The 57671-nt window shown below is 50.3% G+C and carries 48 protein-coding genes and 5 pseudogenes (2 of these 53 running past the window's edge); 25 read left to right on the top strand and 28 right to left on the bottom strand.

Going from position 1 to position 57671, the window contains the following annotated elements:
• The 4 genes from GN241_07710 to GN241_07695 form a co-directional block, all read right to left on the bottom strand.
• Positions 1-118: the beginning of an FAD-dependent oxidoreductase gene (locus tag GN241_07710; GenBank protein ID XAT57262.1), read on the bottom strand. It extends 1097 nt beyond the left edge of the window; 118 of the gene's 1215 nt are visible here — the first part of the coding sequence; its start codon is at positions 116-118; the stop codon falls past the left edge of the window.
• The gene (locus GN241_07705) at positions 115-1818 is read right to left on the bottom strand and encodes a hydantoinase B/oxoprolinase family protein (GenBank protein ID XAT57261.1); all 1704 of its coding nucleotides are present in this window, start codon (positions 1816-1818) and stop codon (positions 115-117) included. The genes GN241_07710 and GN241_07705 overlap by 4 nt, the downstream gene beginning before the upstream one ends.
• Positions 1811-4030 carry a hydantoinase/oxoprolinase family protein gene (locus GN241_07700; protein ID XAT57260.1) on the bottom strand — a complete coding sequence of 740 codons (2220 nt, stop codon included), beginning with the start codon at positions 4028-4030 and terminating at the stop codon, positions 1811-1813. Before GN241_07700 ends, GN241_07705 begins: the two co-directional genes overlap by 8 nt.
• Before the next feature lie 363 nt (positions 4031-4393).
• Complete coding sequence (locus tag GN241_07695) at positions 4394-5416, bottom strand: LacI family DNA-binding transcriptional regulator (protein ID XAT57259.1); 1023 nt, start codon at positions 5414-5416, stop codon at positions 4394-4396.
• Positions 5417-5761: 345 nt separating this feature from the next.
• Between GN241_07695 and GN241_07690 the strand changes: the two genes are divergently transcribed.
• The 5 genes from GN241_07690 (at position 5762) to GN241_07670 (ending at position 10951) form a co-directional block, all read left to right on the top strand.
• Complete coding sequence (locus GN241_07690; GenBank protein ID XAT57258.1) at positions 5762-6916, top strand: C4-dicarboxylate ABC transporter; 1155 nt, start codon at positions 5762-5764, stop codon at positions 6914-6916.
• Between the two features lie 108 nt (positions 6917-7024).
• Positions 7025-7537: a TRAP transporter small permease subunit gene (locus tag GN241_07685; GenBank protein ID XAT57257.1), complete on the top strand. Its 513-nt coding sequence runs from the start codon at positions 7025-7027 to the stop codon at positions 7535-7537.
• An 11-nt stretch (positions 7538-7548) separates the two neighbouring features.
• Positions 7549-8877, top strand: coding sequence for a TRAP transporter large permease subunit (locus GN241_07680; protein XAT57256.1), 1329 nt, complete (start codon positions 7549-7551; stop codon positions 8875-8877).
• A gap of 12 nt (positions 8878-8889) precedes the next feature.
• Positions 8890-10197, top strand: coding sequence for a histidinol dehydrogenase (gene hisD, locus GN241_07675; protein ID XAT57255.1), 1308 nt, complete (start codon positions 8890-8892; stop codon positions 10195-10197).
• The gene (locus GN241_07670; protein ID XAT57254.1) at positions 10190-10951 is read left to right on the top strand and encodes an SDR family oxidoreductase; all 762 of its coding nucleotides are present in this window, start codon (positions 10190-10192) and stop codon (positions 10949-10951) included. The genes hisD and GN241_07670 overlap by 8 nt, the downstream gene beginning before the upstream one ends.
• Before the next feature lie 166 nt (positions 10952-11117).
• Here the strand turns inward: GN241_07670 and GN241_07665 are convergent.
• A protein-coding gene (locus GN241_07665) for an IS630 family transposase (GenBank protein XAT57253.1) occupies positions 11118-12184 on the bottom strand; the annotation gives its coding sequence in 2 pieces (ribosomal slippage) (positions 11118-11698 and positions 11698-12184; 1068 coding nt in all).
• A 210-nt stretch (positions 12185-12394) separates the two neighbouring features.
• Between GN241_07665 and GN241_07660 the strand changes: the two genes are divergently transcribed.
• A complete protein-coding gene (locus GN241_07660) occupies positions 12395-12592 on the top strand; it encodes a hypothetical protein (GenBank protein XAT57252.1) in 198 nt (65 codons plus the stop codon).
• A 114-nt stretch (positions 12593-12706) separates the two neighbouring features.
• Here GN241_07660 and GN241_07655 read toward each other — a convergent pair whose 3' ends face one another.
• From GN241_07655 to GN241_07635, 5 genes are all read right to left on the bottom strand, one after another.
• Positions 12707-13975 (bottom strand): carbohydrate kinase, encoded by a 1269-nt coding sequence (locus tag GN241_07655; GenBank protein ID XAT57251.1) that lies wholly within the window; start codon positions 13973-13975, stop codon positions 12707-12709.
• Positions 13972-14940 carry a class II aldolase gene (locus tag GN241_07650; GenBank protein XAT57250.1) on the bottom strand — a complete coding sequence of 323 codons (969 nt, stop codon included), beginning with the start codon at positions 14938-14940 and terminating at the stop codon, positions 13972-13974. The genes GN241_07655 and GN241_07650 overlap by 4 nt, the downstream gene beginning before the upstream one ends.
• Entirely contained in the window at positions 14937-15770 is an 834-nt protein-coding gene (locus GN241_07645) for a TIGR01459 family HAD-type hydrolase (protein XAT57249.1), read from the bottom strand. The genes GN241_07650 and GN241_07645 overlap by 4 nt, the downstream gene beginning before the upstream one ends.
• Before the next feature lie 4 nt (positions 15771-15774).
• Positions 15775-16710, bottom strand: coding sequence for an MBL fold metallo-hydrolase (locus GN241_07640; protein ID XAT57248.1), 936 nt, complete (start codon positions 16708-16710; stop codon positions 15775-15777).
• A 108-nt stretch (positions 16711-16818) separates the two neighbouring features.
• Entirely contained in the window at positions 16819-17484 is a 666-nt protein-coding gene (locus GN241_07635) for an FCD domain-containing protein (GenBank protein ID XAT57247.1), read from the bottom strand.
• A 124-nt stretch (positions 17485-17608) separates the two neighbouring features.
• On the opposite strand from GN241_07635, the gene GN241_07630 reads away from it, so the two are divergent.
• The 7 genes from GN241_07630 to GN241_07600 all read left to right on the top strand — a co-directional run bounded on the left by GN241_07630 (position 17609) and on the right by GN241_07600 (position 25050).
• Positions 17609-18694, top strand: a complete 1086-nt coding sequence (locus GN241_07630; protein ID XAT57246.1) for an ATP-binding cassette domain-containing protein — start codon at positions 17609-17611, stop codon at positions 18692-18694.
• Between the two features lie 32 nt (positions 18695-18726).
• A complete protein-coding gene (locus tag GN241_07625; protein ID XAT57245.1) occupies positions 18727-20055 on the top strand; it encodes an extracellular solute-binding protein in 1329 nt (442 codons plus the stop codon).
• A 9-nt stretch (positions 20056-20064) separates the two neighbouring features.
• A complete protein-coding gene (locus GN241_07620; GenBank protein XAT57244.1) occupies positions 20065-21030 on the top strand; it encodes an ABC transporter permease subunit in 966 nt (321 codons plus the stop codon).
• Between the two features lie 3 nt (positions 21031-21033).
• A complete protein-coding gene (locus GN241_07615) occupies positions 21034-21963 on the top strand; it encodes an ABC transporter permease subunit (protein XAT57243.1) in 930 nt (309 codons plus the stop codon).
• Between the two features lie 4 nt (positions 21964-21967).
• The gene (locus GN241_07610) at positions 21968-23113 is read left to right on the top strand and encodes a hypothetical protein (GenBank protein XAT57242.1); all 1146 of its coding nucleotides are present in this window, start codon (positions 21968-21970) and stop codon (positions 23111-23113) included.
• Positions 23110-23775, top strand: coding sequence for a class II aldolase/adducin family protein (locus GN241_07605; protein XAT57241.1), 666 nt, complete (start codon positions 23110-23112; stop codon positions 23773-23775). Before GN241_07610 ends, GN241_07605 begins: the two co-directional genes overlap by 4 nt.
• 208 nt (positions 23776-23983) lie before the next feature.
• A protein-coding gene (locus tag GN241_07600; protein ID XAT57240.1) for an IS630 family transposase occupies positions 23984-25050 on the top strand; the annotation gives its coding sequence in 2 pieces (ribosomal slippage) (positions 23984-24470 and positions 24470-25050; 1068 coding nt in all).
• Between the two features lie 385 nt (positions 25051-25435).
• Here the strand turns inward: GN241_07600 and GN241_07595 are convergent.
• On the bottom strand, positions 25436-26335 hold the full coding sequence (locus tag GN241_07595) for a LysR family transcriptional regulator (GenBank protein XAT57239.1): 900 nt from the start codon (positions 26333-26335) through the stop codon (positions 25436-25438).
• A gap of 126 nt (positions 26336-26461) precedes the next feature.
• Between GN241_07595 and GN241_07590 the strand changes: the two genes are divergently transcribed.
• Together GN241_07590 and GN241_07585 are read left to right on the top strand one after the other, a co-directional pair.
• Complete coding sequence (locus tag GN241_07590; GenBank protein ID XAT57238.1) at positions 26462-27619, top strand: DUF971 domain-containing protein; 1158 nt, start codon at positions 26462-26464, stop codon at positions 27617-27619.
• The gene (locus GN241_07585) at positions 27619-28578 is read left to right on the top strand and encodes an EamA family transporter (GenBank protein XAT57237.1); all 960 of its coding nucleotides are present in this window, start codon (positions 27619-27621) and stop codon (positions 28576-28578) included. Before GN241_07590 ends, GN241_07585 begins: the two co-directional genes overlap by 1 nt.
• A 225-nt stretch (positions 28579-28803) precedes the next feature.
• On the opposite strand, the gene speB is transcribed toward GN241_07585, so the two are convergent.
• From speB to GN241_07520, 13 genes and pseudogenes are all read right to left on the bottom strand, one after another.
• A complete protein-coding gene (gene speB / locus GN241_07580; protein ID XAT57236.1) occupies positions 28804-29778 on the bottom strand; it encodes an agmatinase in 975 nt (324 codons plus the stop codon).
• Complete coding sequence (locus tag GN241_07575; protein XAT57235.1) at positions 29775-30761, bottom strand: agmatinase; 987 nt, start codon at positions 30759-30761, stop codon at positions 29775-29777. The genes speB and GN241_07575 overlap by 4 nt, the downstream gene beginning before the upstream one ends.
• A gap of 18 nt (positions 30762-30779) precedes the next feature.
• Entirely contained in the window at positions 30780-31148 is a 369-nt protein-coding gene (locus tag GN241_07570; protein XAT57234.1) for a carboxymuconolactone decarboxylase family protein, read from the bottom strand.
• Between the two features lie 3 nt (positions 31149-31151).
• Positions 31152-32839 (bottom strand): annotated as a pseudogene (locus GN241_07565) (thiamine pyrophosphate-binding protein).
• 12 nt (positions 32840-32851) lie between these two features.
• Positions 32852-33655 carry an alpha/beta fold hydrolase gene (locus tag GN241_07560; protein XAT57233.1) on the bottom strand — a complete coding sequence of 268 codons (804 nt, stop codon included), beginning with the start codon at positions 33653-33655 and terminating at the stop codon, positions 32852-32854.
• Complete coding sequence (locus tag GN241_07555) at positions 33656-34252, bottom strand: amino acid synthesis family protein (GenBank protein XAT57232.1); 597 nt, start codon at positions 34250-34252, stop codon at positions 33656-33658.
• Entirely contained in the window at positions 34242-35303 is a 1062-nt protein-coding gene (locus GN241_07550) for an LLM class flavin-dependent oxidoreductase (protein ID XAT57231.1), read from the bottom strand. Before GN241_07550 ends, GN241_07555 begins: the two co-directional genes overlap by 11 nt.
• Positions 35304-35319: 16 nt before the next feature.
• Positions 35320-36792, bottom strand: coding sequence for an aldehyde dehydrogenase family protein (locus GN241_07545; protein ID XAT57230.1), 1473 nt, complete (start codon positions 36790-36792; stop codon positions 35320-35322).
• 827 nt (positions 36793-37619) lie between these two features.
• Complete coding sequence (locus GN241_07540; protein ID XAT57229.1) at positions 37620-38498, bottom strand: amidinotransferase; 879 nt, start codon at positions 38496-38498, stop codon at positions 37620-37622.
• 272 nt (positions 38499-38770) lie between these two features.
• A complete protein-coding gene (locus GN241_07535) occupies positions 38771-40330 on the bottom strand; it encodes an ABC transporter permease subunit (protein ID XAT57228.1) in 1560 nt (519 codons plus the stop codon).
• The gene (locus GN241_07530) at positions 40327-41376 is read right to left on the bottom strand and encodes a betaine/proline/choline family ABC transporter ATP-binding protein (GenBank protein XAT57227.1); all 1050 of its coding nucleotides are present in this window, start codon (positions 41374-41376) and stop codon (positions 40327-40329) included. Before GN241_07530 ends, GN241_07535 begins: the two co-directional genes overlap by 4 nt.
• A 74-nt stretch (positions 41377-41450) precedes the next feature.
• The gene (locus GN241_07525) at positions 41451-42407 is read right to left on the bottom strand and encodes an amino acid-binding protein (GenBank protein XAT57226.1); all 957 of its coding nucleotides are present in this window, start codon (positions 42405-42407) and stop codon (positions 41451-41453) included.
• Between the two features lie 854 nt (positions 42408-43261).
• Complete coding sequence (locus GN241_07520; GenBank protein ID XAT57225.1) at positions 43262-44242, bottom strand: sterol desaturase family protein; 981 nt, start codon at positions 44240-44242, stop codon at positions 43262-43264.
• A 709-nt stretch (positions 44243-44951) separates the two neighbouring features.
• Here GN241_07520 and GN241_07515 point away from each other — a divergent pair.
• Positions 44952-45089, top strand: a complete 138-nt coding sequence (locus GN241_07515; protein ID XAT57224.1) for a hypothetical protein — start codon at positions 44952-44954, stop codon at positions 45087-45089.
• A 281-nt stretch (positions 45090-45370) separates the two neighbouring features.
• Here the strand turns inward: GN241_07515 and GN241_07510 are convergent, their stop codons facing one another.
• Entirely contained in the window at positions 45371-46387 is a 1017-nt protein-coding gene (locus GN241_07510) for an FAD-binding protein (GenBank protein XAT57223.1), read from the bottom strand.
• Between GN241_07510 and GN241_07505 the strand changes: the two are divergent.
• The 4 pseudogenes from GN241_07505 (at position 46386) to GN241_07490 (ending at position 50712) form a co-directional block, all read left to right on the top strand.
• Positions 46386-47345, top strand: a pseudogene (locus GN241_07505) (tripartite tricarboxylate transporter substrate binding protein). The gene GN241_07510 and the pseudogene GN241_07505 sit on opposite strands and share 2 nt — an antisense overlap.
• 32 nt (positions 47346-47377) lie before the next feature.
• Positions 47378-48883, top strand: a pseudogene (locus tag GN241_07500) (C4-dicarboxylate ABC transporter permease).
• Positions 48880-49338 (top strand): annotated as a pseudogene (locus GN241_07495) (tripartite tricarboxylate transporter TctB family protein). The pseudogenes GN241_07500 and GN241_07495 overlap by 4 nt, the downstream one beginning before the upstream one ends.
• A gap of 313 nt (positions 49339-49651) precedes the next feature.
• Positions 49652-50712: pseudogene (locus GN241_07490) on the top strand (IS630 family transposase).
• 612 nt (positions 50713-51324) lie between these two features.
• Here the strand turns inward: GN241_07490 and rpsU are convergent.
• The 3 genes from rpsU to GN241_07475 form a co-directional block, all read right to left on the bottom strand.
• A complete protein-coding gene (gene rpsU, locus GN241_07485) occupies positions 51325-51525 on the bottom strand; it encodes a 30S ribosomal protein S21 (protein ID XAT59216.1) in 201 nt (66 codons plus the stop codon).
• A gap of 757 nt (positions 51526-52282) precedes the next feature.
• A complete protein-coding gene (locus GN241_07480) occupies positions 52283-52519 on the bottom strand; it encodes a hypothetical protein (protein XAT57222.1) in 237 nt (78 codons plus the stop codon).
• Positions 52516-53154: a TIGR02594 family protein gene (locus GN241_07475; GenBank protein XAT57221.1), complete on the bottom strand. Its 639-nt coding sequence runs from the start codon at positions 53152-53154 to the stop codon at positions 52516-52518. Before GN241_07475 ends, GN241_07480 begins: the two co-directional genes overlap by 4 nt.
• Before the next feature lie 876 nt (positions 53155-54030).
• Here GN241_07475 and GN241_07470 point away from each other — a divergent pair.
• From GN241_07470 to GN241_07450, 5 genes are all read left to right on the top strand, one after another.
• Positions 54031-54702 (top strand): hypothetical protein, encoded by a 672-nt coding sequence (locus GN241_07470; protein XAT57220.1) that lies wholly within the window; start codon positions 54031-54033, stop codon positions 54700-54702.
• 325 nt (positions 54703-55027) lie between these two features.
• Positions 55028-55201 carry a hypothetical protein gene (locus tag GN241_07465; GenBank protein XAT57219.1) on the top strand — a complete coding sequence of 58 codons (174 nt, stop codon included), beginning with the start codon at positions 55028-55030 and terminating at the stop codon, positions 55199-55201.
• A gap of 509 nt (positions 55202-55710) precedes the next feature.
• On the top strand, positions 55711-55935 hold the full coding sequence (locus GN241_07460) for a hypothetical protein (GenBank protein ID XAT57218.1): 225 nt from the start codon (positions 55711-55713) through the stop codon (positions 55933-55935).
• Between the two features lie 1045 nt (positions 55936-56980).
• Entirely contained in the window at positions 56981-57568 is a 588-nt protein-coding gene (locus GN241_07455) for a TRAP transporter small permease subunit (protein XAT57217.1), read from the top strand.
• Positions 57568-57671 carry the 5' portion of a TRAP transporter large permease subunit gene (locus tag GN241_07450; GenBank protein XAT57216.1) on the top strand. 1186 nt of this gene lie beyond the right edge of the window, so the window shows 104 of its 1290 coding nt (coding positions 1-104); its start codon is at positions 57568-57570; the stop codon falls past the right edge of the window. Before GN241_07455 ends, GN241_07450 begins: the two co-directional genes overlap by 1 nt.

Here is a 57671-nt window from a genome sequence, read left to right as displayed (position 1 = left end):
CCGAACCCGTGAAATCGGCGTCATCCGACAAAAACCATGCCGCGGAAGCGCCCATAATAGCCCCACCTACGATTACAATATCATAGGTTACGTTTTGGGGTGGATGCAGCGTGTTCATGGCTCTTTGCCTTCCTGCACCAAGGCTTTGACAGCAGCGATATCCGCCTTGCTCAAGCCATAAAGCGTTTCTGCACTTGACGCTGAAATATAGCCACGCGCAAGATCTCTTTTCACCAAAGCACGCGGGCGATCTTTCGGATCGCCATAGCCACCACCGCCCGGAAATGCCATCAATACGCGCCGATCATGGGCCACAAATTGCTTGCCTTTTCCCTGCATAACAGCGCCATCATCCTGAGCAATGCTGGTTTTTGCACCCGCTGCAGCCCCCCGTCTGCCTAAGGCAGGGTGGTTTACCCGATCCAGCATGGCCTGAAGGTCAAACTCATACCCGTCGCGCGCGCCCACCTCCATATATTGCCCCAAGCCACCGCGGTGTTTGCCCGCACCGCCGGAATCAGGCCGCAGCTCTTTACGCCAAATGATCACTGGGCCCGCATGTTCTGTGGACTCAACGGGCATTGTCATCACACCAGAGGGAAAGGCTGTAGCATTCAATCCATCATGATTGGGGCGCGCGCCCGAACCACCCGAATTGAACGTCAGAACCTCAAACCGCGCCCTACCCGCTTCAGCGTCAAGATCGGGGCGCGCGCGCAATGACATCTGAAAATTGCACAAACATCCCGCCCCTTCGGCTGGCACCACGCCCGGCACAATCTGATCAAATGCATTAAACACAGCATCAGGCACAAAATGACCAATAATATGGCGCAAGGCTACAGGCGCTGGATGCGCCGCGTGTACGATCGAGTTTTCAGTTGCCCGCACCTCAAACGGCGCAAGCGATGCTGCATTATTCGGAATCTTGGGCGCAATCGCGACTTTCAGCGCATAACAGGCATAGGCTTTTGTATAAACAAGGGGGCAATTAATGCCTTTTTTATCGACCGGCGAGCTTCCTGCAAAATCGGTGATAATGCGATCTTCGTGAATGGTAATCTTGGCCTTTATCGTTATTGGAGTATCAAAGCCATCGATCGTTAGGGCACCCTGCGCCGTTTGGCGCGGCAGCGCGGCAATCGCCTCAAGCGTTGCGCGGCGCGAATGATCAAGGATAAATTGTGCGATGCCCGTCAGATCCGTAAGATCAAATTCCTGCATCATATCGACCAAGCGGCGATGCCCAATCTCATTACAGCTTGCCAAAGCATAGATATCACCAATCAACTGATCCGGTTGCCGTACGTTTCCACGAATAATGCGTATCAGCGTTTGATCAATAACGCCTCTCTCGGCAAATTTAAGTATCGGCAGGTAGAGGCCTTCTTCGTAAACGCTGGCAGCGTCTGCACCGAACCCTCGCCCACCAATATCAACAACATGGGCTGTACAGGCGAAAAAACCCACCAAATTTCCGCTTAAAAAAGAAGGTGATACCATGGTTATATCATGCAGATGGCCCGTACCCTCCCATGGGTCATTGGTAATATAGATATCGCCTTCATAAATATTATCCGGCCCGATACGCCGTATAAAATGCGCCACGGCATCTGCCATTGCATTGACATGCCCCGGCGTGCCCGTCACCGCTTGGGCAAGCATCCGCCCGTGCTGATCATAGACCCCGGCCGACAAATCCCCCGCCTCGCGCACAGAGGTTGAAAAAGCGGTGCGTATAAGCGCTTGCGCTTGCTCTTCAACGACCGAAATCAAACGGTTCCACATAATTTGATAGGCCACATCAGATTTAAGCATCGCTGGCTCCTTTCAAACGCAGATCGATACAGCCATCTGCTAGGCATGTGGCAACGCAGCTTGAGGGCACAATAATCGTTGTTTCATCCTCGGTTATTGCGGCGGGCCCAGCAATCATATCTTCGCAGCGCAAATGAGCACGCGGTATTTCCGCCGCTTCCACAAACGCTTCCACCGCGGGTTCAAAAAGACTGCGGTTTTTAGGGGCTATCGCGTGAATGCGCGCGGCACTTTCCGGCACCCGCGCCACGGCAGCAGGCGTCGTGGCCGCGTTCACCGACCAAACCGTCACTTCAATATCCAGCCCGGCGACTGGGCGCCCAAATAATTTGGCATATTCATCGGTAAAGCGGTTCTCAAAAACGGCTGCGTCAGGCGCCTTAGCGCAATCCGCGTCTAAACCAATCGGAATTTCCCAACCTTGGCCTGCGTAACGCATATAGGCTTTAAATTCCAAAACGATCGGGCTGTCAGAGGTACAGCGGGCAACAAATCCAGCCGCCTCCATTTGCAATTCATCCAACAGCGTTTTGATTCTTTGGGAATCAAACTGCGCAAGCTTCATATAGACAGAGCGCGTTGCTTCAAAGCTGAAGGGCGCGCGTAAAAACCCAATTGCCGAGCCAACCCCCGCGCCCGGCGGCACCAAGGCCCGGCGAATGCCCAGTTTTTCGCAAAGACGACCCGCGTGCAAAGGTGCAGCCCCGCCAAAAGCGATCATCGTATAGCCAGAGAGATCTTCGCCCGTTTCCACCGCGTGTACCCGCGCCGCATTCGCCATATTTTCATCAACCACTTCAGCCAACCCAAACGCCGCAGTGATCGCGGGCATATTTAAAGGTGCGCCCAAAACATTGCCCATTACCTTTTGCGCCTCTGCGCCATCAAGCGGTAAAGATCCGCCAGCAAAGCGGTCTGGATCCAGCTTGCCCAAAAGCAGGTCCGCATCGGTAACGGCCGGCTTTTCTCCGCCTTTGCCAAAACATGCCGGCCCCGGCTCAGAGCCAGCGCTTTGCGGCCCAACCCGGATTTGACGCAGCGCATCAACATGCGCCAGCGATCCCCCCCCGGCACCGATTTCAACCATATCAATGACAGGTATCGAAATCGGCATGCCCGATCCTTTTTTAAATCGGTAGCTTCTCGCAACTTCAAAAACCCGGCTGGTTTTGGGCGTTTGGTCTTTGATCAAACAAATTTTGGCGGTGGTGCCCCCCATATCGAAAGATATAACATTTTTCAATCCGTGGCGCGCCGCGATATGGGCCGCAAAAACCGCGCCCCCTGCAGGGCCCGACTCCACCAGGCGCACAGGAAATTCAGCAGCGCTTTCAAGCGAAATGATACCGCCCCCAGAATGCATCAGAAAAACGTCACATTCCACCGATTCAGACCGCAACCGATCCCTTAAGCGATCTAAATATGATTTCATCAAAGGTTTGATATAGGCATTCGCAACCACAGTATTGAACCGCTCATATTCGCGCATCTGTGGCGACACCTCACAGGAGAGAGAAACCATCACATGCGGCAACCGCTCTGATAATAGCTCAGCCACCATTTTTTCATGGCGATCGTTCAAATAAGAATGGATCAATCCCACCGCAACGCTCTCATACCCTGCCGCCGCAATTTGGGCGATAACCGGTTCTATATCGGCGCGGCTGAGAGCCATAATTTCAGCCCCATTGGCATCCATCCGGCCCGGAACCGTGTAGCGCCTTTGGCGCGGCAAAAGCGGCTCGGGCAAAATCAGATTTAAATCATATTGCTCAAACCGTGATTCCGTACGCATTTCAATCACGTCTCGAAACCCTTCGCTCGTAATCAAAGCCGTTTTTGCACCTCGCCGCTCAATCAACGCATTGGTTGCCAACGTCGTGCCGTGAATGACCTGCTCAATTTGGAAAGGCGCAACGCCTGCTTTGTCACAAACTTGCTGGAGGCCTGCGATAATTGCCTCTTCAGGTGCTGTATAGGTGGTTAAAACCTTGGCGGAAAACACAGCGGTGCCAACCTCCAGCACCACATCTGTAAAAGTTCCGCCAATATCTACGCCCAAACGAACTGAATGCTGCGCCAAGAAAAAAGACCTCCAATTTAGTCTATTAAAACTAGGGGGTGTCGGGGCCGATTTACAAGTTGTTTTATCGATCAAACAAAAATGCACTAAACGCGTCGACCCGCACCAAAGGCACGGCGCACCCGGCATATTCTTTAACCACAAGCTTTTTAGTCGTGGCTGCTTGAGCACCCATTAAAACCGCAAAGCGGGGCCGCAAAAAGCTTCACTCAATATAAGCAGCGCCCTGTGAGAACCCTTTCCTGCAAACTTGAATTTTAGAACATCAAGACAATCTTTTGTACCGACGGATCCACAGATCGGCAAATCTACCGTAAGACGCAGGTGCAGAGTAGGAGAGGCAAAATAATTTTCCGAAATATTCGCGTAAAGCTGGCACAGTTTGAGCTGAAACCACATCTTAAACCCCAAATCATTTAAGAGATATCCCAACACCGATTTCTAAGCACAGGGAATACAACAGCGTAACGGCTGTTTCTCTCTTAGCGAACTTTAGGGCGCCACAGCGGCAAGCGTATCTCGGAACACAAGTTTGGTCTTTAACGGTATGGATTTCAGCGCAATTCCCTCTTTGATTAAATTCGCCAGCGCTTTCGCCGCGAATACTCCCATTTCACGATGCGGAACATGCACTGTGGTCAGCGCCGGATAGGCAACTTGCGCCAATTCTATATCGTCAAACCCGATGATAGATACGTCATTTGGAACATTTAGGTTTAGCTCGCGCGCGCTTCTCAACGCCCCGACGGCCAAAACATCATTGCCGCAAAACACAGCAGTTGCCCCCGTATTTGCTGCCATAACCTGCTTGAAAGCTTGCGCGCCCTCCTCGATACCATAGGTGGTTTCAAGCAAATAAAGATCATTTGGATCCAATCCGTTTTCCGCCATCGCATCCAAAATACCAGAGTGACGGGCTTTTGCACGGTCATTGGTTGCTCTTTGCGCAGAAATAAGTGCCAATTTTCGATGACCCATCTCTATCACTTTGATCGCCATCTCACGCATCGCAGCCCGGTTGTCAAACCCCACAGAGGGCCGTTCAGCTTGGCTGTTATAAGCCCAAGCGGTCAGCGCCGCGACGCCTTGGTTTTCAAGAAATCGATAAATCTCGGGATCGCGTTCATGCCCAATCAAAAGCAACGCATCCGCCCCGCGGGCCACCAGCGCTCTGATTTGCTCTTGCTCTATTTCAGGTCGGTACGACGTACTGGCAACCAAAAGTGTGAAACCGTGCAACAATAGCTCTTCTTGAAAGGCTTGGAGGCCCCGCGCGAAAATTGCGTTTTCCATCGTGGGAATAATCGCGCCGATCGTATTGGTGCGATTAGTGGCCATAACTTTGGCTCCAAAGTTTGGCAAATAACCCAGCTCGTTGATCGCGGCAGACACTTTTTGGCGCGTTGCAGCCGATACTTTATCGGGAAAATTAAGACAGCGCGAGACGGTTGCCGTCGACACATTGGCCGCAAAAGCAACGTCATGAAGCGTTGGAGTGCCATTTTTAATGCGCATTCAAGGTCAACCCACTTTGATCAGAACTGCAACTATATGGCATTATTAAAGAAATTAAAATATTCGATGTAAAGGCTTGCATTTTAGCAATGTAAACGCTTACATTGAGTGGGAATCTTCTTAACATCTGGGAGGATAGGTTTAATGCCGCTTATCGGAGCGATCATCTTATTCGTGGTTTTCACTTTAAATGTGGCCCTTGGGTCAATCTATAACGCTTCGTTTATTGGCGATGTCGGCGAAATGCTCATGTTAAGTGGCGTCGCCATCCTGTTTGTCATCACGATTCTGACGAAAGAAGCTGAGGCTAAAAAGTAGCCGCAGTACATATCACTTAGGGAGTACATGAAATTGAGTAACGAGAACAAAAATCTGAAATCAGCAACACGCCGGAATTTCCTGAAACTAGCGGGCTCAGGCAGCTTCACAGCCGCAATGGTTGCAGGCGCAGCGGGAACGCTTTGGTCAACTGAGGCCGCAGCTCAGACGGCGAGCGAAGAAAGAGATCGCGAAAAAGCCGCCGATCACGTGATGACAATTGCAACAGCCTACGTTCTGGGCGCGACGCGCAGCTACCCAATCATGCAATTGGACCTTAAAGAAAACATCCAAAACGCCACAAGCGGCAAAGTCTATGTCAAATTGGCCCCCGGCGGCCAGTTGGGCGCAGGTGGGGCGTTGGCCCAAAAGGTACAATCAGGTACCATCCAAGCTGCGCAGCATTCTTTATCAAATTTTGCCCCTTTCGCATCAACCGTTGACTTGATCAACATGCCCTATCTCTGTGGTTCAAACCAGCGCTTCACAAACCTGGTACATTCTGACACTTGGGCAAAAGCGGTAAACCCAAATGTCGAAGCGGCGGGTTTTAAAGCCTTGTTCTATGTCAATATTGACCCGCGTGTGGTTGCGGTTCGCAAAGGTGGTGCAGGCGCTGTGATGACACCTGGCGATTTGTCTGGCGTAAAATTCCGTGTACCAGGCTCAGCAATGTTGCAGCAATATTGCCGCTTGGTCGGTGCGAACCCAACACCTGTAGCATGGGGTGAAACGCCCTCAGCGATCAAACAAGGCGTTGCGGACGCGCTCGACCCATCCGTTGGCGCGCTGTATGTGTTTGGCTTCAAAGACATTTTAAGCCATGTAACTTTCACGCAGGCGGTTCCAGATTCGCAGGTGTATTCTTGTAACCTTGAATGGTTCAACTCTATGCCGGCAGATGTTCAAGACGGCATTATGGAAGCGGCGGAAATCACCCGTCATCAGAACCTTTCAAAAGTACCTTCAGCGCGCAATTACGCCATGGCTGAGCTGCGCAAATCGGGCGTTCAGTTCCACTCATTAAGCGAGGATCAACTGGGTGAGTGGCAATCTGTTGGCGGCTATCAGAATGCGGCATGGGACAGCTTCAAAGTTGAGCTGGCCGGCTCAATGGATACATTCGCAAAGCTCGAAGAAGCAGCCGGCACGCAAGGCCGGTACTACGTACACGACGCATAAATGTTTTTGGTGGGCGTGCAAAAACGCCCACCATTTTTACTCTCAAAATAATTTTGCATTTTTCAACGCGCCTTGCTGGCCAAAGCGACGCTACGAGGGAGGTTTGTTATGTTGTTACTTCAAAGGCTCAATAAAGACGCCGAGAAATGGGCACTTTTGGCCTTTTACGTCATGCTCGTTATGACCATGGCCGTTGAAGTGTTTCGCCGCGAGATCTTTGCCTATTCATCCATTTGGGGCGAAGAAATTGTGCGATATTCTTTTATCTATCTTGCCTGGATCGGTGCGGCCGCGGCCGTGAAAGACCGCGCGCATATCAGAATTGATGTGGTGATGCATTATTTGAGCCCTTCGGTGAAAACCCTGCTCTACATCTTTGGTGATCTGGTCATGTTTGCGGTCGCTTTGATCGCGTTATACTGGTCATGGGAAACCGTCCATGTCTCGTGGAAATTTGGCTCGGTAAGCCATGGCCTTCGGGTGTCGATGGTTTGGTTCCTGATGGCCGTGCCAATTGGGTTTTTTCTGGTAATCGTGCGATTGACGCAATCGCTCCTGCGCGATCTGCGCAGCCTTCGCGACGGGTCGCCCGTTTACGAAGGCGACAAGCTGTTTGACTGAGGAATACGGCGATGCTTTTCAATACTCTAAATCAAGCCGTTGAGCTGGGGTGGGATTTTTACTTACCTGTGATTATCTTCGTGGTTCTTGCTGCGCTGGCCTTGCCGGTCTGGGCCTCCATCGGTGTTGCTGCTATTACAATGCTGCTAATGTCGGGCGATTTACCCCTCGCATTGGTTGGCGAAAGCCTGTTTGATGGCATCGATGCCTTTGCTTTAACCGCGGTGACGCTGTTCATTCTAACCGGTGATGTTTTGGTAAGAACTGGCCTGTCTCGCAAATTTCTGAACGTGGCCGAAGCTGTTACGCAATTCGCCAAAGGCGGTTTTGGATCAGCAACCGTTCTTGTTTGCGGCATGTTTGCGGCGATTTCAGGCTCGGACGCCGCCGGCGCGGCCGCCGTGGGGCGGATGACCATCGATCGGTTGGTCGAAAGTGGGTATCCGCGTCCCTATGCCTGCGCTCTCGTTGCCGCCGGGGCTTGCACGGGGATCTTAATCCCGCCATCCATTGCCTATATCATTATTGGCTTGGTGCTGGGTATCTCCGCCTCAACCTTATTTTTGGCTGCCCTGATCCCCGGATTGCTGATCTTAACCGCCATCCTGATCACCAATCTCGTTGTCAACAGAATTTACGGATATGAAGGCGGTGGCAATCTCTCCGCGGCAGAATATTTCGGAAACCTTATCAGGGCGCTTGCCTCTGGATGGTACGCCTTCATTGTGCCCGGCATTATCTTTTATGGTATCTTTTCGGGAAGATTAACGCCCACAGAAGCTGGCGCAACCGCCGTGATCGTAACGATCATTATTGGCTTTGTTTTGGGCACGCTTAAATTATCTGATTTTCCCAACATGCTGGTCAGCTCTGCAAAAGTGAACGGAATTATTCTTCCGATTATCGCTTTTTCATTGCCCCTCGCACAGGCTTTGGCGATCATGGGCGTGCCACAAGGGTTTGTCCATTCTGTCACCACCCTTACGGATGATCCCACCCTATTAATTTTGATGATGATCGGCATTTTGATCGCTGCGGGATGTGTGATGGAAACAACCCCCAACATTGTGATCCTTGCGCCAATTTTGAAGCCATTGGCGGATAATATTGGCATGAACGAAATTCAGTTTTGCATCATGATGATTACAGCTTTGGGTGTCGGGTTCATCACGCCGCCTTTAGGGTTGAACTTATTCGTCGTTTCCGGGATTACCGGAGAGTCAATTCTGCGGATCGCTTGGCGCGCAGTCCCATTCGTATTTTTCATGCTTGTTGTGGTCCTGTTAATCGCTTTTGTACCTGCGATTTCAACAACAATGCTTCCAGATATCTATAAATAAGGCAAAATAACTATGGCACGAGACTACCTTAAAAAAGCAACGCTTACCGCACAATCCGATGCGTCCAACGTCCATGATATTGTTCGAGGGATATTGAACGATATTGAAGACGGCGGCGATGCAAAAGCGCTCGATTACGCGCAAAAATTTGATAAATATGATGGCAATGTTATCCTCACGCAAGAAGAAATTGATGCTGCCTGCGAATTGGTGCCACAAAAGCTGAAAGAAGATATTCAATTCGCCCATGAGAATGTGCGCCGGTTTGCTGAGGCGCAAAAAGCCACGGTAAGCGATGTTGAACATGAAGTTGTTCCAGGATTGATTGTGGGCCAAAAAGCCATTCCGGTTGACGCGGCGGGTTGTTACGTGCCTGGCGGCCGTTACAGCCATATTGCCAGCGCAATCATGACGGTGACAACGGCGAAAGTGGCGGGCTGCAATCATATTATGGCCACCTCCCCTCCCCGGCCGGGCGTTGGTGTCGCGCCTGCGATTATTTACGCCGCCCATATCTGTGGGGCCGATACGATTATGGCATTAGGCGGCGTTCAAGGCATTGCTGCGATGACATTCGGGCTGTTTGGATTGCCCAAAGCCAATATTCTGGTCGGGCCAGGCAATCAATTTGTAGCCGAGGCAAAACGCATTCTCTTTGGCCGCGTTTGTATTGATATGATCGCAGGGCCAACAGACAGTTTGATTCTGGCAGATAAATCCGCCGACCCGCATATCGTCGCGACCGATTTGGTTAGCCAAGCCGAACACGGCTATAACTCACCCGTCTGGTTGGTGACAGATAGCAAAGACTTGGCTGAGGACGTGATGAACCGAATTCCAAAGCTGATCAATGATCTTCCAGAATTGAACCGGGATAATGCGCTTGCCGCATGGCGCGATTACGCAGAGGTCATCGTGTGCGCAGACCGCGAAGAAATGGCCGCCACCTCGGATGAATACGCCCCCGAGCATTTGACCGTACAGGCCGAGGATCTAGATTGGTGGCGCGGCCGCTTAAGCTGCTATGGATCTTTGTTCTTGGGCGAAGAAACAACCGTCTCTTATGGCGATAAAGCATCGGGCACCAACCATGTGCTGCCAACATCGGGCGCGGCCGCTTATACTGGTGGATTATCGGTTCATAAATATATGAAAATCGTTACCTGGCAGCAGGCCACGCGCGAGGGCTCAAAACGGGTTGCGCAAGCCACCGCGCGGATTTCTCGGCTGGAAGGCATGGAAGGTCACGCCCGCGCCGCCGACGTGCGGCTTGCAAAATATTTTCCCGGGGAAAACTTTGATCTGAGCGCAAATGGCTGATCCAAAAACACTTTTTGATCTGTCGGGGCGCGTTGCCTGCGTCACCGGGGCCAGTTCTGGCCTCGGACAACAGGCAGCCTCGGCTTTGGCTGCTGCTGGCGCGCAGGTTGTTGGCGTGGCGCGGCGCGCAGAAGCGCTTTCGGAATGGGCCGAGCGTATCGGGCCAAAAGCCGCCACCCTGTCTGCCGACCTGTCTCAGCGCAGCCAGATAAAAGAGATCGCCGCTCAAATCGCCACCCCATTCGGCACGCCCGATATTCTGGTTCATGCAGCCGGAATAAACACCCGCGAAGCCGCTGATAACGTAACCGATGAAGGCTGGGACATAACGCTTAACCTCAATCTTGCTGCGCCGTTTTTCCTAAGTCAGGCGCTTGTGCCGGATATGAAAGCCAAAGGCTGGGGCCGGATCGTAAATTTCGCATCGCTTCAAACCACGCGCGCGTTTCCCGGCGGGGTCAGCTACGGCGCCTCGAAAGCCGGCATCGCACAATTGACACGCGCGATGGCAGAGGCTTGGTCGGGCTTTGGGATTAACGCCAATGCGATTGGGCCCGGGTTCTTCCCAACCGAGCTTACAGGGCCGGTTTTTGCGGATGCCGAGCGCGCTGCCCGCAATGCCGCCCAAACCTGCATCGGCCGTAATGGAGATTTGTCAGACATAGACGGCCCCCTTTTGTTTCTATGCTCACAGGCCTCTGCCTATGTGACGGGGCAGGTTCTGATGGTCGATGGCGGCTATACCGCGAAATAAACCGTGATCCAGCCCGTTGGGCTGGGTTTAAACTTCCACCATGTCGCCAAAATCGCGCCTGAAATCCTTACGCGATTTTGAATAAACCGCGCGCTGTACCATCGCCTGCCCAGCGGCTACATCTGCGGATTGCTCAAATTGCTTTGACGGATTAATACCAACCGCCCTAATAATTGACCTTTATCCAATCTCTTTTGGTGATTGAAGTTATTCGTTCTGGATCGTTGGCGAAGAAGTTCCACGCTTGGGCACATTTTTCGAGGATTTCGTCGTAGGTGTCGAAGACCGAGATAGCGAGTTTGTTTGACCGCAGATAGGCCCAGACGTTTTCCATGGGGTTCAGTTCTGGTGAGTATGGCGGCAGTTTCACGAGCGTAATATTGTCTGGTACTTGCAAGCATTTTGCCCCGTGCCAGCCAGCCCCGTCGACGATGAGCATGGCATGTGCCCCGTGCGCGACAGCTTTTGCGATCTCATTGAGGTGCGGCCCCATTGCCTCCGCGTTGACGTAAGGCAGGATCAGCCCTGCGGCGGTACCACGGGCGGGACAAGCGGCACCGAAGATTAGCCCCCACTTGTAACGCGTATCACGAGGTGCGCGGGGGCGGGTTCCGCGCCGCGCCCATTTGCGCGTAAGTGTTCCTTGTTGCCCAACACGGGCTTCATCTTGGAAGCATACCTCAAGGGGCTTACCCTTTGCATGTTCTGGCATGAGCTCGACTACGAGGCTGGCAAAGTTTTTTTGAAAGCCTGCTGTGCTGCGGGATCAGTTTTGGGATACTCAGGTCGAACAGAGAGGCGACGAAATCCATGTTTGGCTAGATATTTACCAATCGTGCGTTCGTGCAACTTCACGCCGAACGCGTCTTCAACACGAGCCTGTAAATCGGCGCAGCGCCACCGTACTACGCCATCTTTTACAGGGTTAGGTCCAGCCTCAACCCAAGCCACAAACCGCGCCTGTTGTGTTGGCGACAGGCGTGGCTTCGCGCCCTTGCCACGTCGGTCAGAAAGCTCAGCAATGCCGCTGCAGTTGTAGCGATGCACCCAGTCTCGCAGAGTTTGGCGATCCATGCCGCTACTGCGAGCCGACGTCGCGCGATCAACGCCCTCTAGAACCACAGCTATTGCGAGTATGCGCCGAACAACACAACAATCTCTGGTTCGTTTGGCGATAAAACGCAACTCTCGCGCAGAAATATCCGTTCGCGTGATGGCTATAGCTCGTCCCATCTATTCCTCCATAATAAGTGCACACACAGATTCAGATTTCTGCGGAATTGGAAACCATAAAGTGAGTCAGCTTTTCGGGATAGTGGTATGAGCTCTGCAATTTTGAACGGACGGTTTTAGCATTTGACCTTAGCGTCTGGTGCGAAGGATCAATAATAAATATGTCCTGCTCTAAAATCGCCATCAGCAGATGTATTCGCAAAATGCGCGATGAATGAGCATCATGAGCCTTCGAAAATAACTATATACGAGGATTATCACGCCAAACCAACAGGATACCTCACCATCTTTTCCAAACCGCAAAACTGTCCGGAGCAGCAAGAACATGTTGGTTACGAAATGGGCATCAAAAAGGTAAAAGTGAAAAGCGACCATAATCGCACCCTGGTGCTTGCTGATAACATTTGACCACGGCTCTTTTCAGCCTGTCTTGCGATCCCTGGCAAACTGTCACTAGCGCCATTTAGCAACAGTTTTTGCAACAACTCCGTCTAAAGCTCTTCTACAACAGTACTTTTTAGCCTAAATCTGCGCCAATTTTGCACATCCAATGGCAGCCTCTGACCGCGTAGCGGCGGTAATATCCATCCCCAACTCTATTTCTCGCAAGGCTGTCCAAACTGCGTTTTGAGCGCCACCACCTGCAGTAAACAACTGGTGTGGTGCCCCACCGCCTCTGACTTCGATTTCACGGTAGCACCGCGCTTCGACCGCCGCTATTCCCTCCAGCATAGCTTGTAAAAATATCACGTCATCTTTTGGCCTCGGTGACAGGCGACCTACAAAATCTGGATCTTTAATGGGAAAGCGTTCGCCCGGCTTAGAAAGGGGATAAAAACCCAAGCCCGTTGGCTTGGTGGGGTCAATCCGCTTGCAGATGGTTGAAATTTGGTCTGTTGAAAAGTGATCAAGTAAAACACCCCCGCCGGTGTTAGACGCTCCGCCTACCAGCCATACAGTGCCCAAGCGATGGGAATAAAGCCCAATCTCAGGATCATCTATTCGGTTGGGACTGAGCAACTTCACCGCCAAGGTGGTGCCCAACGACGTTACGGCTGCGCCTTCTTGCAGGGGGGCGCAAGCCAGAAAAGCGGCAATGCTGTCGGTGGTACCGGCATGAATGGTTACACTGCGCGACAATCCCAATTCTGTGGCCACTTGTGGGTTGATTGCTGCCAATTGTGCACCAACTGGCCTGACCTCTGGCAGCAAGGAGGGATTGAGCTTGCACGCCTCAATCCAGTCTGGCCACATTTCTGTTTCAGGGTCAAACCCGGTTTTAAGCGCGTTGTTATGATCAGAGAGCCCGCCCTGCCCCATCAGCTTTGCCGCAATAAAATCCGCCTGATGCAACAGGTGGCAGGCGGCGTGATCGACATCCTCTGCGGCCAGACGCATGGCGCGGGCCAGCGCAGAAGCAGACCCACGCGTGATATGCAAATCAGGCGCAAAGCGGGCGATCATCGCTGCCTCGGTATCGAACCCACTTGAGTTATACATCATCGCGCGGGTCACGGGCCGCAAATTTATGTCGGTAAGAACCATAGTGCCAGAAGTGCCATCGACGGCAATCCCGGTGATATCAAGCGGTGAGAACCCTTCAGCCCATAAAATCTCTATCTGCCGCAAAATGCACGTTTGGACAGCACGCCACCACCCATCCGCATCAATATAATCTTTGTTTTGCGCCACATGATCCGTGCGCGCCATGGGCAAAACATCACCTTGGGCAGTCAAAACCGCAGTGCGTACGCCCGATGTACCCACATCTATCCCCAAGCTGAGGCTCATGCGCGAGCAGCCAGAGTTTGGCGATATTTTTCAGCGTCCCAATTCAGCAACTCTGCCTCAGCCTCTAGACCGATTGGATCTAAGCTCCAATCAGAGGGTAATCGGGCCAATATATCCGACAGGCAACGCAGCATCGCACGTTGACTGGGCGTGGCCGCTACACGCAAGGCAATGCCGACACCGTCATACAAAACAGCCGGCCAGCGCCCGTCATCTTGGACTGGCAGCGCTGGCCCCAGAAACACCACGTGATCGGGGTAATAGGATCCAGCCGTGGCATGTGCCATGGCCCAAGCATCGTGGGCAACCCAGCTCTCATGCGCCCACTCGAACCCCTCAGGTGCCCGTTCTTTTGGTGGCTTGGTCTGCCGGCCACTAACCGCCATTGCCAATCTCGTTTCAACGTCATGGATCAGGTTTGATACGTCATCCACGGTATCGCCACAGCAGATCAATCCATGATTTTGCAATAGAACAACTTTGGTGTCGGGCGTCACACGGGATAGAATTTCACGGGTCAGCGGCAGACCTGGCTTGGCGTAGGGCACCATTACAAAAGGCAAATCTGCCAGTTTTTGCACGGCCTGCGCGCGGCCTTCGGGACCCGCGACATGCACCAGCGCCGCAACAGAATGCGTATGGGCCACAACCTTATGGTTCAGCGCTGCATGAAATGTTGTTTCAATCGACGGCCGCAGCGTGATCGCAGGATCCAGCACAGTTTGTTTGCACGACCCATCACCCTGACCGTGCGCTTCTGCCTTAGCTGCATTGCGGTCGACCGCAACAAAAATATCTTGGGTTTCCGCGTTGGCCAATTCCGTGCCCGACGCCTTGATCCACATCACATCACCGTCTTTAATCGACGTATTGCCGCCCGGCCCTTGGACTTGCAAAGGGTCAGTGCCCAAACGGGCAGACAGCGCGCGGAAGTCTAGGGTCAACAATTCTGGTCGGTTTTTCATGCAAGTACCTCTATTGAATACGTCGGGGGTCGGCAGGCCTTTGCGGCCACTAGATTTGCCAAAACAGAATCATGATCCGCCTGTGCAAAATCATTGGCATAAAGTCCGCCTTGTACCAAAACATTATCCCAGCCCGCAGATTGCGCACCCGCGATATCATGCTCCAAACTGTCCCCCACCATCAAAATACGTGCCACCCCAAGGGACGATGCCAGCGCATCAAAAATGCCAGGGTGCGGTTTGCCATAGAACGAAACATGCCCCCCCATATCGACATAAGCATACGCCAATGCACCTGGTGAGATCACCAAACCCTCTGCGCGGGGTGATTGACGGTCGGGATTTGAACAGTAGATTGGCAGGTCCGCGTCCAGTGCCGCCGCCAATGGGGTACCCCAATCGGCTAATCTGGCTTTATCTGGCAGGCCCATCAACAAGACAGCGTCTGCATTTTCCAGATCAGTGAACTCAACAGGCAACCCCTCGGCCCAAGCACAAGCATCACCAGCGGACCGCTCAATGCAGAAAAACCGCCTGTGGGGCAGCTTCCCTGTATGAATGTCACGCCATAAAGCTTCGCCGCTGGTCATGATTTGACTAAACAGCGATGGCGCAAAGCCCATGTCCGCGATCCGTAGCGCGTTCGGACCGGCGCGTTTTCCAGAATTGGATAAAACCGCCAGTGGCAAACCTGCATTGGCTAGACCGGTAAGGCACTCTATCGCACGCGAATACGGCGCTGTGCCGTTATGCAACACGCCCCATTGATCAAATACGATGGCGTCATAATCTTGTGCCACGTCTGCTAAAGTGTTGATACGCTGGGTCACAAGTTTAGTATTCCGCCATATCTTTCGGATTTTTCAAACCGGCGATATATTGATCGGCCTCCGCCTTGGTTAAGGCAGGAGCTGCTTTCCCTGCTGTGCCGATAGGCATATCACCAAAATAAAACTGGTACCCCGGAATGGGTTGGCGGCGTTTGCGAATCGGCATTCCGTCGTAAGGAAACACATCTGAGCGCGCATTTGCAACCTCGTCATGACACGGCAGAACATAATCCGCGCGCTTGTCGATTTCTTCAACAGATTTCCAGCCTTCATAAGAGTTTACAAACCTTGCAGGCACCCAGTGACGCCATTTTTCGGCAGGATTGGGCTCTAGGTTCCGCTCTACGAAAATTGCATCGCCCGCAACCACAATATCTCCTGCAGAGGTGGCCACTGTCACGCCCATGTGACCAACAGAATGACCCGGGGTGTGGAACATAGTAATACCAGGCAGAACCTCGCATTCGTCTCCAATCGCTTCAAACACACAGCCAGCATACGCCGGCTTAATATCCAGAATACCGCATTCGTAGGTGCGATAATATAAAGGTAAAGGATTATAAGCCATTTCGATCTCACCCTTAGGGGCAATATAGCGGGCATTTTTGAATTTTTTCATATTTTGGACATGATCCCAGTGCAGATGGGTAAATACAATTGCATCAATCTCATCGGGATGCACACCGAGTTTTTGCTCTAAGTGGTCATGCACCTCCAAACAGCCACGCTTGTCGCATTTGTGATGATATTGAGTGGCCCGTTCCGCATCACACAGCCCCGTATCAATCAAGATTTTATGCTCACCTGTATCTACATAATGGCAATAAACAGGGTTCCAATACTTTTTTCCCGCAGGGCCCTTCCAAAAGATATAGCTCCCAAGGTCAGCTTCTAACCAGCCAGTGTTGATCGGGTAAATCTTGGTTTCTGCAATGCCCATCCGGACCTCCGTATTCAGCGAATCTATTTTGTATACAAAAATAGAAGAATGGGCACTATTGCAAGAGGGTAACCCAACTTTATGTCAATGAACCGTAACGTTTTTATGTCAATTGACCCGTAACGTTTGCATAAAACTGTTTGTCATATGATCCCGCATACCTTTTGACGCCGTATTTGAATCTTCGGAGAAAATGTCATCAATCAAAGTCTGGTGACTTTGCGCTGAACCGATCAGGTCTTCGGGGGTTTGGAATTTTTTAGCGCGAAACGGCCCAGTACGGCGGCGAAATTCAGATGCAATCTCAGCGATATAGGGGTTTCCAGTCGCCTTATAGATTGTCAAATGGAAAGCTTCATTGGCACGCAAATACGCAACGCGATCGCCTGCTTCGGCCGCTTTCATGCAATCGCCTTGAGCTGTTTCAATTTCAGATCTGGCCAGTAAACTAAGGCGTTGTGCAGCTATTCGGGCGCAAGCGGCTTCTATTTCGTGCATGGCTTCAAAAATTTGGCTTAATTGCTCACGCGAATATTCCGCGACAAAAGCGCCGCGCTTTTCACCCGGAACCAATATGCCTTGCGCGGTTAATCGAGATAGTGCCTCGCGTACTGGGGTGCGCGACACACCAAACCGATGTGCCAACCCAACTTCATCTAGGCGAACACCGGGCAAAAGTTCACCAGCACTGATTTCTTCAATCAAAGCATGTTCAACACGATGTGCTGCCGACATTTTATGCTTACCGGCGTCTGTTGCTTGTATATTTGCCATTTCAGACCCTGCGTTTTGCCTCTACTCTAGACCAATAATACAGTTTTTTTTCAATTTAGCAATTTAGTATATTTACTTTCTTTTTTGTATACAAAATTATTAGGTCCAACCGAGGAGAGATTCTATGCCTGAAATTCGCTTGGAGAATCTTATCAAGCGCTACGGCGCAGTGCAGGTGTTGCACGGTATTGATCTCAGCATGGCCGAAAATGAATTCACTGCTCTAGTAGGGCCTTCTGGCTGTGGAAAATCTACGACCCTGCGGATGATTGCTGGGTTGGAAACGGTCTCTGAGGGGGAAATCTTCTTCAATGATCAACCCGTTAGCCATTTAGAACCAAAGGACCGCAATTTGGCGATGGTATTCCAAGATTACGCGCTCTACCCACACATGGATGTGGCGCAAAACATCTCGTTTGCATTACGCCTGCAAAAACGCCCCAAGGCCGAAATAGAAGCCAAGGTAAGCCAAGTCGCCGATCTCGTAGGTTTAACAGAGTTTTTACACCGCAAGCCCGGTGCCCTATCGGGCGGCCAACGCCAGCGCGTCGCAATGGCGCGGGCCTTGGCCAAAGACAGCGATATTTTCCTGTTCGACGAACCCCTGTCCAATCTCGATGCTAAATTGCGCGGCCAAATGCGCGCCGAGTTGGCAGTGATGGGGCAGCGGGTCAAAAAAAATATGATCTATGTGACCCATGACCAAATCGAAGCAATGACTTTAGCCGACCGGATTGTCGTGATGCACGGCGGCTATATTCAGCAGCAAGGCACGCCAGAGACGTTGTTCAAAAAACCCAAAAATAAATTTGTTGCGGGGTTTCTCGGATCGCCACCCATGAATTTTCTAGAGGCTAACCTACAAGCAGAGGGTGGTACACTTTTTGCCATTGGCGATACATTTAAAATTGCCATCCCTGCCTCCAAGTCAAACGGTTTAGGCCAAACAAGCGGTCATGTCACCTTGGGCGTGCGGCCCAGTGACCTGATTTATGATCCCAAAGCCCAAGACGCTGCGGCTTTGGATTTGCAGGTAAAAATTTCCGAATACATTGGCGCACAGTCCGTTTTGCTGTGCGCTTCTGGACGAGCTGACGTGACGGTGGAACTAAAATCAGAAACCCCCATCGCACTTGGCGAAACACTCAGGTTTGCGGTCAGACCAGAGGGTATTCATCTATTTGACCGAAAAACAGAACTGGCGCTCTAGCGTCACCTTTAATGATTATGGGAGGACAACCTATGTTAACAAAACTCAAACGCATGGCCCTTGGGGCCTCAACCGCACTCACTATGACGAGTGCAGCTATAGCTGGGCCGTATGATGCCTATGAAGGCACGACTTTGGTGGTCAATTTCCCAGCGCACCCTCATTATAACGCGGTGATGAAAATCTTGCCAGAGTTCACCAAAGAAACTGGGATCGAAGTCGAAGTCGACCAATTGCCCTATCTAAAAATGCGGGAACGCCAGACTTTAGAACTGGGCCAAGACGAAGGCGACTATGACCTGATCGCCTATGTCGTATTCTCCAAAGCAGACTATGTCTATGCAGACCAGCTTGAAAATCTTGCGCGTTATTTCATGAACCCGAAACTGGCTGACCCATTTTACGATGCAGATGATTTAATTGACGGCTACGTTTACAACATTGGCTTTGCCGGTGGCAACAAAGGCTATCTGCAAGGCAAAACCGGATCGCTGTTTGGAATGCCTTACGGATCAGAAACATCTGTTCTTGGCTATCGCAAAGACATCTTTGAAAAACATGGGCTGAGCGTTCCTGAGACCTATGCAGAAATGCTGGACATCGCCTGCAAGATCCCACAGCTTGAGCCGGGTATGGGCGGTCTGTCGTCGCGTGCGGCGTCCGGGCACCATGCAGCCCACGCATTTTTGTTGCATCTTGCACCTCTGGGCGGACGTATCTTTGACGACGCTTGGAACCCAATTGTGAACAATAAAGCTGGTGTTCAGGCCGCAAATGCGCTGAAAAAAATCATTGATTGTGGTCCCGAAGGTGCAGCCTCGTTTGGTTTTGGTGAAGCGCTTGGCTCATTCCTGAACGGCGACACGGCAATGTTTTTGGACACCACTGTTGTGGCAGGTCAAATCGACGATGCAAGTAAATCGAAAGTTGTCGGCAAGGTTGGTTGGGCTATGCACCCCGAAGGTGTGCGTCGCGGTTCGCAAACCGGCGGTTTTGGCATCGGCATTCCAAAGAACGCTGAAAACAAAGAAGCCGCGTTTTTGTTGATGCAGTGGCTGACCTCAAAGACCGGCGACAAACTGGTTGCGTTGGCCGGCGGAAACCCGTCGCGGTTCTCGACCCACGCAGATGCGGATGTGAACGCCAAGTTTCCACATATGGCAACATTTGGTGAAGCGCTTAAACACGCTGACCCTGACTGGCGCCCAATCATCCCAGTTTGGGGTAAAATCAACGCAGACCTAGGCACAACACTGTCAAAAGTTCTGACCGAAGGTCTGGATGTTAAGGTTGCCTTGGACGGTGTTGCGGAACGCACCAGAGGCGTGATGGAAGAGGCCGGGTATTACACCTGGCAGTAAATACTATCTATGGCGCGACCCGGTCCCCACGGGTCGCGCAATCCCCAACATTCGGAGCATGACGTGAAATCCCAAAAATTGAACCGAATGACACCTTATGTATTTATGGCCCCTGCGGTTATTATCATGGGTCTCGCGTTACTCTACCCGCTTGCGTATATGATTTATGGGTCGTTTCGAGCGTGGGATCCCAGCCAGAATATTTCTGAAACCGAATTTGTAGGCCTGAAAAACTATATTACACTATTTTTTGATCCAGCCTTTCGGGAAAGCCTGTCTGTCACCTTGACGTTTGCTTTTGCGGTGGTCACAGCGGAACTTGCAATTGGTGTTGGCTTAGCTTTGCTACTGGACCGCAACATTCGCGGCATGTCGGTCCTGCGCACCTTGTTCATTTTACCAATGATGATTGCCCCCGTAGTTGTCGGCTTGATGTGGCGCTATATGTACCACCCAACCGTTGGCACGATTAACAGAACCCTAAAATCAATGGGGCTTGAGGGCGTAGATTGGCTTGGCCAGCACGCGCTATTGTCTGTCATTATCGCCGATATCTGGCAATGGACGCCATTTATTTTCATCCTGTCGCTGGCGGCGTTACAATCACTGCCCCGCTCCGCATTAGAAGCCGCCAAGATCGATGGGGCCACCGGATGGCAGCAGATCAGATATATCAAGTTGCCGCTGATGATGCCGGTACTGATTGTGACCGGGCTTTTGCGTCTGATCGATGCCTTTAAAGTCTTGGAGGTAATCTTGGTAATGACCGAAGGTGGCCCAGGCCTATCCACAGAAATTATCGCCCTGCGCATTTCACGAACCGCAACAGAATTTCGCGAATTGGGCGTGGCGGCGGCCATGTCAAACTATCTGCTGATCCTTTTGCTCATTCTAACCTTGGGAATGTTTGTCATAACCCGCTTGCAAGAGGCCCGCGCTGCGCGGCAAGCCCGCCAAATTCAGGAAGAAGACTAAACCATGGATTACGACCGACAGAACCCCGCCTTTTATGCCTTGCTGGTCGCCCTGATCTTCATGGCTGTGGGACCCATTGTTTTGATGTTCTCCAATTCGTTTAAACTTGACGTCGACATCATTGGCGGCACCTCGGGGCTGATATTTTTACCGACGATCCAGAATTATGAAACCGCGCTGTGCGACGTCTTATGGTACGAGCCCAAGCACCTAGATTTCTGCGCACTGAAATTTGGCGGGGCCTTTGTCAATTCTTTAATCATCGCACTGGTGTCTACGGCGCTGACTTTAATCATCGGATGTATGGCCGCTTACGCGCTGGTGCGGTTCCGGTTTATGGGGCGCGATACAGCATCATTGACGACATTGATGGTCCGCATGGTACCACCTGCTGTTTTGTTAGTGCCCGTTTTTGGTCTTTGGAATAACGAATTTTGCATTAGCAAAAAGTTCTGGCTGGGTGAACTGATCCGCGACACCTTCGGGGGACGCGGTGATGTTTGTCTGGCCGGTACACATTCTGGAATTATCTTAATTTACGTCGCGATGAACCTGCCATTTGTGATCTGGATTTTGCAAAGTTTTATCGTGCAGGTGCCGCGCAGTTTGGAAGAGGCGGCGCGCGTGGATGGTGCGGGGCCGTTTCAGGTCTTTTTCCAAATTGTTCTTCCCCTGATCAAACCCGGTCTTGCTGCTGCGGCAATTTTTACGTTCCGCATCGCTTGGAACGAATATCTTTTGGCCTCGGCCCTGTCGGACCGAGACACAAAAACCGTGCCTATTTTAATCGTGAACAACATGTCAGAATTCAACGTTGAATGGGGGGTCATCATGGCCACCGGCATGCTGCTGGCGATTCCACCAATTATCTTCACGCTGTTCGCATCCCGGCAAATCATTACCGGCATGACAGCTGGCGCAGTAAAAGGCTAAATAAATGACCGGAAACGTTTTGCTATTAGCGACGCTTGCGACCAAAGCAGACGAGGCGGCGTATCTAACCCGCCGTCTTACCGATCACGGCACAACAGTGCGCACAATTGATGTTTCGCTACGGACAGGCGGAAAAACCCTTGGAGGGAGCGATAAAATCTCTGCAATGCAGGCAACTGTTGCACGGGTTTGGGATAAGCTCGCCGCCTCGGTTGAGAACGATACAGACGTCACGATTGGCATCGGAGGCGGAACTGGTGGCGAAGTGATCTTGCAGGTGCTGCGCGCCCTGCCTATTACCTTTCCCAAGCTCCTTGTGACCACCCTGCCGTTTGACCCACGCGGTGCCGTAGCAGATAATTCCATCATTTTAGTGCCAACTCTGGCCGATATCTGTGGGCTGAATGCCACATTGCGCCAAGTTTTGGACAACACGGCCGCCATGACCGCCGGCCTATGCAACAACAAACACGATGCGGGCCCACCTGCGCCCTCGGTTGGCATAACGGCAATGGGTGCAACTGAAGCCGCAGTCGGGCTATTGGTCAAACGGCTTGGCCAACGCCAACAAGAGGCGACCGTGTTTCATTCAAACGGCTATGGTGGCGCAGCTTTTGCGCGCTTTGCCGCCCGTGGCGCTTTTCATTCAATCATTGATCTCACCCCGCATGAATTAACCAGACTAGAGCTCACCGGCGCTCACGTGCCTATGGCAGACAGGTTTACATCGGCAGGCGCACTTCCGCGCATTGTCCTGCCCGGCGGATTGAATTTTCTTGGATTGGGGGCAGCCGCTCTTGTCCCATCAAACTATCTGCAACGGCCGCACTATGCCCATTCGGGTTATTTCACCCATGTAAAACTGACCCCGGATGAAATGGCACAGATTGCGTCTAAATTAATAGATATCTTAAATACCGCGACCGGCCCTCGCGCACTGATCGTGCCGATGGGGGGTTTTTCCCATCAAGATTGTCCAGGTGGTGCAATCGAAGATCCTGAACTGCGCCAGATCTTTCTGGATGTGGCCCGTAGCAAGCTGAAGGCCGAGATTGCGCTTAATATCGTGCCTGAGCACATCTCTGCACCTGCCGTCACTGACAAAATTATAACTGTACTGGAAACGCTGACATTGGACCAAATTCTATGAGCATACCCGCTGATTTAATTGATAAAAAAGACGCCTTGATTGCAACCGCCAAACGGTGCTTTGACTTGCGGCTGCAAACCAATGCCGGCGGCAACCTATCGGTCCGGCTCGACGCCATCGATGCAATTGTGATCAAGCCCTCAGGCATCGGGTTTAACGAATGCACCCGGGACAATCTGCAAGTGGTCCATCTGGACGGCACAATCGAAGACAGCCCTTTCAAGCCATCCAAAGATCTGGGTTTTCACCTTGATCTTTATAGTATCCGTGACGATATTCGCGCGGTGGTACACTGCCACAGCCCTTGGGCCACAGGATATGCCAGCGCAGGACTGGAGATCCCGTGTCTGACCGTGCAAACGATTGAAAAGATTGGGCGCATGCCACTGATCGCCTTGTCACCAATGGGGGGGCCGCAGACCGACAGGGAAATCAGCCCTGTCTTCCAAGATCCTAAAATTGTCGCAGCGGTTTTGGCGAATCACGGCACAATCGGTGTCGGAGCAACCTTGATGAAAGCGCAATACTTGGCGGAAATTATCGAAGAGACAGCCCATATCGCCTTTGTGCGTGACACGTTGATGGCCGCACACGGCAAGTCCACCGCAGATCTGCCTCAATTTGGCACCAATGCTGAAGAAAAGGCCGCGCTTGGCGTGTGAGGTCTCAGTTGCGACTCGCTGTGGACCGCTTGCCGAGCTCTGAATGCAAAAATGGTGGGCGTTTATGTATGTCGCATGGGCGCTTGGAAAAGTGCCCCCCTTGATAGGTCGGCTATTTAATACCACTATCCCGAAAAGCTGACTCACTTTATGGTTTCCAATTCCGCAGAAATCTGAATCTGTGTGTGCACTTATCATGGAGGAATAGATGGGACGAGCTATAGCCATCACGCGAACGGATATTTCTGCGCGAGAGTTGCGTTTTATCGCCAAACGAACCAGAGATTGTTGTGTTGTTCGGCGCATACTCGCAATAGCTGTGGTTCTAGAGGGCGTTGATCGCGCGACGTCGGCTCGCAGTAGCGGCATGGATCGCCAAACTCTGCGAGACTGGGTGCATCGCTACAACTGCAGCGGCATTGCTGAGCTTTCTGACCGACGTGGCAAGGGCGCGAAGCCACGCCTGTCGCCAACACAACAGGCGCGGTTTGTGGCTTGGGTTGAGGCTGGACCTAACCCTGTAAAAGATGGCGTAGTACGGTGGCGCTGCGCCGATTTACAGGCTCGTGTTGAAGACGCGTTCGGCGTGAAGTTGCACGAACGCACGATTGGTAAATATCTAGCCAAACATGGATTTCGTCGCCTCTCTGTTCGACCTGAGTATCCCAAAACTGATCCCGCAGCACAGCAGGCTTTCAAAAAAACTTTGCCAGCCTCGTAGTCGAGCTCATGCCAGAACATGCAAAGGGTAAGCCCCTTGAGGTATGCTTCCAAGATGAAGCCCGTGTTGGGCAACAAGGAACACTTACGCGCAAATGGGCGCGGCGCGGAACCCGCCCCCGCGCACCTCGTGATACGCGTTACAAGTGGGGGCTAATCTTCGGTGCCGCTTGTCCCGCCCGTGGTACCGCCGCAGGGCTGATCCTGCCTTACGTCAACGCGGAGGCAATGGGGCCGCACCTCAATGAGATCGCAAAAGCTGTCGCGCACGGGGCACATGCCATGCTCATCGTCGACGGGGCTGGCTGGCACGGGGCAAAATGCTTGCAAGTACCAGACAATATTACGCTCGTGAAACTGCCGCCATACTCACCAGAACTGAACCCCATGGAAAACGTCTGGGCCTATCTGCGGTCAAACAAACTCGCTATCTCGGTCTTCGACACCTACGACGAAATCCTCGAAAAATGTGCCCAAGCGTGGAACTTCTTCGCCAACGATCCAGAACGAATAACTTCAATCACCAAAAGAGATTGGATAAAGGTCAATTATTAGGGCGGTTGGTATTAATCGCCGCAACCCGAATAGGGCCAAAAGCGTCAAAAGAGGCTTTAAAATAGTTCACAGAGGGCATAGAACATCCTCAGCACAAGGAGCTGAATGCCCGCGCCGCGGCAGAAAATCGCCAAACGCGACGGCCTGAAAGGATTATGGGGCGCTTTAAATCTCCACAACAGGCCGCATCGGTTTTGATATGCGCATGATGGGGCGGCCGCCCTTTTCCCACCCAAACGCAGAGTTATGATTGCCGCCCTACAGAGACAAAACCGCTGCGATACATTCGACCTTTGGACAGATGCTACGCATCACCTACCACGATCCCAGACGGGATAACTACGTGCATACAAAATTTCGAAAAAACCCGACAGTAGCTCACAGCCTATTGATTGTCATGCCTCAGGGCCGACTTGAGATAATCGGTTAGCATATGATTGAATGCGAATGCCGTTGGAGACACAAACTTTTTGCTCGGTGTCACAAGCATGATGTCGGACGCATGAGCTTGAAACCACTCTGGCAGAACTTGAACGACTTTCCCATTTTCTAAATCTCGGCGGACGTCCCATATTGACTTTAAAGCAATTCCCAAATTTGCCTTGCACATAGAAAGCAAGACGTCGCCCGTGATCGCGCGTAACCTTTGTTTGGGGAAGGCCACATGCGTTTGACCATCCTGATGGATAAGTGACCAAATTGATGTGCGGCCCAAGAGCAAGCCATCATGTTCATCAAGGTCCGTAACAGATTTAATTGGAGCGCGAGACGCCAAATAGGTTTGAGACGCTACGAGAATGCGCTTGTTCGTCACAATACGACGAATATAGTGGTGGTCTGGGGGTTCCGTGCCTACTCTCACGCTGATATCTACTTTATCTTGTTCAAGATTTTGGATTGAGTCTGTAAAATGCAGGTCGACTGAGGCGTAGGGATGTTTTTTGAGAAATTGTAATACGACAGGTGCCACAAGCTTTTCGCCCAATCTCGAGGGAGCGGAAACAACGATATGCCCCGTCAAAACGCCGTTCTCGCCATCGCGCGAGGTCAGCTTACAGGCAGCTTCAATAATACTGCGCGCTTCGATCAGCTTTTGTGCCCCAGAAGCAGTGAGCGACAAACCGGACGGAGCACGGTTGAATAGGCGTACTTTGAGATGAGATTCCAATCCATCAAGACGCCGTGCCAAGCTTGATGGGGCTTGCCCGCGGATAAGTCCTGCCTTTGAAAAGCTGCCGTACTCTGCAAGTTCCTGCATCAAAATGAGATCGCCAATTAGGTCCATTAGGTTCGGTTTGCTATGCTCGGTATTTTGCGTATTACGCAAAGCCCTTTAGCATAACGAACATCTTCCGCAAATTAGATCTTTGGTTGAATTTGACGACATTCATTCACCCAAGGAGGCATTGAGATGGGTAAGCACGAATTTGGATCCCAAATAGACAAAGCAATTACAGCAGTCGCACATCAAGAATTCATGACGCTTTATTGGCCGGATGGCAGCGTTTCACAGTTTCACTATCAGTGGCTAAGGGACAATTGCCGTTCAACCGAGCGTTTTGACCCCGTTACCAAGGAACGCAAGGCGTTGACAGAGAGCATCCCTAGTAAACTGATTGCCAGCGAGATCGCCATTACGGGCGCTGAAATTCGGATCAAGTGGTCCGACGAAAGTGTGGATTCACGCTTTGATGCACATTGGCTGAAACGCAATTCCTACGACATGGCTGAGATATCAACCAAAGCTCCAAAACAGTTTTGGGGCGCCAAGTATGGATCATCTCTTGATAGCTTCGCATACGATGAAGTCATGTCAGACGACAACGCTTCAGCGGAGATGATCGCTGCGTTCGAAGCATTTGGGCTCGTTCGTTTAACCGACATGCCGACGACTGATCGTGAAGTGGAGCGGTTCGCAAATCGCTTGTCCTATGTGCGCGAAATTGCCTTTGATCGGGTGGCAGATATTCGCGTCTCGATGACCCCTTATACTCTTGGCTTCACCAATGCTGCGCTACCACTACATACCGATTGTTCCGGATATTCTTGGCCCCCCAATGTTATGGCATTCCACTGCCTGCACAACGACGTCGCAGGAGGAGCCTCGCAATATGTGGACGGCGCAAACGTTGTGGCACAGCTGCGCCAAACGAACCCCGAGGCGCTTCAGATTATGACAGATTATGCGGTCCAGTTTCGTCTTTGGTCGAAAAAGGCCGACACTATGTCGATGTCTCCACCGGTGATATTGGATGAACGTGGCGAACTTGCACTTCTACGCTATGCCAATTGGACGGTTCAGCCACTCAAAACCGTGCCGTTTGATCGGTTTCCTGATTGGTATGATGCCTATCGAGCTCTAGCAGAGCAGATCAACGCGCCCGAAAATCGGGTGTCTTATCGCTGCTCGCCAGGAGAGATGCTGTTGATCAATAACCACCGGGTCTTGCATGGGCGCGATGCTTTTGATGATGGTCTTGGCCGACGTCATTTTCAACAAGTCTATATGGAGCTAGACGACCTTTCGGGCTTCCGCCGCATCGTCGAAGGCGAAGGCGGAGCAAAGTGATGAAACGTGCGCTTGGTATACCTCTTCTATGCGGCGTCTTTGTTGTTTTGTGGAGTTCGGGTTTTGTCGGGGCTAAATTTGGCCTCGATCACGCTGGAACGTTCACGATTCTATTCTGGCGCTATCTACTCGTTACCACAATCTTGGCCTTGTTCGTCACACTGGCACGGCAATGGCAGCGCATTCCACGTTCAGTCATTGGTCGCCACATGCTCGTCGGCGCTCTAGCCCATGCCGGGTGGTTGGTAGCCGTACTGGGCGCGATCGACCTTGGTTTGTCGGCAGGTCTTGCGGCATTCATAACTGCATTGCAGCCAATCCTGACCGGTGCGCTGTCTGCGCGCATGACGGGCGAGCGGGTGTCCGGCAAGGAATGGGCTGGTCTGGGACTGGGTCTTATCGCCGTGGCGTTGGTTATCGGCGATGGAATTGCCCTTGGGGGCGCAGTTGTCGCGCATTTGCTTCCTTTCTTAGCAGTGATCGCAATCACAATCGCATCACTGATCGACCGTAGCGGCACTCTAAAAGAGGAAAAGTCTGTTTCTATCCTGCTGGTAACATTCTTACATTGTCTGGCATCATTTTTGGTGCTTGCCCCGCTCGCAGTTGGTCTGGAAGGTCTAGAAGCGACCTGGAACGGCAGTCTGGTCTTTGCGGTTGTTTGGCTGGCAATTGTCGTATCACTCGCGGCCTATGGTCTTATGTTCGTCTTGCTTAGACGCTTGCCCGCATCACAGGTTGCAAGTTTGACCTACCTATCACCGCCCGTGACAATGATAATGGCATGGATGGCGTTCGACGAAGTTCTTTCCATGTTGGGCATCTTCGGACTGGGTATCGCCACGGTGGCTGTTTTCTTAACGCTCACTGTCAGTAATCGCCAACCCCAAGAAGTCGAAACACCCACCGCATGCCGAGGCTGTAGAAAATGCACCGGTAATTTACATCGGGTCATGTAAAAAAAGTTGAGAGGATGGCTCAAACTGGGCGATCCTCCACGATATGCGCGTATCTCAACGTCAATTCAGGAGACCAGTGCGCAACGCGACGGCCTGAAAACGCGCCATAATGCAAAATTCGATTAAAACATTAAGATATATCTTTAAGGCATTGAATCTATGTTTAAATCAAAAAAAATAAAGTTTGACTTACGCACAGTTTAACGTACCTTGAGCAAAACGCTTTTATCTGGCTTGGATAGATTGTGCCAGCATGCAGATCAACTCAAACATCAAAGAAACCCCCAGCCAAGCAGTGCCGCCCGCAGCGTCTAAAGGTGGCGAGACTTCAACAAGGTCAGCGCCAATTAAATTAACGCCGGCAAGCTCGCGGATCACCTGTTGGGCTTGAAAGCTGTTCGGGCCGCCAATTTCAGGCGTGCCAGTGCCTGGCGCAAATGTTGGGTCAACAAAATCAATATCATAAGTGCAATAGGTCGGCTGTTTGCCCACGATTTCCCGCACTTCTGCCATCACATGGGCAATTCCTCTTTCGAATAATTCTTCAACCCGAATGATCCGAATGCCTTGCGCAAGACCCCATTCAACATCCTCTAGATTATACGCGGTGCCGCGAATTCCCACTTGCACAAATCGCGTTGGGTCAACCAAACCCTCTTCGATTGCGCGGCGAAATGGCGTGCCATGGGTAAATTTCTGGCCGCCAAAATAACTGTCGAACAGATCTGTGTGGCTATCAAATTGGATCAGCCCTACAGGCGCGGTTTTTGCCAGAGCACGCAAAATTGGCAGGGTGACCAGATGATCACCTCCGGCCGTCATGGGCACGATGTTCTGAACCGTCATGGCGCTTACAAAATCAGCCACTCGGTTCAGGCTGTCTTGAATATCAACCGGGTTGGGTGGCACATCTCCCATATCGGCGCAATTAACGCTGGCGAAAGGCGTAACCCCCGTGACGGGGTTCATAGCGCGGATCATGGTTGACAGGTCCCGCAACTGGCGCGGACCGTGGCGCGCTCCCGGCCTATTCGTTGTGCCCCCATCCCAAGGCACACCCAATATACCCAGATCCACATCTGAAAACCGAGCGTGATCCGGGCTCAATTCTGGCAATCGCATAAAGGTTGGCACCCCGGCAAACCGGGCCAGTTCCATGGCGGAAACGGGTTGAAAAAATGGATCTGGCTGCTGCGTCATGCTGCGCTCCTACTTATATTTTCAGCGATCATTGAAATCATTTCAAACATCACAGCGGTTGCCGTAAGCGCTGTAATATTATTCGGGCTGTCTTTGGTTGGCATCATGCAGACAACATCGCCGCCAATAATGTTTAACCCCCGGGCGGCGCGCAAAAGCCCCATCGCCTCATCAATGTCAAAGCCCTTTTCGCTGGCTTCAATATTTGACACCCCAGGCGCAATGGTCGGATCCAAGCAGTCTAGATCAAAGGTAATATAGACCGGTCGGTCCCCCAAGATATTGCGCGTTTGCGCCACAACATCTTGCAGGCCCCGCGCACGAAATTCGCGCATGGTCACGATATTATATCCATATTCATAAGAGGGTTGCAGCCAATCAAGCGTGCGCGGATGCCCGCGCAGCCCGATCTGCATCGATCGGCTTGGGTCCACTTTGCCCTGATCCGCCAAGTAAGCCCCCCAATGCGCGGCCGATTTCTGCGCGCCCAAGAAATGATCCACCTTAGTGAATACATCCGTATGCGCATCCAAATGCAAAAAGCTGACAGGCTGCCCGCCCGCCAACTCACTGCCGCCAAGCGCCTGCACAATGCCCCCAGTGATCGAATGATCGCCGCCAATTGAGACAGGCCGCGCGCCAGCTTTTGCAATATTTTGATAAAATGCTGTAATCCGCTCGATACAATCTTCGTTATCATTGGCCCGCGGAAAAGGCACATCGCCAATATCAGCGATTTTCGCCGCAGTCCAAGGATCAATTTCAAAAGCAGAATGCACGCGCCGCGCCACGGCCGAGACATTGCGCACCGCACGCGGGCCCAAATGCTGATCGCGTTCGGTGGTACCGTTTCCAGTGGAATGGGGCACACCCACCAAGGCAATATCTTGCCCCTCAGCAGGCAGGTTAGGACATCTAAACAACGTTGGAATTCCCCACCAATAGAGGTTTTCCATCATCGAATGATCGTGTTCTTCGGCCATTTCCCCGCCTTTTCCAAATTAAGCGTTGCGTTCAAATTTCTCAATCTCTTCCATTAGGATCGGAACCCCCATGCTCATTGAGTGAATACCCATTATAGAAGTCAATTGGATCACCTCAAGAATTTCTTCTTTGGTTGCCCCGGCTTCCAGAGCGTTTTGAATATGTCTGCGCGCGCCAGAAGGCCAAAGATGCGTGGTGGCGACATTAATCGCGATAAAAATCAACTCTTTGTATTTCTGAGGCAAGGGCCCATTTTGAGGCACGGCGCGAAAGGCGAGAAACCGTTCCAGATAATCAGGATCCAATTCGGCCAACGTATCCCAAAACGGGTTCCAATCCCCGGTCGCTTTTTGGGCCTGTGTTGCTGGATATTGATTTTCAGCCATAACTTAGCCTCCTCTATGTTTGAAACTATCGCGGCGGAAAGAATACAATGCAGCAGGGTCAACCTGCACGTCAATCACCGCAGGTTTTTCGCAAGCCAGCGCCGCTTCAAGCGCTTCAGCCGTTTCTGGCAAAGTTTCTGCACGATAGCCTTTCGCGCCGTAAAGCTCTGCCAGCTTGTCAAATGGCGGGCTGGAAATATCAGCACCAATATAGCGCCCGTTGAAGAAATCGCGCTGATAGGCTTTTTCTGCCCCCCAACAGCCATTATTCATCACGATTGTCACGGTGTTTATTCCGTAATCTACCGCAGTAGATAATTCAGAAGTGGTCATCCCAAACCCGCCATCGCCCATCAAAGAGATCACTGGCCGCTCGGGCATAGCCAGTTTTACCCCCAAACCTGCCGCAAACGAAAACCCAACAAGCCCGAAATCAAGCGGGGTGAATAAACTTTTGGGCTGCCAGTAATTCATCGCATCGGTGGCTTGCAAACATAATGTGCCCGCATCCATGGTAAAGGCGCTATTTTGCGGGCATATATCACGCAGGGTTTTATAAAGGCCAGAAGGCTGGATGGGGTTGCTTTCGATCAAAGCCTCTGCATCACGGCGGGCAAGGAACCCCGCGCGCTCGACTTTCAAAGCGTCGCTCCAAGCTTGCGCTTCGGCGCGTTGGCTTAACCGATCGGCAGCGACCAAAAGCTGCATGGCAACCGTGGGGGCATCGCCCCAAATCCCCATCTCAACAGGAAAATAGCGCCCAATTGCGGTTGGTTCCTGTTCGACGTGAATAATTTTCGCAGCCTTATTTATATTGTCATAACTATAGAACGTGGCATTAAAGCCTATGCGGGTTCCAAGAGCCAAAATAACATCCGCTTCTTTGACCAATCGCGACGCAACCGGATTGCCCCGCGGCCCCATTTGGCCTGCATTCAACGGATGTCCAAACGGCACTGCATCCCCATGCCCTGGCGAAGAAACAACGGGTATGTTATACGCCTCTGCCAGCGCCATTGCATGCGCACCAGCCGCGGTATTTTTTATACCACCGCCCACCATAATAACCGGGCGCGCTGCATTTTTTAACAGCCCAACGGCTTGATTAATGCTGCTTTCAGGCGCGGCTTGCAACGAAACCGGCCGATAGTCTGACGGGTCTTGCATCGCCGCAAATTTAGCCTGGCCTGACAAGACGTTACGCGGCAAATTCAACTGCACAGGCCCTTTTCGGGGAGCATTGGCCACGCGAAACGCCTCCCGCATCATTTCTGGAACGCGTTCGCTGCTGGTTGCGGTCCAGGTTTTTTTGGTGATCGGAGTAAATAGCGCCTGTTGATCCACCTCTTGAAAGGCATCTCGATAGAGATGTTCGGACGACAAAGCCCCCCAATCGACACCAGCGGCGTGTAAGCGGCTTTCGCCTGCGCCAACCCGGTCACCAAATTGGTTGTTCCCGGACCATTTTGTCCCGCCAGAACAACACCGGTTTTTCCGCTGGCGCGGGCATAGCCATCGGCCATATGGGTGCCAGTACGCTCATCATGCACACCAATCAATTTGATATCTTGCGCATCATAAAGCGCGTCAAACATTTCCATTGTTGCAGAGCCGATCAGCCCGAAAACGAAATCGGTTTTTTCCGCTTTTAACGCCTCAACTGCGGCTTGCCCGCCAGATAAAAGTGCCATGTCAATTCCTTTCTAACGTGGAGGCAGTTTGCTTCGCAAAAAAGCCAAAAGCGGATCTGCAAAAGCCTTTGGATCTTCAAGCAAGCCCAAATGCTGCAATTTGGGCAGAACATTCAGCTCAGAGCCCCTGATTTCCTGAGCAATCGCCTGACTCATCGCAGGCGTTGAACCACTGTCATTCTGGCAGGTCATGATAAGACTGGGCTGCTTTAAGGGTGGCGTTGGGCGGATCAGTTCGGTTACACCATCGGCTAAAATCTGGCGATGGATGGCATAATTTTTTGGATCATTTGCCACCACAATATCGCGTAGAGCTGCCACATTCTGTGAAGAATGAACACGAAAATCCGGGGTAAACCATCGGGCAAGCGTTGTATCGATATTGGCAGATGGTCCCTCAGCTGAACTGGCGCGGGCCCGCTCTTCCACCAAACGCTGCTGCTTTTCCCCCCGCTCATGCGGTGCGTTTAATATTCCCAGCGCAGAGACGCGGCTTGGATGATCAATCGCCACGCGCCGATTGATCATCCCACCAAGTGAAAACCCAACCAAAGCGGCGCGATCGATAGACAGATCATCCATCAAATCGATCACTTGCTGCCCCAAGCGCTTTAAGTCAACGCGCCCAGAGGGCAGATCCGTTTCACCATGGCCTAAAAGATCATAGCTCAGAATTTGAAACTCCTGCGCCAAGATTGGTGCAATGCCACCCCACGTGCTGGCACGCGTTAAACCCAGCCCATGAATGAGCACAACCCAAGCTGCGCCCTGACAACCTGTTATCTCATAGGCTGTGCCGTCTTTGGTTCTTGCCATTTAAACGCCTGCCGGGTTATCTAAATCGCGGCCCAGATCTTTTAAATCTTCATATCGATCACCAATGCGATGGTTGGGATGCCCACCAATCGAGGCTCCCAAAGCAATAAGAATCTCATCATCAGCCGGTGCGTCAACCACGCTGGTTTGGATCGTTTGATAATGCGACCTACGGCCTGCGTCATGCTTGTCCATCAAAGGAATAGTTATCGCGCAATTCGCCGCGCCGCGCGTGTTTGAAAAGGCCAGATAGCTTTTGGCACCGATCGCTTCGCGAAATTGATTTCCAAAATGGAGCGTATGCGTCATAGCTTGGGCATGTTCAATTTCTCCGCCCATGCCAACCACGCTTGCTTTGCCGCAGCCCTCAAGCAAACCGCCCGTTTCATCGAGCAGCATTTCCGTCAATAATTTGCCAATAACCGGCCCATACGCTTGGATTTCAGGGCGCATATTTTCAACATGCCCACGGGCAAACCAAGGGTTTTTTATGATGGCCATAGACGCCATCAATTGGGTGGGGGTTTCCACAGTTTTCCACCCCTCGATAAAGGTTTTTTGTTTCCAAAGCAGCGTTCGGCGGATTTCAATCGACATGGGCAAATTCCTTTACTTCAGTAAATGCGGGCAGTACCTGGTCAATAAACAAACGCAGCGATCGTTTCTGGCGCTCCATATCCAGCCCCAGAGAGGCATAATAAATAAACGCATCAACGCCAATAGATTGATACTGCTTAAGTTTTTCTACAACAACCTCCGGAGATCCGAACATTAAGTTTTCTTCCAGCATCGCAGGCTCGACGCGGGCATTACCCTCTAATGTTTCCAGCGGAACCATATCGGGATATCCGTTCACAACGTCACCTGCTTGCATCATTAAATTGCCAAAGCGGGCCAAAACCTGCCGCACAGCATCTAGCGCCGCTTGCCGATCGCTTTCTGTTTCATAAATAACAGCGTGGCGCATCATGGCAAATTTACCCGAATATCCAGGGTTCAAACGGGTTATACTATCTTCAAGCTGGCCGCGGTATTTTTCAGCCTCGGAAAATGGCATTGTCAAAGGCCAGCTCATAATATTGCAATTGTTTTCTACCGCATGATCAAAGGTTGTTGGAGAGCGCGCAGCCACCCAGATAGGCACCCTGTCTTGCACAGGTTTCGGGCAGGATGTGGCGGTTGGAAATTGCCAAAACTCTCCATTATGTTGCACATCACCGGCCCAAAGCTTCGGAATTAAAGGCAACATTTCTTGCAGATATTTCCACCCGTCTTTTTGGCTTAATCCAGGGCGTAGCCTATCGAACTCGCGTTGATAAGCCCCCGAGCCCAGCCCCAGATCCATCCGCCCATCGCTCAGCAAATCCACCAAAGCCGCCTCGCCCGCCAATTTGATCGGGTGCCAATAAGAGGCATTGGCCACGCCGCATCCCAGACGGATATTTTTGGTGTGATCTGCCCACCAGGTCATCATATGAAACGGGTTTGGCGCTATCGTCATTTCCAACGCGTGGTGTTCGGCGGCCCAAGCAATCTCAAAACCAGCTTGATCTGCCATTTGTACCATTTCAAGCGTGTGATCGCGCACCTCTTTCATATCCACAGAGGGTTCGCTTCGTTCTAAATTTATAGCAATATGAAATTTCATTTTCGTCCCTTTCAAATTAACGAGATACGAACTGGCTGCCCAACGGCTCTGAAGACATGTTCATCCATACAGTTTTCGGGCGCGTATAATCATAAACGGCTTGAAAGCCGCTTTCGCGGCCATAGCCTGAGTTTTTCATTCCACCGAACTCAGCAATGGGAGAGACCGCCCGATAAGTATTCACCCAAACAATGCCCGCCCGTACAGATTTTGACATCCGCAGCGCCCGCGCGCTGTCTTTGGTAAAAATCCCTGCGGCAAGGCCATGCACCGTATCATTGGCCAAAGCCAAGGCCTCGCTTTCGGTTTTAAACCGCAGCACGCTTAAAACCGGCCCGAATAATTCCGTATCAACTATGTGAAGATTTGGCGCGGGGCAGTCGATGATCGTTGGCTCATAATACAGTTCCGAACCGGCATTTGCCCGTTTTCCACCGCTTAGGATCTGAGCGCCTTCCTCAACAGCGCGCGCGACCTCGCGTTCGATGTTTTCGATCTGCCCATAGGTACATAAAGGCCCCATCTCGGTTTCGCCAGCCATTGGATCGCCAATCGTAACGGCCTGTGCAATCTTCACCATCCGCTTTAAAAATTCATCCGCGATATCTTCATGCACAAGCAAACGCGAACCCGCCACACAGCTTTGCCCAGACGCCCCAAATATGCCCGCGACTGATCCGTTTACTGCGCTTTCAATATCCGCATCCTCAAACACGATAAACGGAGATTTCCCCCCCAGTTCCAAACTGAGTTCGGCGAAATTTTCCGTCGTATTTTGAATCACATGACGGGCAGAACCCGGCCCCCCTGTGAAGGAAACACGCGCCACCATCGGATGCGAGGTAAGCACCTTCCCACAAGGATCACCATGCCCCGTCACGATGTTGACTACCCCATCGGGAATGCCTGCTTGCGCGATCAACTTTCCAAACTCTAACAGCGCCGCAGGTGCATGTTCCGAGGCTTTCATAACAATGGTGTTTCCCGCGGCAAGCGCGGGTCCGATTTTTACCGCTGCCAAAAACAACTGGCTGTTCCATGGCACAACTGCGGCAATCACCCCCAAGGGCTCACGATTGGTAAAAACAAACATATCCGGTTTATCAATCGGAAGCGTTTCACCATGGATTTTATCAGCCGCTCCAGCGAAAAAATGATAAAATTCGCTGATATATTTTGCCTGCCACCGCGTTTCTGCAAATAATTTTCCAGTATCGCGCGTTTCGATTTCTCCCAGCGCCTCAGACTGCGCGGCAAGTAAATCTGCCAAGCGGCGCAAACAATGGCCGCGTTGCGTGGCGCTCATCTTCCCCCATGGCCCCGTAAGAAAAGCCCTATGCGCGGCGCGCACAGCGCAATCCACATCTTCGGCCGTGGCCTCTGGAATTTCCGCCCATTTTTCACCTGTCGCAGGGTTAATACTGGTGAATGTTCCGCCATCACCGGCCTCGACCCATTCGCCATCAATCAACATCTTATAAGGTTTCATTCTGCTCTCCTTTGCACCCCAAGAGACCTGTAGTTTTGATAGGGCGCGGCGCCATAAACACCGGGGGCCGCTATACGGCCCTCTCTCGGTTGAATTAAACATAGACCTTGGACCCAAAGCGCTTTGATCCATATCGCAGCCTGATCGAGGCCAGAAAAAAGCTTGGTAAATAGCGTCAAGCGCCTTGCCAATCGCACCGATCTGCAGAATCCGAAGGCATCTAAAAAAATATCCGAAACGGGCAATATATGAGGGGCGGACCAGCCGCATCGCGCGCGCGCACCCAGTTTCAAACAAAGCTGCATCCAAGCCCCTGAACGCCGCATAGACGCTCTCCTTACTGAAATATTAGAAGTGTCACGGCAGATGATGACACAAAGTTTAAATTCTTAAAAATGAATTATTTTGCTTATTAAGTGCAAATATTTTAATTACATGCGTTTACAATCCAAGAAGCTTATCATCGCTTCACAGACCAAAACACATAGCGACCCGTTTCCGGACAGGAACGCCCGTAACTTTTGAAGAGAGCACTCCCTCGATAAAGGCATTCTAAATTCAGCGTGGCCTAATCAGTGCAATGCATAGGTTTCGCAGGTCAAATTGCCGACCGCATGTATAAAAAACCTCTATCTTTCTTACTCAGTGCAGCAGGCTTTTGATCGAGCTCTTACATCCGTCCAAACTGATAACCCCGATGAAATGAATGGGGATAAGCGCAGCAAGACAGGCTTAAAAACCGCCACCATATACAGATGGAGAGCATTCGCTAGCGCGTTTAAAGCGCGCAAATAAATGCAAGTAGTATAAATATTTGTGATGCCCGGTTACACATTATCGCGACACAGCGCTTGGCTTAAGCAATGTACCCCGCCCCCGCCCAGCGTAAACATCGACATATCCGGATCATAAACCTCAAACCCCAGGGCGCGTATCTTTGCGTTCAGTTCATTGGCACCTTGCATCGATAAAACTTTATGATTTCCCAGAGCAACCAGATTCACACCCAGATTCTTTGCCTCGCGATATGGCACGTCCACAAAGCTAAAGCCCCAAGCCTTTAATTGATCGACAACCCAAGGCTCCAACGCATCAAGGCAAGACACAAGTAGTTTCTCATCAAGCGGCACAACAAGCCCATCCATATGCACGAATTCCCGATTAATCGGCACCGTTAATGCTTCCCAACCCTCGCGCCGCACCATTTGTGCAATTTGTTCTGCGCCTTCTTTTTCTGAACGCTCTCCACAAAAGCCAATCAAAACCTTTCCCGGTTCAAGAATGACAAAATCTCCGCCCTCAAAATGACCCGCAGTTGCAAAATTCCAAATCGGGATATTATTTTCTTGATAAAACTGAATTGCGGTAACGTAATCGGCCCGCCGCACCTTAAGCTGCATATGACAAATGAGTGCGCCCCAGGGCGTCATGGCCGAAGAGTCCCGGGCGAAAAAATTTCGATGCAATGTCTCGTCTGGCCGTAAATAATGACAACACACGCCGTTTTCTTCATAGATTGCCACCATCTGTTCATGCTGGGCCATTGCCGTTTGAAGATCAAATCTTGCGCCCGTTTTATGGGCATTGGCAAGCGTGCGGCCAATCAAGGGGCCGGCCTCTACCCAACGATAATATTCTGGCTTGCCTAAAAGAACATGTTTTAAAGGTGCATAATCGTTGTTAATTCCCCAGTTAAACCTCGCCATAGGCCCGCACTCCCTACCCAGTTTTTTTCAGCTTAGCCTAAAAGATCTTTTGATTTAAATTTTTTACGATCTTTTCAGCCTGCATGTCGTGTAATCGCATAGAAAGCTTCGCAGATTTTTAAGCTATTGCAAACGGTGCATAGGTGATCAGCGAAGTTTTCTGGACTGTTTTTAAATCGCTTCGCGACTGCGTTATTCAGCGACAGCGCGCCGCCCCAACTGCTGGGGCGATGCCCTATCGCGTTTGGCAAGATCCAGCGCGTTCAAAAGTTCTACTTGGGACCGCGGCGATACGATCCCTGAGCAATCCGATCGATCACCATAGCGCAAAACAAAATTGCCAAGCCACCAAGCAGCCCCTGCCCTTTTGCCGCATATTGCAACGCTTCAAGGATCAGCGCGCCCAGCCCTTCGGCGCCGATAAGCGATGCAATCACCACCATCGACAGGCTCATCAATATGGTTTGATTGATCCCCGTCATGATCGATGGCATCGCCAATGGCAATTCCACATTTCGCAGCAATTGCCACCGCGAACACCCAAATGCCACGGCTGCCTCTTTGGTGGTTTCGGGTACACCGCGCATCCCCAAAGCCGTCAGACGGATCACCGGCGGCATCGCAAAGATGATTGTTGCCAAAACGCCTGGGGGCTTTCCAGTGCCAAAAAACGCAATAATCGGGATTAAATAAACAAAGGCGGGCATGGTTTGCATGAAATCAAGAACAGGTTCAGCAAATCGGTAGGCCCGGGAGCTTTTCCCAAACCAAATGCCAAGAGGAATTCCAAACAAAACGCATAAAAACGCTCCTGTTCCGATCAAAGCCACTGTAATCATCGACATTTCCCACAGCCCCATAAAGGCCAGATAAGCCAAAGCTGCAGCGGTAAAAATTGCCACGCGCAGTCCAGCCAAACGCAGGGCAATCACCACAATGACCACCATAACAACGGGCCAAGGCGTATCAATCAAAAGCACTTCAATACCGGTTAAAGTCCATCGTATTGCTGCCGTAATCCCATCGAAAATACCGCTGAAACGGATCGCCAAAGCATCAAAACCATTATCCCCATGCAGCGCTAAAGCCGAGAAATACTCTTTACCGACTGGAAACTCACTGATCGGTATTGAGCCGCCAAGCACCCCACCTGTCAGCCCAGAAAGAACCTCATCCGCTTTTGCCACCGTGAAACGCAGCAAGGTAAGGGGCCAAATACAAAGCAGCAACAGGCCGCCCCAAAACGCGCTTTGCCAATTCACGCCGGTTTGCACTTTAGGATTTGAACGCCAAGCCAAATATTGCCGTTCATAGGCGATATTGGCGTAGAACCCTTCAAGCAACTTAATCAGCCCAAACAGAACCAGCCCACTGAGTAATATCCCTGAGGCTTGCGCCGCAGCAGCCTCGGCCGCAAGCAGTGCATTATCTGCAGCGGCCTGTAAGTTTGCCGCAATTTTTAACTTTGCAGCCGCAGCATCCGTATCGCCAGCGGCCTGCAGCGCTTTTGCTTGATCCTGCCGTTTTGCGATATTGGTTAAAAGGCGCTCATAGCGCTCTATTTTATCGCCTCCCAATTCGCCCCATAACCCGCGGCCAATCTGCACTAAAGCAAAGAGCTCTAAAACGATAAATACCCAGAAAAACCCCCAGACCCCTCGCAAGGCTCCCCATAAAGGGCCAAACACCGCTGCCATCGTGTTCCATGAGAAAACAACCCCTTCGGCGCGTTGAATTTTGGCAAAAGCAGTTTGGTAATACGCATTATTTTCAACGATAAAATCTTTTGCCAGATCATCAAGACCGGTCTCTTGTGCTGCGCCCTTGGTCATGCTTTGCCTCCCTGAATGCCCTTCAGAAGGGTGGTTTTATCGATAACACCAATATCGTTTCCGTCGTCATCTTGAATAACGATTGGATGCTCTGTTGTTGTAGAAATATCGATCAGTCGATCCAAATCGCAGCCGTGATGGGCTTTGGGAGACTGAGACAAATCATCGTTCGACGCCGCTTTAAACTGGGCAATTGGCACCATAATAGAATGCGCATAGACAAGCTTTAACTTCGAAATCCCTTCCACGAAATCGCGGACGTAATCATCCGCAGGTTGGGTGACGATTTCCTCAGGCGTTCCAATTTGTACGATCCGGCCATCTTTCATAATCGCAATGCGATGGCCAATGCGAATTGCCTCATCCAAATCATGGGTTATAAAAACCGTTGTTTTCTGTAAATTCCTAGATAGATCCATAAATTGATCTTGTAATTGCCGGCGGATCAACGGGTCCAGCGCCGAAAACGGCTCATCCATCAACAAAACTTCAGGGTCAGAGGCCAAGGCCCGGGCCAGACCAACGCGCTGCTGCATGCCGCCAGAAAGCTCAGAAGGGAAACGATCTTCATATCCATTAAGGTTGACCAGGTTCAAACATTGTTGGGATATGTCCCATCTACGCGCCTTTGACTCACCACGAATTTGCAAGGGAAAGGCAACATTGTCGCGCACCGTACGATGCGGCAAAAGCGCCATATGCTGAAACACCATACCGATCTCCCGCGCGCGCATGGCACGCAAATCAACATCGGACAAGGCCCGCATATCTTTTCCAAGCACCTCGATGAAACCGGCGGTTGGTTCGATCAAGCGATTGAGATGGCGCACCATGGTCGACTTGCCGGATCCTGACAGCCCCATCACGCAGAACACCTCGCCTTTGCGCACCGAAAATGAACAATCCGCGATACCCACAACACATTTAAATTCTTTTAGAACCTGATCTTTGGAAAGATTACGCGCCTCGATGGCTTCCATAGCTGCTTGGGCGTTTTCACCAAAAATTTTCCACACATGTTCCAATTTTATTACATCTTCGGACACAAGCTTCCCCCGGCCATATAAAAGCCAGCAATGCATTCGACGGCACTGCTGGCTTATTTCACTTCACGCTATTTTTAGTTTAACCAGCTATCGACCAGATCAGAATTTTCGGCAACCCAGTTTTTAGCAAACTCGGCAGGATCCTGCTTTTCAACCACGAGCGCGTAGGTCATGGCAGAAACGATATCTGTGTTCAGCGCAGCTTGTGATAGCATTTTTGCAGCACCCGGATTTGTATCGGCCAGAGCTGACGCAAAGTGAATGTGCAAATACGCCGTATCCCACGCGGTGGGGGCTTCTGAAACTTCCAACCAATCAGCGCCATCAGTTGGCTGTTTCACGCTCCATTTTGAGGCGTCATAGGCGGGCTCTTTCAAGATCACAAGATCATGCAATGCAAACATGTGATGTGGCGTGTAGCAGAAAAAGACGATGTTTTTATCTTGCGCAACGGCGGCATCAACCTCTGCCAGAGCAAGCGATTCATCCATCTCTTTCAGGTTCATTGTTTCGGCATAGCCATAGGATTTAGCGCGAATTTTTTCAACATTTGTTGATGCCCAACCAGACGCGCCGATCCAGATTTCGCCTTTTCCATCGCCATCAGTGTCAAAGTTTTTAGCCATATCGGGATTGGTGAGTTCTGCCAGCTCGCTGATACCCGTCCGTGCCGCTGTGCCCGCTGTCACACACATCGCCTGATCGCCAGCCACACCATTTGGGTTCACAGATACAGTTTTCTTTTCTTTCACAAATTTATTGTGCAAGTTGGTTTGGTTTGGCAACCAAACTTCGGGATGCACATGCATCGAACCTGTGTCCATGGCTTCAAAAACCACTGGGTTTGAGCCATTTTGAAGCTCAACTTCCAAGCCAAAATTATCTTCCATAACCACTTTGAGAACATGCGCCGTAACGCGAACAGAGGGCCAATTAGGAACGCCGATCACAACGTCCGCCGCGAAGGCTGCCGGCGCTGCAAAGCCAGACAAAAGTGCAGAAGCCAATGTGGCTTTCAATAACGTCTTCATTATTATACTCCTTGATTTTTTTAGTTGTCTTCCGCTGATCAGCCTAACAAGTAATCAGTGAATTGGAATAGAAAATAAGACAATTTTTTAAATTGTTTTTAGCGTTGCGATGCAGTATTTTGATTGGAAAATGCACCGCATATCAGGCCATTATTTTAAGCTAGAAAACCGATCTCGAACGGAAAAGCTACGTAACAAAAATGCGGTTTCTTTTGACACTTATTGCATCATATACGCTCTGAATTTTGTATGTGTTTGAAATAGGCTTATGCCGTAAAGAGGCATAATTCATTTAACTTTAATTTAAATTTTGTAAATTAGTGACACTTAAACTCCCCTACGAATTCTCCAAATAACAGCGTTGCATTGTGTAAGGAACTTAAGCCAAGCGCCCTTTTACGAATGCCGGGCCATGCCTATGCCCTTGCACCTTTCTGTTAGTCACCCGCTGACAGACAACAAAGAAATGTCCTAACATACTAAAATGACAGTTATTATTTTTAACTTAAACCCAATCAAAATGAAGATACATCACCTATTTTTCGATCTCAGCGCTGGAACATCAGCTGGGCAAAATCACTCTGACGCGTGAAGCCGTCTATGGCTTTGCTGCTTCAAAATTTGCCCTTTTCAATTTAAGAAACGTTTTTAACAGGCGGCTATCAAGCGCGGGTGGGTGCTTTATCAAAAGCCATGCGCGGCTATGCAACCCTCAACCCAATGACGAAGCTGCAAATCATATCAAACCGTATGACCAAAGGTTGCCCTAAAATCTTTTCGCGTAGCTTAATCTGCGCCCAGCGCTAAGACTAAAAAGTGTGTTGGCCGCCAAACAGATTTTACAGATGGCTTGTTTAGGGGTTCATCATGCGTTTTCGGCGCTGCTTGATCCGCTCATCCGCGCCTTGTGTTCCATCGTGAAAAGACCCGAACAATTTATCCCACGGCATTTCCAAAGACCCGTAATTGCATTCAAAATACCGATGATGCATTTGGTGATGAAAGGTACCAAGTTTTAGCCGGTCTTGGTTTTTCACAATCAAACCTTCAAACCCTGTATGCGTGGTGGCAGCGGTCAATGTATAATATTGCAGGTGATACAAGATATGCACTGGATGAGCGGCAACCACCCAATGGATCAACACGGTGCCCAGGTAAATGACATGCTCAACCGGATGCATAGACAGCCCAGACCATGGGCCAACGTTAATATTTCGATGATGCAAAGCATGCACATATTTGTACATGAATGGGACATGAAGTAGCCGATGGATCCAATAAAAGTAAAAACTTTCCCAGATTGGGATCAGCAGAAACAGGGCAACAAACCAAACCGGATGGGCCGCCCAGGTCAGCATGGGCGCGTAGCCGTTTGCCAAAGCCCAAAACATTAACGCTTCATACCCTGTCCAAATGGTCACGCCGCTGGCCAAGGTCCAAAACATATTATCGCGAATTTGCCCACCAAGCGTGAATTGCTTGCCGTTTTTCATCAATGGGCGGGGATCATATTTGAGGGTTTGGCCCTGTTTGGTAAAGGTATAAAAATAAAGATGCAGCCCGCCTGCAACACCTGTCATTAAAACCAAATTGCGCAAATACATTTCAGCAATCCAGCCAAAAGCAAATTCCTTTACCTCAGTAAGCGGGGGCTGAAACCAATAAAAAGACACAAAGGCCAGCACGATAATAATCAGCTTTTCAGAAATTAAAAACCACGAATTCCAAATCCATGATAGCATCTCTGATGGCTTTAAAGGCCACCTAAAAAACGGAGAGACTTTAATCGGAACCTCTGGAATATGGTTCCAGCCTTTGATTGGAGCGTCATCCATAAACTCACCTTACAGCCTTGCGCGGTGAAACCTAACGTAAATTAGCTTAAAAAAACAAATGTTTTTAGCAGCCCTATCCATGCAACCAAGAGCGGCACCGCCTGTGCCCCTACCACAGAAGCGCTAAGATGTGCAGCCATAATCCGATGCTGCAATTTCAGCCAAGCCAACCCTATATATCTTTTCCTAACAAAAATATATCATTCGACTGGTCATTATAAATGGATAACATGAACGCATGTGACATTCGGAAATAAGCTTAAAATAGCTTGAGATCTTTCAGCTCACAGCCAAAATGGCCTCAAGACAAACAATAGCGCTAGAAAGCGGTCAATCCGTCAGCACGGTGTTATGTCACTTGCGATGTCAAGAAAATTAGCTGGGCTCTACCTTATTAAATCGGAGTAAACAGCCTATATCACCCTCCAAAACTGACAGATTTGTATCAATTTACGCGGTTTTAAGATAAGCTGGCAAATATGAGCCGGTTCACGCGCTGTTGCATCGCGAATAATCCAGCAAATTTCGATCTCGATGTAAATACGGCCTATGCCTTGTTGACGAACACAACGAGGCTTAACGCCGCGACCTTTACGCTGACCAGCCGTGTTGCGATCTTCCTAACTATTTTAATATCACCGCCGACGCGGAAGGTGCATCTACCAAAAAGCCTTTTTTAAAGCCTCATATCGTCCCCATGAAAACAACTATGCGTTTTGAAGAAGATGCAGTTGATATTTTCTATGAATGCATTGCCCATAATATTCAATTTCTCGTATCATTGCGCGCAGGCAGGGGCAGCCGCCTCGGCAACATTGGCGGATTTTTTTGCGCAATCATCGGCTGAAACGCTGACCACTCTGCGGAGATACCATCTTAACCAGCGTAGGGTTTGGCAATTGAAAAGCCGCCAATATCAAACCCGAACCGCGCATTCCGTGGCAGGCAACCGGCTTTATTTTGTGTAATCTGCTTAGTATCTATATCAATGCGGGGCGCCGAATCTCTTGCGCGATGGCATTAACAAAAATGCTTGCGAGACGCCGCCAGATTGCAGCCCCGCGCGTATCCCGCGCTTTGAACGCAAACCGGATACTATTTCAAGCCATCAAACCAAAATTCATCGCTTTACCGAAGCAGCGCGCCGGGGTTCATAATATTGTTGGGATCAAGTGCCAATTTTATGGCCTTGAGCGCGCGCTGCTTTACCGGACTAACATAAGCTTCAAGGTCTTGCGTTTTCAAGCGGCCAATCCCATGCTCAGCGCTAATCGAGCCACCAAATTGCACCGTGGCATCATTTATCACCATGCGAATGCGCTCAGCCGCGTCTGGTTCTGCCTTTAGAAATGCGGCCTTCGTAACGCCTTGAGGTGGTAAAATATTGTGATGTATATTCCCGTCACCGATATGCCCATATGTGTTAACCCTCAGATCCGGATTAATCGCTTTTACAGCAGCGCATGTTGCGTGAATGAACGCTTCAACTTTGCTGATGGGAACTGATGTATCACTGCTTACAAACGCACCTGACAACCGGTTTGCCTCGGGTGTATTTTCACGCAACCGCCACAGGGTGGCGCGCTGCGCATCGGATTGTGCAATCACCGCGTCTTGCACCAAACCCGTCTTCAAACACGCGGCCATCGCGTCCAAAGCTTGATCTGTAATACCCTTGGTGCCGCCTGCCTCGATCAGCACATACCAGCTGTGATCTTGTTCAAAGGGTTTTTTGAGGTCTGAAAAACAACTGGCCACCAATTCTAAGCCGAAATCGCTCATCAGTTCGAGCGCAGAAATACTCTCTCGCAAATCGAGGCGTAACTTTTTATAGAGCGCGAGGGCAGCGGCGGGAGATGCGACCGCGCAGAGCATGGTCACCGTTTCAGGATCGAGCGGTATGAGCTTGAATGTGGCCGCTGTTATCACGCCCAATGTCCCCTCACTTCCAATCAAAAGATGTTTAAGATCATACCCTGTATTGTCTTTATGCAAAGGGCTGAGATCGCTTAGAATCGAGCCGCCGGGCAACACGGCTTCTATCTCCAAACATAAATCTCGCGTGTTGCCATAGCGCACAACCTGTATGCCCCCTGCATTGGTAGCCAAATTCCCCCCGATACTACAGCTGCCCTTAGAAGCCATGCTCAGTGGAAATTGTAGCCCTTTCTCATCAACCGCCGCGGCAGCGCTTGCACTGACATTTGGCGTGCAAGCCCACGCGGAATTGAACGGACCCGTAAATTACATCATTCCCTTCGGACCCGGCGGGAAGTCGGATATTTCCGCACGATTGAAGCAGCCTTTCTTTGCCGAAAAATTCGGCCAAGAAATGGTGGTTTCCTACCAACCCGGCGGTGGCGGTGCCGTTGGCTGGGCCTCTCTAAACGGTTTGAACGGCGCTTGCCAGACCATTATGGGCGTGAACCTACCCCATATCATCATCAAACCTGCGCAAAAAGACGTAGGCTTTACAACCGAGTCGCTGAACGCGTTCTACATGTTCCACTTCACTCCAGATGCCATCGTTTTTCCGGCCAATAGCCCCTATCAAACACTGGCAGATTTGGTAAATGATGCGAAGGCCAACCCCGGACAGGTCGCCATGTCAGGATCGGGAAAAGCCAGCGCCAACCACCTGGCCCAAATCAAATTTGACAAGATGACCGGCGCGCTCACCACATATGTGCCGTTCAAAGGCACCTGTGCCTCAGTAACGGCGCTTTTGGGTAATCAGGTCAAAGCACAATGGGGCTATACAACCGTAGGCGCCAAACAAGGCGATGCGGTGCGTATGTTGGCCGTTGCTATGGAAAAGCGTCATCCGCTTTTCCCGGATGTTCCAACCTTTAAAGAGCTGGGATAGGATATGGTAGGCGGCGCCTATCGTGGCATCGCGCTGCCCAATACCGCCAGCGCAGAAACCACCGCCATGTGGTCTGATATGATTGGCGAGATCAATGCCGACCCTGCGTTTCGCCAGAAAATGCTCGATGGTGGCTTTGCGATGTTGGATATAAGCCCGGCGGATATGCCGGCCTTTATGGCTGACCGCGTTGCGGAATACCTGAAAGACGCCCGCGAAGCTGGTCTGATCAAGTAAAATAAACTGGTTAACCCCGCACAGTTGTAACGATGGAATTCAGTCACTTTTTATCTGCCTTAACGCCTTTGAATTTTGCATTGGCTTTATTTGGCGTTGTGGCCGGCACTGTTATTGGATCTATCCCGGGGTTAACCGCCACCATGGCGCTGGCTATTTTGGTACCCATCACCTTTAGCATAGAGCCCGCCTCCGCGCTTATTCTTCTTGGGGCCATTTACACCGGGGCAATTTACGGCGGCGCCTATGCCGCCATTTTATTGAATACACCCGGCACCCCATCGGCCATTGCCACAACCTTTGACGGGTATCCCATGGCAAAACGCGGCGATGGAGATCTTGCGGTCGCCCTTGCCTGTTTTGCATCGGTTTTTGGCGGCCAGGTTGGCGCGATCGCGTTGCTATTCCTGGCGCCGCCCCTGTCGCAGGTTGCGCTGGTTTTTGGGCCTATTGAGTATTTTTGGTTGTCGGTTTTTGGACTGTCTTTAATCGCATCACTCTCCAGCGGCAATTTGATGAAAGGTCTGGTGGGCGGGGCTTTTGGGATGATTTTATCAACGGTTGGCGTGGCTGAAATTTCCGCTGATATCCGACTGACATTTGGCAGCCAAACCTTGATTGGCGGCTTTGGCGTTGTGGGCGCGTTGATTGGTCTGTACTGCGTACCGGTCTTAATCGATGTTATCGCGGTTCCTGACAGACATTTAAAAGTAGAAGAAGGCGTGAAAACGGTTCGCATCGGAGAGGCATTTGCGCTCACGATGCGTTCGAAATTCAATCTGATCCGATCTTCAATTATCGGTACTTTAGTGGGTATTTTGCCTGGCGCCGGTGGCTCAGTTGCTGGGTTGGTGGCCTATTCAGAGGCCAAACGTACCGCCAAGCACGACCAGAAATTTGGGGAGGGCGAGCCGAATGGCATTATGGCAACCGAATCCGCAAATAGCGCTACTGTTGGTGGGGGATTCATCCCGACGCTGGTTTTGGGCATTCCGGGCACACCGCCCGATGCCATCGTTTTAGGAGCGCGGTTGGTGCAAGGCGTACGCACCGGCCCAGCGATGTTTACACAAAGCGGCTCAATCGTCTTCACATTCATCTATGGATTGATAATCGCAACGGTTTTGATGTTGCCGGCCGGCCTTCTAATCGGACGTTATGCGTATAAATCGATTGTCACTGTAGCGAAAGCTGTGTTGGTGCCAACGGTTGGATTTATGACCATCATTGACACTTTTGCTATCCGCAACAGCCTCTCAGACGTGATCATTATGTTGTGCCTTGGGATTTTTGGATGGGTTGTTGCCCGGTTTGGATTTGCTGCCTCACCGATCGTTTTGGGGTTGATGTTGGGCCCGATCGCCGAGTAGGGCTTTGTTCAAGGCTGGACCATAGGCGCGGCGACAAATAACTCATTCGGGATGTTTTATGGCAGACCGATTTCGCAGGGCATTTTGCTGTTCACCCTCATAACGTTGATTTTACCGCCGGTGGTTAAATGGCAAAAATCACGCAGATACGAAGAGGCCGACCAATGACACCCCCTTCTGCAATGAAAAGCGGCGGACAGATCGGATCTCTGCTTGCCTCGTTGTTTTTCATCTGTGCGGGGCTGATAACGCTTTATGACACAACCAGCTATACTGATCGCGACAGCCAAGTTTTTCCGCAAACCGTGGCCATTATACTGGTCGTCACAGCGACAGTTTAATTCATCGCCAGAGTTTTACAACCATCCGATGAAGGCGGCTTTGGAACCGGCATTTGGTGGCTCCGGGTCTTGCTAATAATGACGATGTTTCTGATGTGTCTCCTGATCCCTAAGATCGGATTTCTCCCCGCAGGTGTAGTGGCTTTCAGTGGTGGGCTGATTGCGGCAATGCATGAGGGCTGGAGAGCAAAAACGCTCATTTTATATCCGGTATCCGGCGCAGTGGTGATCACCGCCTTTTACGTTTTATTCAAATTCGTTTTATACGTGCCATTGCCTTAAAAATCTCCCCTTCCCATATAATCCACAATGTAAGTCCAGATCCAACGCCTCAAGATATGTAATCTTTTAATGGTTCTGTAGGTATAATGGCACAAAGCAGATCCCAGAACGGTCTTAAGTTTCACACCGATTTTCAACCCGTATTTACGCAGAATACATGGTCAATCAAAAGGGTTTTTTAACAGCAAATCGTCCAGCCTAAACCGTTTTGAGGCGCCGCAAAATGTAAAATGAAACCTTTATACTCGGAGTTATTGAACCCCGGATTTATTCGGGTTGACATACGACCTTAGAAGAATTCATTTTTTACAAGATCCGTCCTCGTTTTCTTTCTTCTTCTGATCAACTTGAGCTTAAGGCATGTGTTCGCAGTCAGCGCGAGGACCATGGCGTGACGCGCTGAACAAGTACAATCCTTTCGCTGGATGTAGGTGAAAGATGCGTTCAGATCGCGAAGTTTCTTGATTTGGACGACGACGCCATTGGTGCCCGGTACAAGACCAACCGTGAAGGTGGCTGGGACACGCTATCGTGCGATGACTGGAAGCGCGATCGATCCCGAATGGCTTTGACGCAGGAAACGGAGCTTTTTGAATGGCTGGATGTTCCGTTCTGCAGCTCAATGGTTGAGATCGGGGCGCATATTTTTCAAAGAGTTCTTATTGGACCACTCAGATTCTGGCTGCCTCAAGCTTCGTGCCCGGCTGGGGTTTGAGTATCGCAAACCAAAGAGCCTTCGCCGTGTTGCCGCTGCTGAACAGCAGGCTGAATTCATCGACATGTGCGAGCGCCTGCTGAAAAGGATGAGAGCAGATGAATCGGTATATTTCGCCGAACCAGTGCATGCCGAGTATCAAACGAAACCCACATATGGCTGGGTCAAGGCAGGCTGCAGCCTCGCCGTGACAACCACCGAAGGGCGTGGGGGCGTGAACATCCATGGCGCATTCAACCTTGAACCTTTCGATGCGCCCTTTGTTGAACCAACCACTGCGGACGGCACCAGTGCCGCACATCTTCTTGCCAAGATTGAGGCGCGCAACCCTAATAAAATGATCCATGTGATTTAGGACAACGCCGCTTATCATAAAGGATCAGAAGTCCGAGAGCTCCCACACGGTCGGATTGCCGCCTCCACCTGATCCAATTACCGCCATATTGTTTCACCTGAACCCGATCAAAGGATTATGCGCCGAAATGCAGCAATTCGTGACCCATTATCGCCACTATCTCACGTAAAAGCAGTTCGCCACTGCGATCCTCAAGTTTTTCCGAGAAATTATTCCGAACGAGTGTAATAGCTTTCAAAGTCAAGTGTCAGACAATTTCAGGATCATAACTCACGAAGAATATCAATTTTTGAGAAAGAGCTAGTGTGCCATCTTCTACCAAGTTTCCTCTAACACCAAACCGGAGCCATGAGCAGAATATCCTACAGTCAAACGACTTGGCTGATCGTTAAGAAACTCAGAGACTTCGCCGAATCTAGTGAGAGAAAGTTTTCATGCCTCGTTTCCTTCCTGAACATCGCTTGAAGTCAGTTCGACTAAATCTTCATGATAATGCTTCAGTATGATTAAGTTTTCAACATTTGTCATCGCATGGCGATCAGGATCAAAATGCGGCACACTGCGCGTGAAACAGACGTGGAAGAAGAGTCATGGAGGCGCGCAATGCAATCATGCACGCCTGACATATCCGGGAGACTTTCGGAAAATCATGGGTAGCTTCATCATTGCCCCCAGATCTATTTTATCAATCTGCCGCTTATATTTTAGTTCTCAGCTAAATTCGAATTATGATCTTCAAAGGCTGATTTTCGCTTCCTAGGGCTGCGCTATCGGACATTCTATCTATCGGGCGCATGCGTCATTGTTCAGTTCTCTCAAAACGCAAAAAGTAACCGCACGAACACGGTTACGCGACGCTAAATATATTTTTGGTCAAATAAAAGCTTAAGGTATTATTTATCAACGGTTGGGCGCTTTACCCTTCACGCTCAGCTTTTTTGCGCGCAAGCTTTTTAATCCGCTTAATCGCCTCTTTCTTGGCTTTCGCCTTCTTCACAGAGGGCTTTTCATAAAATTCTTTCGCCCTCATCTCGCGAAACATGCCTTCACGTTGCATTTTCTTTTTCATAACACGCAGCGCTTGGTCTACGTTGTTGTCACGAACACTTACTTGCAGCATATAGGTATCTCCATTGTTGCCCCCCCTTTAGGCTTATTTAGCGCGAGGGGCAAGCCCTTGTTTGATTTCGATTGCGGTATAATGATACATCACGCGGATTGGACACAGATAACAAAGAAAGCCTCATCTCAGCCAATTTGGTCTCGATCGCCAGCGCTGCAGACCAAGCCGCGTGGGTTGGTGACAGCAATAGAATGGTTAACAGCTTTTGAGACCAAGGGCATACTGGATCTGATTGCGCAATTTGATTTCTAGAAGACGGTCGTAATGATCCAGATTGAGGTCGATAAAATCACGCCGCTCTCTACACATTCTTCCAAAAAAATTCTCATGTGAAAACAGCTTCTGACGCAACTGGAAAATAATTTATTTAGTTCTAAAGCCAAAGCAGCCTTGATTTGGCCCGAGAATGAGATTGCCGTTAGGGCAAATGAAATTCAAAGACAGCAGCACATAATACCACAAACAAATGTATCGAAGCTTTCGAATTGAGGTCAGTATTAATGGGAAGATAGGACAAATGATAAAACTTCTCATTGTCCTATCTCACTCTAATTGTGTGCAACCGATCACACTCAGGATGTCATTTCGCATTATTCCGCAACAGATCCGAGGCTAGGCTCAATCAAAGCGCTAAAATCATTCCCAATCGCAAAATTTGACGCCTTTTTGATTATGGGCCAAAATTTGCCGCTGGGTGCCAATCGTCAGAATATCACGCACCGAGGGGCGAAGAGGCTCTGCCCAAAGGCACTCACCGCTGATCACGGTCGCGCATCCACTTGCCAAGCTCATCAGAGACAGCATCATCAGACATAAGATCCATCTCATCTTCAATCTCCTTTGAGTTTTGAAGCACTGACACCCGCGCTTTTAAATCGCGGATCTTCTGGTTTGATTTCTGTTTGGCAGCGCCCCATAAAAATGCGCCGAGCATGGCCAGAACAAAGGCACCCGCCAGCGCAAGCCATGTTTTAACCCGCGCAATCATCGGTCCCCCAAATGCCATTTGCGCAGGCGCTCACGGAAAATATAAGCCCCCGCCAGCATCACCAGAACACCTGCACAAATCAGCGTAAGCTGCGCGGCGGGATGCATGGCCGCCACACCCGCCGTAGCTGTGGCTGACGCCCCTGCCAGCGCTGTAACCGTGCTGGCCTGAAGGGTGGTGCTCTCGCTTGGATTTGCACGCGTCGCGATTGCCCGGCGCACCCCCAACAGCTTAGAGGCGGGATAGGCTTTGACATTCACCTGGTCGTTTTGATTGCCACCCAGCAGATTGATTTTCTGCGCCCCTTGGCCCTTGAAAAACCCCACATGGCCCTGCCAGCTGCCTTTGCCCGACAGGATCACCACATCGCCCTCTTTGGCCTCGCTAAGAGGTATTTTTTGGCCCCAGTCTAAATAAGAGCGCGCCAGAAGCGAACCAGTACCTTTACCCCCTGCCCGCAGCAAGACCGAGCCCACAAAAGCCGCGCACCACGGCACCGCATCCTGTTTGATCTTAGAATGGCCAGACTCGGCAAACATTGCCAAAACCAAAGGATTGTTTTCGGACCCCGCCCATTCCCATATCCCGATCTGTTTTTGCGCATGCCGCATTATGGTTTTGTTTAAATCAGACATCGACTTTCCCTCGTGACGCACCCCGCAGGAGAACGAAGAGTCGGTTAGAATTGCTGCATCTACGTAAAGACTACGCGCGCTTAATTAACCGTCTTATGCCAGGGGCTGATATATGCCACGATACCTCAAAACCAGCCATACAAACACAGCGCTTGTTACTTGTTTTTTGCGATAAACGAGTGTTTTCGAATGGTTCATAAGCTGTTCGAAACGCAACCTTTAAAATCATGCACACGGCGCGCCAAACCGCGGAGCTGCAATCCATCTGTTATTTTGGGCCTTGCAAACGGGACTTGGGATACAGGCAAATATAAACGCGAGGTCTCTTCCACGCTAGGCTCTAGCTTTGCAAGATTGCCCATTTAGATCGCCCCTTAGGGTTCGGCCTTAGAAAATTGGATCGGCACCCTGCTAAACGATAACCCACCCCAGCGCATAGCCGGCATAAAGCCCGATGACGCCACCCCAACAAGCCTGTGATCTTATGAAATAGCATCTCCTCGCCTTAGAGGTCGTGCTGCGCCGGAAAGCGTTAAAGCGCTGGACATAAAAAGGTTACATTTTAAAGCTTGCGCCTTGCACATGCCGCGCTGGGTTTAAAGATATCCTTTGCAAAAGTGAAAAAACTTGGGCGGGTATTGGCCCTAAAGCTGCTATTCGCCGCGCTTTTACCAAATGTTTTTTTTGAACTGGCCACGAACGGGATTTGACATACCGCCCCTTTGAAGTCGTAAGATTTTATCAGCCTGCGAAAAAAGTTAAAAATTCATTTATTTTTGAAGTCCTTAAACATATTATCGAATTGTCCTGAAAAAGGTCATGACGCGACATTATTTGGCAAATATGAAAAGAGCCCAATTCAAAAAGGCAAAACCAATGCGAAAATTTACGGTCATCATTCTTCTTAGTGTTTTATCTGCCTGCCAATTTAATGTGACGCCAACCTTCTACGTGAGGGACATCCAAGATGTAATCGCGTCTAGAGATCCCATCAATTTGCCTATATTTATGCAAGTCCCAGCGTCGAGCATGGATGATTGTCAGTCCGAAATCGGTCAGGTGCTGGGCATATTAGAAACCTATGGCATGATCGGAAAGCTACAATCATGCAACAGCGATGAGAGCGCGTTGTTTGCAACCGCAAATATTGAACTTGAAGCGTCGGTCATGCGAGTGGATGATCAAAATCAGGATAACATGACCGGGGCCTTGGCACTTGGCATAGAAGATAGAGGCGATGGTTATTACGGATTATATCTGGCGCGGAACCCAAAATTAGAAGCGGCAATGACTTCTATTGAGTCCGCCTTAATTTTTGCCACTCTTGATGCAACAAATGTTGGCTTTGTCGTTACGATTAACAATGACATGAGAGAGGCGCTTTTTATCACTACATATGATAGCTTTGTAAATGGTGCGCCATATGATGAGGAAGAATTTATATTGAAGCCACGATCCGTTTTAAAAGTTAGAGCATCGGATGTGAGTACAAATTTATTTTTCAATCGGGGGTGGTACGAAATTGGCGTTATCAAGTTTTCTAGTTAAAACCATTGATAAAAAACCCTCTTGAAAATCTTAAAAGACGATGCGCTTGGGCATTTCAGGCAGATTTGTGCCCCCGATAAAAAGCCCCTCCAAACTTTGACTTAAAACATCATAACTTTAATTATTGGTTTCTCGTTGTATCTTTGCGTTTTTCTTAATCTGATTATGTTCATTTAATCAGTGGCTTATTAAAGCTAATGAAACTGATAGCACGAATATTGATCTAAAATCGCTTCTTCAGCGTATCCTAAACCAAAAACAGTCGTTAAGTTAAGAAAGTCGTAGCCAACAGCCTCATTGAAACTGCCACTTATGGAGCTGACTTATGAATGAAACACGGGATCGACATTTTATAGATGAACTCGTTCAATACGGACGAGAATACCTGCTGACCGATGTAGACGATCTGGTTTGGGAGTGGTTGAAACAATCCAATTTCGTGGATAGTAAAAATCAGGCAACAGACAGAGGCAAATCCTTGTTGCTTATGCTCGGGTAAACTTTCGAAAACCCCTCATTCTTTTTGATCCAATCTGTATCTCGAACCGTACGTTAAATAGGTTTGTGTCTTAATCCGCACGCAGCGATCACGGTTAATCGCTTTTATAGAGCGCGGGCTAGCCACCCTAGACGTTGGGAAATGATGTGAAAAAATGTGACTGCGGACGATCACCGACGGCCAATTGCATTGGGTGGCATAAGCTGACCCACGCAGAATGGCAGGTGAAAAAGCTCATCTTTGAAGCAGAAACGCATGCTGAAAAAGTCGCAGAGGAATATTCTAGGCTTATGGATCAAAAAAACTGGCCCCAATAAATCAATTATGCGACTTTACCAATATCCGTTTTAATCTTTGATAAGCCAGAAGCCGCAACTATCAAATCAAACACACGGCTCCCTTATCTGCGGCCCAAATTTCACTTTTTTAAATAACCAGCATAAACATCGCTAAGCCAATGTGCCCCTTTGCGCAAACCCACGTCATTCGGACACTGTTTTGCCCCTCAAATGCCCCTTCGCCAAAAAAAAGTTCTGTACGTCAACACCCAAGCATGCGCCGTTGCGATCGCGCGTTTTGATCCGACGCCGATCATGCAAGAAACTCCAGAAAGCGAAAAACAAAATGCAGGAACCGATAGGAACAGCGGCAATATCAATATGTTCGATTTTCAGGATGAAGCACGCTTTGAAATCGCCGCGCATCGGTATAAGTTCAATAGTTACGATAAATAATTGATCCACGCCAACGGAAAAAGCATCATAATTGTCAAGACCAGCCCACATTTTGTTGAACCATTGCCAGCTATCCGATTAAGGCGCAGGGCAGATAACCGGTACTTTGCGCAAGGCCTTGTCTAAAGAGATCGATTTAAAGCTGATCACTTTGGCCCTTGCATTTGCGATGGACGGCGCGGTTACAGCTAAACCGCTTGGGACGTTTTTGAACCGGTCATATACTCATTGAATTTGAGCAAAAAAGGGGAACGCTGGATTGATCTGACATTGAAAATATACGGCACTGCTCAAAGCAATACGTCAAAATACAACCGTGTGATAAAGCCTACCATTAAAACCAATTAACCCGCCTGCACCGCGCTTTTTGGGGTTTTCTGATTATCCAAGCGAAGACCTTTGACAATAAACTGTCATAAAATTTAACCTTATAGCCGCGTAAAATTCGCTAATTGTTGTTAAAGATGGTGACCCACGCGCCAATCTTATCAAGCCCAAAAAACCTTTTGAAGATAACTAAACCTCGCCAAAATATCTATATAAATTCAGGTTCATTCCACCAAAATTCCAAAGGAAAAAAGTTACATAAATACGCCCTCTCATCGTTTGGAGCGCTCCTTTTTACTTTGAAATCTGCCCTGCTGACACGCAGAAATGATCTTGCTCGGCACAAGAAAAAAAATTCATCCCCCTAAAAATTGATACACTATTGATTTACCCGTGATTGAATGCTAGCGAAGGCGCAAAGAAGAGAATGGAGTGAACAATCACCTGTCCAAATTGCAGCAGTTTGTAAAAATTGAATGCCGTTTTCGGCATGTTGATTTGATGGTGAAAATAGGCTTTTGGTTGCGGATTTGAATTTTGGCTAGAAAATGAATAACAACATTATCTTAACATCCAAGCGCAACTATATCTGCGTAGCGATAAACGCAGCTTATGCAGCACCAAACGCGCTGCCTATCTCGGCAAAAGCCGAGCCACAACATAAAAGCGAAGCCTCACAAAACGCGCCGCGCTCCTCTGTGGATTGGAAAATAATGTAATGCATGCGATGTTCACCCTTCTCAAACCATTGCAAATTTTCAATGATATCTGTGGTTGGTTTGGGCGCTGGCTCTCAGTCATCGCCTTGGCGCTTATGGTCCTTATAATTTTACTGCAGGTTTTCTGCCGCTATGCGCTCAACAATGCCCTGCCCTGGCCGGATGAAGCGGCACGGTTTCTTATGCTATGGCTCACGGGCTTGATGGCGCCAATCGCGCTGCGTCAGGGTGGTTTTGTTGCAATTGAAACTCTGACGCAGTTTTTGCCCCGTCGGGGCGTTACCTTGCTAACGCTGTTTCTGTTTACAGTGTCTCTTGTGGTGCTCTGCGTTGCCGTTAAATTGGGTTGGAAACACGTTAATTCTGGATGGCTGTTTGCCAGCGCCTCTTTAAAGCTTCCGCTTCAGTTGATCGGTTTGAAAGCCGTTAAACTCAAATTGGCATGGATGTATTTATCACTGTTTGTTGGGGCTGTTTTAATGATTTTTGCTACGGTGGAGTTAATTATTCGCCAAATCATTACCCTGGGCGGGGAGCATCGCCATTTACGGGATATTCCTATTCTTGACAGCGAAAGTGCGCGATAATGCTGATGTGGTTCCTCCCCCTGTTTTTGGTGTTTTTGGTGATTGGTCTACCGGTGTTTTTTGGGCTGTTGGCGGCGCCCGGGCTTTTGTTATGGCTCAACGG

The organism is Rhodobacteraceae bacterium IMCC1335, from assembly GCA_039640495.1.
Classification (GTDB): domain Bacteria; phylum Pseudomonadota; class Alphaproteobacteria; order Rhodobacterales; family Rhodobacteraceae; genus Thalassovivens.
This window is presented reverse-complemented; position numbering and strand designations above follow the sequence as displayed.

Excerpts from the sequence above, each read along its gene's own strand:
- GN241_07705 (XAT57261.1), bottom strand. The coding sequence starts at position 1,818 with ATGCTTAAATCTGATGTGGCCTATCAAATTATGTGGAACCGTTTGATT.
- GN241_07700 (XAT57260.1), bottom strand. The coding sequence starts at position 4,030 with ATGCCGGGTGCGCCGTGCCTTTGGTGCGGGTCGACGCGTTTAGTGCAT.
- GN241_07695 (XAT57259.1), bottom strand. The coding sequence starts at position 5,416 with ATGCGCATTAAAAATGGCACTCCAACGCTTCATGACGTTGCTTTTGCG.
- GN241_07690 (XAT57258.1), top strand. The coding sequence starts at position 5,762 with ATGAAATTGAGTAACGAGAACAAAAATCTGAAATCAGCAACACGCCGG.
- GN241_07685 (XAT57257.1), top strand. The coding sequence starts at position 7,025 with ATGTTGTTACTTCAAAGGCTCAATAAAGACGCCGAGAAATGGGCACTT.
- GN241_07680 (XAT57256.1), top strand. The coding sequence starts at position 7,549 with ATGCTTTTCAATACTCTAAATCAAGCCGTTGAGCTGGGGTGGGATTTT.
- hisD (XAT57255.1), top strand. The coding sequence starts at position 8,890 with ATGGCACGAGACTACCTTAAAAAAGCAACGCTTACCGCACAATCCGAT.
- GN241_07670 (XAT57254.1), top strand. The coding sequence starts at position 10,190 with ATGGCTGATCCAAAAACACTTTTTGATCTGTCGGGGCGCGTTGCCTGC.
- GN241_07660 (XAT57252.1), top strand. The coding sequence starts at position 12,395 with ATGAATGAGCATCATGAGCCTTCGAAAATAACTATATACGAGGATTAT.
- GN241_07655 (XAT57251.1), bottom strand. The coding sequence starts at position 13,975 with ATGAGCCTCAGCTTGGGGATAGATGTGGGTACATCGGGCGTACGCACT.
- GN241_07650 (XAT57250.1), bottom strand. The coding sequence starts at position 14,940 with ATGAAAAACCGACCAGAATTGTTGACCCTAGACTTCCGCGCGCTGTCT.
- GN241_07640 (XAT57248.1), bottom strand. The coding sequence starts at position 16,710 with ATGGGCATTGCAGAAACCAAGATTTACCCGATCAACACTGGCTGGTTA.
- GN241_07635 (XAT57247.1), bottom strand. The coding sequence starts at position 17,484 with ATGGCAAATATACAAGCAACAGACGCCGGTAAGCATAAAATGTCGGCA.
- GN241_07630 (XAT57246.1), top strand. The coding sequence starts at position 17,609 with ATGCCTGAAATTCGCTTGGAGAATCTTATCAAGCGCTACGGCGCAGTG.
- GN241_07625 (XAT57245.1), top strand. The coding sequence starts at position 18,727 with ATGTTAACAAAACTCAAACGCATGGCCCTTGGGGCCTCAACCGCACTC.
- GN241_07620 (XAT57244.1), top strand. The coding sequence starts at position 20,065 with ATGGCGCGACCCGGTCCCCACGGGTCGCGCAATCCCCAACATTCGGAG.
- GN241_07615 (XAT57243.1), top strand. The coding sequence starts at position 21,034 with ATGGATTACGACCGACAGAACCCCGCCTTTTATGCCTTGCTGGTCGCC.
- GN241_07610 (XAT57242.1), top strand. The coding sequence starts at position 21,968 with ATGACCGGAAACGTTTTGCTATTAGCGACGCTTGCGACCAAAGCAGAC.
- GN241_07605 (XAT57241.1), top strand. The coding sequence starts at position 23,110 with ATGAGCATACCCGCTGATTTAATTGATAAAAAAGACGCCTTGATTGCA.
- GN241_07595 (XAT57239.1), bottom strand. The coding sequence starts at position 26,335 with ATGGACCTAATTGGCGATCTCATTTTGATGCAGGAACTTGCAGAGTAC.
- GN241_07590 (XAT57238.1), top strand. The coding sequence starts at position 26,462 with ATGGGTAAGCACGAATTTGGATCCCAAATAGACAAAGCAATTACAGCA.
- GN241_07585 (XAT57237.1), top strand. The coding sequence starts at position 27,619 with ATGAAACGTGCGCTTGGTATACCTCTTCTATGCGGCGTCTTTGTTGTT.
- speB (XAT57236.1), bottom strand. The coding sequence starts at position 29,778 with ATGACGCAGCAGCCAGATCCATTTTTTCAACCCGTTTCCGCCATGGAA.
- GN241_07575 (XAT57235.1), bottom strand. The coding sequence starts at position 30,761 with ATGGCCGAAGAACACGATCATTCGATGATGGAAAACCTCTATTGGTGG.
- GN241_07570 (XAT57234.1), bottom strand. The coding sequence starts at position 31,148 with ATGGCTGAAAATCAATATCCAGCAACACAGGCCCAAAAAGCGACCGGG.
- GN241_07560 (XAT57233.1), bottom strand. The coding sequence starts at position 33,655 with ATGGCAAGAACCAAAGACGGCACAGCCTATGAGATAACAGGTTGTCAG.
- GN241_07555 (XAT57232.1), bottom strand. The coding sequence starts at position 34,252 with ATGTCGATTGAAATCCGCCGAACGCTGCTTTGGAAACAAAAAACCTTT.
- GN241_07550 (XAT57231.1), bottom strand. The coding sequence starts at position 35,303 with ATGAAATTTCATATTGCTATAAATTTAGAACGAAGCGAACCCTCTGTG.
- GN241_07545 (XAT57230.1), bottom strand. The coding sequence starts at position 36,792 with ATGAAACCTTATAAGATGTTGATTGATGGCGAATGGGTCGAGGCCGGT.
- GN241_07540 (XAT57229.1), bottom strand. The coding sequence starts at position 38,498 with ATGGCGAGGTTTAACTGGGGAATTAACAACGATTATGCACCTTTAAAA.
- GN241_07535 (XAT57228.1), bottom strand. The coding sequence starts at position 40,330 with ATGACCAAGGGCGCAGCACAAGAGACCGGTCTTGATGATCTGGCAAAA.
- GN241_07525 (XAT57226.1), bottom strand. The coding sequence starts at position 42,407 with ATGAAGACGTTATTGAAAGCCACATTGGCTTCTGCACTTTTGTCTGGC.
- GN241_07520 (XAT57225.1), bottom strand. The coding sequence starts at position 44,242 with ATGGATGACGCTCCAATCAAAGGCTGGAACCATATTCCAGAGGTTCCG.
- GN241_07515 (XAT57224.1), top strand. The coding sequence starts at position 44,952 with ATGCGTTTTGAAGAAGATGCAGTTGATATTTTCTATGAATGCATTGCC.
- GN241_07510 (XAT57223.1), bottom strand. The coding sequence starts at position 46,387 with ATGGCTTCTAAGGGCAGCTGTAGTATCGGGGGGAATTTGGCTACCAAT.
- GN241_07480 (XAT57222.1), bottom strand. The coding sequence starts at position 52,519 with ATGATTGCGCGGGTTAAAACATGGCTTGCGCTGGCGGGTGCCTTTGTT.
- GN241_07475 (XAT57221.1), bottom strand. The coding sequence starts at position 53,154 with ATGTCTGATTTAAACAAAACCATAATGCGGCATGCGCAAAAACAGATC.
- GN241_07470 (XAT57220.1), top strand. The coding sequence starts at position 54,031 with ATGCGAAAATTTACGGTCATCATTCTTCTTAGTGTTTTATCTGCCTGC.
- GN241_07465 (XAT57219.1), top strand. The coding sequence starts at position 55,028 with ATGAATGAAACACGGGATCGACATTTTATAGATGAACTCGTTCAATAC.
- GN241_07460 (XAT57218.1), top strand. The coding sequence starts at position 55,711 with ATGCCCCTTCGCCAAAAAAAAGTTCTGTACGTCAACACCCAAGCATGC.
- GN241_07455 (XAT57217.1), top strand. The coding sequence starts at position 56,981 with ATGCATGCGATGTTCACCCTTCTCAAACCATTGCAAATTTTCAATGAT.